This is a genomic window from Vibrio sp. 10N.286.48.F5, from assembly GCF_041469785.1.
In the GTDB taxonomy this organism is placed as follows: Bacteria; Pseudomonadota; Gammaproteobacteria; order Enterobacterales; family Vibrionaceae; genus Vibrio; species Vibrio crassostreae_C.
In genome coordinates, this window is sequence record NZ_JBFRLG010000022.1 from 96,991 (window position 1) to 154,661 (window position 57,671).

Sequence of the window (57,671 nt, forward strand, 5' to 3'; positions counted from 1 at the left end):
GTTACAGTGACTTCTGTAACGGCGCGTTTTTGTATCTTATAAGCTCATCATGGGTATGAACCCGATTAAGCTTTATGTTCCTGGTTACACTTCCATTCACATGGCACTTCATAAATCAGCTCTTCAATCGAGGTTGGATTTAGAGCCCACTCTTCATCAATATTGAACTTGCTGACCATCTGCGTGTTGAAAAGCTGCCAATGCTTAAGTAGGGCGTCTTCGGGTGAGGTGACCATATCACCTTCATTCCAAGTGCTTTCCATAAAGGGAGTGAGGCATACAGCGCCGTTTGCGTACATGATCATTTGCCATTTAACTTCGTAAATGTTGATCATTTTGTCTGGGTTAGCTGCATTGTACTCAGCGGCAAGCCCGTTAATCTCTTTTTCAACATCGCCGACATTGTCGATGAAGTAATCAACTAGGTTGTCTTCTTGGCGAACAGAGTCTGAAATAAGCTGCATTGGCCTACGTGAGTGAATCATGTTGGTGAACAGACGCATGCTAAACAGGTAGATAGCGATATTTGGCGCAACATCTTTTGGCAGCTCTTCCATAATCTTACTGATGTAAGACTGAAAATAATCGTGTAAACAATCACTTATTGCATGCCAAATCTTTTCTTTGCTACCAAAGTGGTGGCGGATAAGGCTATGCGAGACGCCTGCCTTTTCACTGATGTTTCGCAGTGATACACGATCGTAGCCAAAGTCACAGAACATGTCTGCGGCAACGCTCATGATCAAAAAACGCGTCTCTTCGGCGTCTTTTGCACTTCTTCTACCTTGCTTCTTTTCGGTCATCTTCATTTCACATAATTACCTGATTACAACATTCTACACTGTTTTTACTGAAATAAAAAATACTGCACAAGTGGAAAGTAAAGCTTGAGAATTATTTAATATTAAATATACTGCCCACCTGTGTAATAAATCATAATAATTAAACGGAGAGGCATCATGCAGTTCAATTTGTCTATCAATGCCATATCGAGCAAGCGCATGGGAGCTGTTATTGCAGCACTATTGCTCGCAGGCTCTCTAACTGGATGTGACAAAGTTCAGTCAGAGGAAAATGTGCAGGTAATCAAGCCAGTCAAGCTGTTCGAAATCCCACAACAGACTGATATTGATCTCGATAGCTTCATTGCAAAGGTTGATGCAACCGACCGTGCGGCACTTTCTTTCCAAGTGGGTGGAGATATAGAAACCTTCGATGTTCGTATGGGACAAGAAGTGAAGAAAGGTCAGGTGTTAGCCGTATTAGACGCGACGGATTACCGTATTGCCGTTGACGCAGCCCAAGCTAAATTTGATCTGGCGAACAGCCAATACAAACAAGCTTCTGAGTTGTATGCGAAAAAACTGGTCAGTACTGATTACTACGACCAAGCCGTAAACACCTTTACTGCCGCTGAAGTTGAGTTGGACCAAGCAAAAACAAACCTTGGCTACACTACCTTAGTTGCTCCATTCGATGGCGTGGTATCGATGGTGTTTGGAAAGCAATATCAATTGATCGCAGAAAAGCAGCCTGTACTGAATATTTTGAATCACAGTGAAATGGATGTGACGTTTTCAATTCCAGTATCAAAGCTTGAAGACCGTTCTATTCAAGACCTAACGAGCTCAAACATGTGGGTTGTGATGGACAGCCACCGCGGCATTCGTATCCCGACTCGCTTTAAAGAAATCTCAACGCAACCAGATGAAGATACCAACAGCTACCAAGCGGTTGTGTCTATCGAAAAGCCAGAAGGCATCAATCTACTTTCTGGTATGACAGCGCAAGTTGAAGTTCAGAAAAGTAAATCTGACTACGGCATTGGTATTGTGGATTCAGCTTGGTTAAACAAAGACGTAGGCCATGGTGAACTATGGCGCTATAACCCAGACTCTCAATTGATTTCTAAAATACAAGTCCTTCTTGATGAGCAAGGCAAGGTTATTGATGGATTGTCGTCTGGCGACCTTATCGTTGAAGCGGGTGTGGATGTGTTATCCGATGGACAGCAAGTTAAAGCTTGGTTACGTGAGGGTGGTATTTAATGAACCTTTCCAAATTATCAATTGTTGTCGCGTCGGCTATGTTGCTTCAAGCCTGTAACAGTGAAGCCGTACACCGTGAACAACCCCCTCTGCTAGTTTCTACCTTTGAAGTTGGCGCGCCGCTGACTGATCAATTCAGAAGTTTTAACGGTCAGGTAATGCCCGCTGAATTGACCCCATTGGCATTTAAGCTCGCAGGCGAAATCCAACAAGTCTTGGTAGAAGCCGGTGACAACGTCGAAAAAGGCCAGCTACTTGCAACCTTAGACAACGCGACGTATCTCCAAGATCTGACTGATGCTAACTCTCAATTCAAACTGGCGAGCAAGCAGTTAGCCCGTGGTACGGAGATGTTTGGTAGCAAGATGTTGTCGCAGTCAGAGCTAGACCAACTAACGGCTAACTGTAAGCTGGCATCGGCGAATTTGGCGGCTGCAGAGCGCAAGCTAAGTTACACAGAGCTTTTAGCGCCATTTTCCGGGACCGTTTCTACCGTGGACAAGCAACGTTTCGAAAATACGACACCGGGTGAAACACTATTAAGCGTGTACCAGAACGATAAGGTGTATGTACGAATTCAAGTATCAGATTCGATCTTGGCATCAATCAGTCCAGACATGCGTTCAAATAGCTATCGTCCTGAGGCGACCTTTGGCGGTCACACAGGCCAATATCCACTGACGTATTTGGAGCACACCAGTGAATTGCACCCACAATCGCGTACTTACGAATTTTGGATGCAGATGCAACAACCTAAAAACGAAATCCTGCCGGGCACCAGCGTTACGGTGAACGTGGATATGGCGAAAGCCGGCTTGAGCGATGTTCAAGGCTACCAATTACCAATGACAACTTTAGAAGCGGGTTCTGAAGCGAATCAGTTTTATGTGTGGAAAATGGAAGACGGACAAGCATTCAAAAGCGAAGTAGAAGTCGACAAGATCAGTGGCCAAGGCGCATTAATCGCTCATGGTGTTGAGCAAGGTGATCGACTCGTAAACTCGAATCTAAGAAAACTCCGTGACGGAATCAAATTGTCAGGAAAAGCAGAATGAACATCGCAGAATATTCAATAAAAAACAAAGTAATCAGCTGGCTGTTTCTCGTCATATTGGCCATTGGTGGTGTGACGTCTTTTGGTAATCTATCCCGTTTGGAAGACCCAGCTTTTACCATTAAAGATGCAATGATTATTTCAACTTACCCTGGCGCTACGTCAATGGAAGTTGAGGAAGAGCTGACTTACCCGCTTGAAAAAGAGATAAGACAGCTGCCTTATATCGACAAGATTACCTCAACGTCGTCGAATGGTATGTCTCAAATTATGGTGAGTATGAAGATGGACTACGGTCCAGACGAGCTACCACAAATCTGGGATGAAATGCGTCGTAAGATCAACGACCTACAGCCAACGCTACCTAGTGGTGTTAACTCAGTTCAGATCATTGATGACTTCGGTGATGTGTTTGGCGTGATGATCATGCTGACGGGTGATGGCTACGATTACGTTGAACTCAAACAATATGCTGATTATCTCACCCGTGAAATCGAATTGGTCGACGGTGTAGGCAAAGTAAGCATTGCAGGTGACCAACAAGAGCAATTGTTTGTTGAGATGTCACTTGAGCGTTTAGCCGCGCTGAATCTAGATATGTCGATGGTTACGTCACTGCTATCACAACAAAACAGTGTGGTGTCAGCCGGTGAGGTAATGCTCAATGGCCAAAACCTAACGATCAAACCGAATGGCACTTTAAGTACGGTTGAAGAACTAGAAAACTTAATCATTCATGGCCGCGATACGGGTAACCTAATTCGCTTAAAAGATGTCGCTGAGGTCACTCGCGGAATCCAAGAAAAACCAGGAAATGTATTAACTTATAACGGCAAACCAGCAATCAACCTAGGCATTGCGTTCTCTTCGGGCGTAAACGTGGTGGAAATCGGTAATGCGCTTGATGCGGAACTTGATCGTTTAGAAAGCATTAAGCCAGCCGGTGTTGAGTTGAATTACTTCTACAACCAAGCACAAGAAGTGGACAAGTCCGTTGCTGATTTCTTGATCAGCCTAGTGGAAGCGGTGGCGATTGTTATCATCGTACTTCTGTTCGCGATGGGCTTACGCAGTGGTTTGATCATCGGTGTAGTACTGTTACTGACGGTGTTCGGTACGTTCATCTTGATGGACTACAACGATGTTGAACTGCACCGTATCTCGCTGGGTGCTTTGATCATCGCACTGGGTATGCTGGTGGATAACGCGATTGTTGTCGTTGAAGGTATTTTGGTTGGCTTGAAGAAAGGCAAAACCAAGCTTCAAGCAGCGAAAGACATCGTGACACAAACACAATGGCCACTGTTAGGTGCAACCATTATTGCTATCACAGCGTTTGCACCGATTGGTTTGTCGAAAGATGCGACAGGCGAGTTCATGGGTTCGCTGTTCTGGGTACTGTGTTTCTCGTTATTCTTAAGTTGGGTAACGGCGCTAACACTAACGCCATTCCTTGCTGAGATGCTGCTTAAAGAAGAAGACAAGGTTGATGAAAACGTAGACCCTTACAAAGGTATCTTGTTCGTTGTATTTGGTGCGTGCCTGAAAGTAGCACTTCGATTTAGATGGCTTACTGTTGTCAGCATGGTTGCGCTATTAGCGGTTTCCGTTGTCGGCTTTGGTATGGTGAAACAGCAGTTTTTCCCGCCATCAAACACGCCAATGTTCTATGTAGACATGTGGATGCCGGAAGGCACTGATGTGCGCGAAACGATCAAGCAGACAGAAAAAGTCGAAAGCTACATTCGTCAACAAGATGACGTGGAGTTTGTGACAACAACGGTTGGGCAGGGTATGCAACGTTTTGCGCTGACATATCAACCAGAGAAAAGTTACGAAGCCTACAGTCAGCTACAAGTTAGAACAACTGACCGTGACACCATGTTCGAAGTCCTAGAAGAGTTAGACAAGGACTTAGCCAACAAATTTGAACAACCTACGTTCCAATTCAAATTGATTGAGTTTGGCCCGTCACCAGCTTCAAAAATCGAGGCTCGTATTAGTGGTGCCGACCCACAAATCTTGCGCAGTATTGCGGTTGAAGTGGAAGATATCTTGTTAGCGGACCCAGGCTCTCGAAATGTTCGTCACGACTGGCGTGAACGTACCAAAGAGCTAGTGCCACTGTTTAACGAATCAAAGGCTCGTCGTCTTGGTATTTCAAAGACGGATCTGTCCGAGACGTTACAAATGGCGTTTGGTGGCTACAACATCGGTTTACTGCGTGATGGTACTCATATGTTGCCTATTGTTGCGCGTTTACCTGAAGCAGAGCGTTTTGATTTTGAATCACTGAACAATGTGAAGATTTGGAGCCCATCGCTACAAACCTACATTCCAGTTGAACAAGTGATTGATGGTGTAGAGCTTCAATGGTCTGAACCACTGATTCAACGTCGTGATAGAAAACGTACGCTAACCGTACTGGCTGATCACGATGTGTTGGGTGATGAAACGCCGGCGAGCTTGTTTGCTCGTGTTAAACCAAAGGTAGAAGCATTAGAGCTACCAGCAGGTTACAACATTAGCTGGGGTGGCGAGTACGAAAGTTCGAAAGATGCACAAGAATCTCTATTTGGTTCACTGCCAATGGGTTACTTGTTGATGTTTATCATCACCATGCTTTTGTTTAACTCGCTTCGTAAGCCGCTTGTGATTTGGTTTACGGTTCCACTCTCTATCATTGGTGTTTCAATTGGTCTGTTAGGTACCAATATGCCATTCAGCTTCACAGCGTTCCTTGGCTTATTGAGTCTAAGCGGCATGATTTTGAAGAACGGCATTGTACTGCTTGACCAGATCAACAGTGAGCTATCAACAGGTAAAGACCCATATTTAGCGGTTGTCGACAGTGCGATTAGTCGTGTACGACCGGTATCTATGGCAGCACTGACGACTATCTTGGGGATGATTCCCTTGGTATTCGATGCATTTTTCGGCTCAATGGCGATTACCATCATGGCAGGCTTAGGCTTTGCTACCGTACTAACGCTAATAGTAGTACCAGTGATGTTCGCTATTCTATATAGAATCAAACCGTCCACTGCGGGTTATTAGGGATTGATATAAAACAGATTCTTTTAAGCCAGCCCAGTCAATTTTGACTGGGCTTTTTTATGCGTGTTGTCCCGTCCTGAAATGTGTTGACACGTGAGAGCGGTAAGAGGGTACGAATAGGCAAGCATTAAAAAATCCGCTACTCAATGGGCAAGCGGCTTTAAGAACAATAGGGCGATTCTAAATTGCTAGCCGTATGTCTAACTCAATCGGCTTTGGCATGGCTAAGTGATAACCTTGATACATATCGAAGCCTAAATTTTGCATCGCTGCGAGTTGTTGTTGGGTTTCAATACCTTCAATCACTGTCTTTGCGCCAATTTGGTTTGCAAGATCAAGTACTAACTCCATTTCTCGAGTGTCGCCTTGTTCAAAGTCCAACATAACCGAGCGGTCTATCTTGATGATATGAGGGTTAATGTGACGAACGCGTTGTTCGGTTGATGCTTGTGTTCCAAAATCATCGACCGCTATTTGAAAGCCATTATCCGCAAGAGAAAGAGCGGCATCTTTCAAACGCTCTTCACTTTCTGCGTTCAACTCTACCAACTCCATCACTATCTGTTCGCATGAAAGGTTAAGCTCGTGAAGGCGTTTAGCTAACAAGCTATCGCTGACCTTTTCTGCAGCAAACAACTCACCAACGTTTGGAAGAACGTTCAAAAATAGATGTAAATGACGGATTGTCGATTGTGCGAAGTTACGGATATGAATCGCTCGACTCAACCTCTCTACATTGATTTTGTCTGTGCTTGAGGTTTCGTCGGAATGGAAGAAGTGATCAGGACGAACAATATCACCTTTGTTATTTGAAATGCGCACCAAAGCCTCAACACCTATTTGAGTCATAGAAGAATCAAATATAGGTTGGTAGACACTTCTAAGTGTTAGGTCTTGATATTTCGCAATAAACTGCATATCAGCATCTACGGATATACAGCTAATAAATTCACTTCTGTCTGATAAAATCATAGTCGCTAATAAAGAGGGCTTATTCAATGGCGGACGTACATGTCGCGCCTGTCACAATATTGACAGGTGTAAGTAAATTGTCAATTAATAAAAACTCATTTGTAGAGTCAATATTTAAATTAATATAACTAACGAAAAATCAGCATGATAAATGACATTAACCATTAAATTTACTTATCATTGACTGTGTTTGATAGTTTAAGTGAATCTAATGGCTAAGTAACGTCTCACATATTAACCCCAACCAATATAAGGCTAGAACGCTGATACACCAGAGAAAAATAGGGTTAATGGCTTAAATTATGGGGGAGTGTCAAAGTTATAAAATAGATTGACTAAGCGAGTTACACAGAAATGATATCTATCTCTCAAAATCGAGACTGTGAGTCGATCGGCTATTAATAATTAAAACAGGAAGTTCGAATAATTAATGAACAGGGAATGAGTTATCTTTTATAAAATACTGGGATGAAGGTCTAACAATTTACTTTCAATATTGAATGAAAAAGTTGACCCGTATTCTTACTGCCATTGAAGTACTGCGTAAAGTTGCAGGTATTTACGAACCAGTTGTTGATTTCCTGACCGCTTTAAAGGGTGTCCAAATTTAATGAAGCAAGGGCTGATTTTAAAATTATTATTTAAGTCAGTAGCGAATTGAGAATCACTCTCTCTTAGCGTGATACCTTGTTGGCTATATTCCGTGATCTCGTCTGGGAGTTCACCCATCCACCAATGCAATAATTCACCACTGTTTTTACTTCGGCTAATCCAATGGTCGGAGACAATGATCAAAACGTCATTGGGTTGAATGGAAAATCCATACTCTTGTTGCCAATTATGGATGTCCAACATTAACTTTCTACGACAGGTTTTCCCGGCGCTCACCATATGATGACTGATCATCCAAACGGTACCAATTTCGGAAGATATTCGGAAGTGTCGAGGCGTTTCGCCAGAAGAAAGCATTTCAAGTGGGCTGATGTTGCTTGCATGATTAAAGCTAACGAAGGTGTGCTCCATTCGGCGAGCAAATGCCTTTCCTATATGGTGCTCACTGATCCCTTGATTGTGCACCGTAGGGTAGTGGCGTTCACAGAGCTTTAGGCAATCGTCTTGAAATTGATTAACGCTTTTAATCACTAGATCTAATAACAATGAAGTCCCTTATACACAGCTACTATCTTATTGATGGGCAATAGTACGGTAATTGCGGTTCCGTTACCTATCGTCAAAGTGCGAGTTCTTGATCTCTCTATCAAAATTAACCATTGCTGAGTGATTTTATGGATAGCACTGGCGCTCTACAGGTCTGTATTCTAAATTATGAGGAATTCTAGCTAGTTACCTCGACTATAGTCTAGTCAGCAAATCACAATTGATCTACTTACTCTTTATTTGGAAACATTCATGACCATTCAATTAGATTCGAAACAAAAGTCTGAGCTTACTAATACGCTCCAAAAGTACCTGCAAGATGAACTTGATGTGGAGCTTGGTCAGTTCGACACGGAATTCTTGGTCGATTTCATAAGTAAAAAGTTTGGGGCGGTTTACTACAACAAAGGGATAGAAGACGCTCAAAAAGTCATGGAACGTAAAATGTTAGATATCTCAGATGAGCTTTACGAGATCGAACAAATCGTTGAAATCTAACGTTTAGCCCAAACTTGTTCAAATAATTTGAATAACTCGTTTAATTTGAAATGATGTTACCAATGTAAAGCTTGGTAAATAATATGTTACACAAACTTGGTGTAGGGTACGCTTTTCGAAACTACACTACTCGTTAACATTCGGAAGAGATGCATGGACAACAACGTTAGAAATTACAACCCTTTAGCTAGAGCGATGCATTGGATTTCAGCTCTCGCGGTATTTGGCTTATTTGGTGTAGGCCTGTGGATGGTTGATCTTTCATATTACAGCGAGTGGTACAAAACAGCGCCAGACTATCACCGCTCGGTAGGCATTCTTTTGGCTACTGTTACTGTTATCCGCTTGGTTTGGAAACTAGTTACCGCGTCACCTAAAGTAGAAGGTAAAAGCTATGAAGTTGCAGCAGCGAAGATCGCTCACGGCTTTATGTACATTAACTTAGCGGTTTTATTTATTTCAGGTTATTTGATTTCAACATCAGATGGCCGCGGGATCGACGTATTCAATTGGTTCACTGTACCAAGTATGGGTGAACTGTTTGCAAACCAATCTGATCTCGCAGGAACGATTCACTACTATGCTGCATGGGTACTGATCATCATGGCATCAGTACACGCCTTAGCGGCGATAAAACACCACGTTATCGACAAAGACGATACGCTACGAAAAATGATAGGAGCTTCAAAATGAAAAAGTCAATTATCGCTACAGGATTAGCATTTGCAATGGCAATGCCTTTCGCTGCGAACGCCGCTGATTACGTGATTGATACAAAAGGTGCGCATGCTTCAGTTAACTTTAAAGTTAGCCACCTGGGTTACAGCTTTATCCAAGGTCGTTTTAACACATTCTCAGGTGACTTCTCATTTGATGAAAGCAACGTTGAAGCGTCTACAGTAAACGTAACGGTTGATACTACAAGCCTTGATTCAAACCACGCAGAACGTGATAAGCATATCCGTAGCGGCGATTTCATCGATGCTGGTAAGTTCTCTGATGCGACATTCAACAGCACGAAAGTTGTTGATAAAGGCGACGGCAAACTTGAAGTAATGGGTGACCTTAAACTTCACGGTGTAACTAAGCCTATCGTTATCGAAGCTGAATTCATCGGTGCTGGTCAAGACCCATGGGGCGGTGAGCGTGCAGGTTTCGTTGGTACAACTCGTCTAGAACTTGCTGACTTCAACATTCCAGTAATGGGCGCTTCAAGCTATGTAGATATGGATCTACACGTTGAAGGTGTAAAGAAGTAATCTAGCTATTGTTGATCACTAACTAGTATCAATCTCTTATGTAACACCAAAAGTTAAATAGATACTTAGAAAGCAACAGTTAGAAATAGAGAAAGGCGCAAAGTTTTCACTTTGCGCCTTTTTTATTGAGATAAATGGCAACGCGTTTAGGTCTGTTTTGTGTCAAACCGTTTAGTACGTTAAAAGCCACCGTTTACCTCTAGCCAGTCAACGTTGCCATGACTGAGTTATCTAATTGAACTACTAATCCCTAATAGTTCAACTTAAGATTAGTTAAGCCGTTTCTAGTTCAGCTTGAGGAACCACGTTTAGTCGGTCACCGTAGATTGGACGCAGTGCTTGCATCACTTCAATGCGAGTCAACACACCCACCATCACGCCATTTTCTAACACTGGAAGCATATGTGGTTGGCTTACTTTCATCGCTTTTGCACGCTCTTCTAGAGAAAGAGATGTCAAGCGAGTTGCGAAGCCCATGCTTGTCGTCGGGTACAGTTGCTCTTTGTCGATGCATAGGAACTCAGCAACGTCTACTAGCTTGTCGTTTGCATCGATTGCCACAACGTCACGGCTCATTAGGTCTACGACTTTTTGGCCTTTAGTTGGGATGTAATCTTGGCACCAAAGGTCAACCATTACGTCATGAACAGAGAAGATACCCACTAGACGGCCTTCAACATCACAAACAGGAGCGCTAACAAGTTGCGCGTCTAAAAGTGTATCAATCGCGACTGATGTTGGCATTTCAACGCTCAATGTAATTGGTTGAGTGTTCATGATTTGCTTGATAGTAGTTGCTGTGTTCATAGTAATTTCCTTAACTGACGTAATTTCTGTTGTTTGTGTAATAGCGGTAATTTTTGCTGCTTTAAGTTGTGGGCGACGGTAGATACTCCAGTTGGCTAAGCCGACCAATACTGAACCACCTACGATGTTGCCGATTGTCACTGGTATTAAGTTTGCTGTGACAAATTGCATGACGTTTAAGTCTGCGTACTGCGCCGGTGTTGCACCGATTTGCATCCAGAAGCTTTCCGGGGCGAATGTTTGAATCGTGATGCCTAGAGGAACCATGAACATATTCGCCACACAGTGTTCAAAGCCTGAGCTTACGAACATTGCAACGGGTAACACGGTCATCATTGCTTTGGTCATTGCGTTAGCAGAGCTGAACGTTAACCAAATCGCTAAACACACCAACAAGTTACAAAGCACACCCAAAGCAAAAGCTTGAACTGGGCTGTGGTGCAGCTTGTGTTGAGCAATGTTTAGAGCGTTTAAGCCCCATTGGCCGCCATCCAGTTGATATAAGCCTGCTGCGCTTACCAAAGCCAATAGGAACATGGCACCGATAAAGTTGCCGACATACACTTTGCCCCAGATAGACAGCATCTTAGTGAAGGTGATTTGCTTGTTAGCCCATGAGATGCTGGATAACACTGAGCTGGTAAATAACTCACCACCGCAAATCACAATCAAGATCAAACCCATACTGAATGCAAGACCGCCGGCTAAGCGACTCAATCCCCATCCAGCATCAGCGCTGCCCGTGGTTACCGTGATGTAGAACAAAAAAGCAAGCCCGATGAATGCGCCAGCCATGATTGCCAAACTCAATGTCATGCTGCTGGTTTTATTTGCTTTACTTAATGCAAACTTCTCTGCTTCCGCCATCATTTCTGTTGGTGAGAACAGTTGATGATTTTCAGAAGTGCTGGTTGCCATATCCCCCCCTTGAACAATCCGTCATGTGTAATTCCTAGTGTTAATGACTTGGTTAATCCGTAATGGTTAATCAGTAATGTTTTGCAGGGCTCGTTGTGTCCTGCCATTCCAGATTAGGGCGTTGATGGGTAGAGGTAAAATTGATAATTTTTAGAAACCACATCAAATTTATTGATATAGATTGGGTTACGCGTAGAATGAAATTGATTGCTCATTGGCTTTATAAAAAACGAGCATCAGGACACAAATAATTAAAAGCATTAAGGATGAATTTTGCGTTATTCATTAAAGCAACTCGCGGTATTTGATGCAGTAGCAGACTCCGGGAGTGTTAGTCAGGCAGCAGACAAATTGGCGTTGACTCAGTCAGCAACAAGTATGTCTCTTGCACAGTTGGAAAAAATGCTCGGCAGGCCTTTGTTTGAAAGGCAGGGCAAGCAAATGGCCCTGACTCATTGGGGCATGTGGTTAAGACCAAAAGCGAAGCGTTTACTGCAAGATGCGCAGCAAATTGAGATGGGTTTTTACGAGCAGCATTTGTTGAGTGGCGAACTCAAATTAGGTGCTAGCCAAACTCCAGCGGAACACCTCGTTCCGGATCTCATCAGTATTATTGATAACGACTTTCCTGAGATGCGAATCTCGCTTGGCGTGCAAAGTACCGACGCAGTCATTGATGGTGTATTAGATTATCAATATGACTTGGGTGTTATCGAAGGTCGTTGTGATGACAACCGAGTTCACCAAGAAGTGTGGTGTACCGACCATTTAACGGTGGTTGCATCGGCTCATCACCCGTTTGCGAAGCGTGAACGAGTCAGCTTGGCACAATTAGAACAAGCAAAGTGGGTATTACGCGAACATGGTTCGGGTACTCGCAAAGTTTTTGATAGCTCTATTCACCATTTAATTGGCGATCTCGATGTATGGCGAGAGTATGAACACGTTCCTGTTTTAAGAAGTTTGGTTGCAAACGGCCCATATTTAACGTGTTTACCTTATCTAGATGTCGAACAGTTTGTTGAGTCAGGTCAACTTGTGACGTTGAATGTTTCTGAGCTTGAAATGGAAAGAACCTTGTCCTTTATTTGGCGTGCTGACATGGCAGAGAACCCACTTGCTGAATGTATCAAGCGTGAAGGTAAGCGCATGATGAAAGGCAAACGGTCGGCTCTTTAGCCGCTATTCAACACCAATGCTAATAACTAAATGTGTTGAATAAGCGATTCCCGTCTCTATCTAGTGATAAATGAACAACTTCATACATTATTAATGTGATCGTGATCGGCTAAATAAGGGCTATCTTCCCATAGTATGCTTACTTGATTTTAAGTGAGGCTAAATCCGGTTGCGTTCAATTACGTAATTAGGCTTTAGAAATAGTATGAGTACATTAGTCGCGATTTCATTAACAACAGGTATTTTGTCAGGTCTATGGGGATGGATTGCTATCTCTTTCGGCTTATTGTCATGGGCAGGTTTCTTAGGTTGCACCAGTTACTTTGCTTCGCCAACAGGCGGCGTTAAAGGACTTGCAGGTAGCCTATTGACCAACATGACTGGCGTATTCTGGGCAATGGTGATTATCGAAAGCTCAACCTTCGCAGGGTTAGAGATTTTAGGCTACATGATTACTGCTATTGTGGCTTTCTTTATGTGTATTCAAGCGAAACAAGCGTGGCTAGGTTATATCCCAGGCACCTTCATTGGTTGCTGTGCGACGTTTGCTGCAGGTGGTGATTGGCAACTTGTAGTGCCATCTTTACTGCTTGGTGGTGTATTTGGATACTTGATGAAAGCAACGGGGCTATGGCTTCACGAGAAATCGACTCAATCTTCGGAAGTTGTTGAACAACACGCTAAACAGGCAAAGGCTTAATTCGTTAACCTAACCTTAGTTAGTCACTGTGAACTCTTGCAAGATAACCCCCAATTAATTTGTATATCGATTTATACAGGCACACCGTTTGGTGTGCCTTTTTTGGTTGAGGCGACTAGCTAAATATTTCATCAGTAGAGCAACTGATAGCATCTATAAAACAAATTATGTTTAGGTATTTCCATTCGCCATGGTGATCACGCGTTTTAATGTCCACCTTAATAAAAGCGGAATGCATTCTTGTCCTTGATTCTCGCAATGAGAAACAATGGCGAGTGCAAGGTCGGGTTTTGCATGTTTCTTCAATACCTTGGCAACCACTTTCTTTGGAGGGATAGGGTGATCGTATGGAATCTTAACCATGTCACGGAAAAAGCTCTCAAATCCATTCATATATAGGTAATGCTCGATATCTTTATCTGGCAGTTCCGTGAGTCGATGTCTTTCCTGATCATTACCAAGCTTCGATAGCACCGTTGCTGCGTATTTTTTACCCGCCGCATCGCCGTCAGTTACCACATGCCAATCGATGCCAAACTCTTGCGCGACCTTAATCAGTGCCTTAAGTCCTGATTGGGCGAACTCAATAATCTGCACACCTTCTGCTGCTAGGTTATAGCCACATTGGTTGGCAAGTTCATTGAACAACCAAACCTCGGTTTCACCTTCTACTAATAGCCAACAGCGAGCAAATAGTGCCCCAGAGCGGTGGAAGCGGATATGAAAACCAATTCGTCGAAGTTCATCCTTACTGAAATGGTTCATGTTGAGTTGATTGGCGATGGTTTTGTCTGACTGACGAACCAAGCGACGAATCGATTGAAGTGGGACCGCCGCAAGTAGGTCGCCACTGTTGGTGGTCAGGATTTTCTGCATGGGCAATTTCTGCATCAAGCTCCAAGCCCTTGCCAAGTGTGTTGGGTGCAATCGACCTTCTGGATCTTCAAGGATCAACAGAGGGCGCGCACATCGCCTTAAGTCGTTTGGCCCTTTAGCTTGTAGATAAGCGTTAAGTAACCCCATGAATAATAAGCGAGTTTGTTTGTTCTTGGTCTCTTCGACGAGTTGATGAATACTCTGATCATTGGTACCCGCAGAATAAAGCAATCCGTCTCGCTGTTTTCTAGGGTTACGACGAGAAGTACTTTTGAAAGAAAAATAGTGCTCAATCAAACTTTGCATCGACTCTAGGCTACTGCGCATTTCACCTTTATTAACATGTCCGGGTATCGCCATAAGACGGCGGCAGGTGTTGTCTATTCGTTTTTCTATTCTTGCTTGTCGACCATTACCGTTATTGGCGCCGTTTCCATTTGTTGTGCCATTGCTCGTGTGATGGTTCCCGTTCCCGTTTGAATTTGCATTAGTTGCGTGAACATTAGTCGGCAGGTGAGCATTGTGGTTAAGGGACTTGCCGTTGAAAGGACGATCAAAGTGCCTTGCATCACGCAAACGGATAACGGGATGTAAGGTCATTAATTCTTGAGCAAGCTTTTCTGAATGATGAAGCTTGAGCGGATTACCGTCCAAACCAAGAAATGCATAGTGTGTTGTTGTCTCATACTGTTCTAACGTCGCGCTGATGCGATAGTAGATGCGAAATACGCCAAATTCATCTTGAACCCAAATAGGTTTGAGTTTGCGATAACGACCTGCGTTAAGTTCGCTCTTATCGTTAGCTTTTAAAGCGAGAACAATTTGAAGATGTTGAGACTGCGGGTGTGAAACAGAGTAATCGACATGAAAATCGGTCATTTCAAAGTGATATGGCACACCGTCTGAGGGCAGAATGACGGAAAGGGCATCCAATAATGAAGACTTACCCCAAGTATTTTCACCAATAAGCGTGGTTAGCTCGTCAAACGCGAGTGACATGCGCTTGATACCTCGAAAGCCAGAAATCTCGATTCTTTCTAGTTGCATAGGCTTACTCCTAACGGAAGGCTCTGCTAATTATTTGAAAGCTAACAGATATCTTTAATCATAATCGAAAAATCCAAATCCGGTATGCTCACCTGTCACAAAACCCGTTGTTTATTAATACGGTGCAAAATGAGATTTTTGATCTATCTCGAGTATTTTTTTGCAGTGCAGTTTCATAAAATTCACGATTCTGTCATGATTCTCGACCTAGTATGAAGGGACAAAGAGAGAAGAAAATATGACTAAAAAGAATAAGCCGACAAAAATAGTGTTGGCACACATCAACGACACCCACTCATACTTTGAACCAACCTCGTTACAGCTATCAGTTAAAATGAACAACCACATCATTGAACCTTATGTCAGTGCTGGTGGCTTTGCTCGAATTTCAACACGCTTCAAACAAATAGAACAAGATGCCCAGCGTCAGAAGGTTGGAACCTTGTTCTTGCACGCTGGTGACTGCTTCCAAGGCACGTTGTACTTTTCCTTATTCAAGGGAAAAGCCAATGCCGATTTGTTGAATGCCCTTAATATAGATGCCATGACGCTCGGTAATCACGAGTTAGACATGGGTAATGAGCCCGTTGCGATTTTCGCGAAAAGAATCAAATTCCCGCTGTTGGCCGGTAACTGGAATCTATCGAATGAGGATATCAATAAAACTCATACGCTAGCGGACAACGACATTGTTAAGCCTTATCGGCCTGAAACACGAAGTGCTTCTTTTATAACGAAAGAGTTTGATGGCGAGAAGGTCGCAATATTCGGCTTAAGCATCGACAAGATGGCAGGCATCGCTAACCCAGATATCGATACACCGTTTGAAAATGCTTTGGAAACAGCAAAAGCGACCATTGAGCAAATCCATCAAGCAGGTATCAACAAGATTGTGTTACTTAGCCATCTTGGTTACGAAGCTGATTTAGAGTTAGCAGCCAACGTAACAGGTATTGGTGTCATCGTTGGTGGTCATAGTCATCGCTTACAAGGTGATTTCTCTGATATCGGCTTAGTTAAAGATGATGAATACGGTGTGAAAATTGGCGATACCTATGTTGTGCAAGCGGGTTTCCACGCCATGAGCTTAGGACACTGCGAAATCGAGTTCGATTCTCAAGGCAAAGTGACGCACTTCAATGGTAAAAACGAACTGTTATTAGGCCGTCGACTCTTTATAGACGCGAAACTGAGTGAGGTAGGGCAAGACGATGCCCACGATATGGCGTGTGAGTTTTTAAACAATCACCCTAATATTGCAGTGTGTAAGAAAGATCCTGAGCTGCAGAGCATTCTGACGGATAAATACCAGCCGCGAGTTCGAAAGCTTCAGCAACAAGTGATTGCTCATGCAGACACTAAACTTCGCCATGTACGTATTCCAGATGCTAAAGGCCCGAGTCAACTAGCCCCCTTGGTTGCTCAATCATTTCACCATCTAATGAACAAGAAAGGGCATCAGGTTGACTTTGCCATTCACAACGCCGGTGGTGTAAGAAATTCACTGAACAGCGGCGATGTCTCTGTTGCCGATATTGCCGGAAAACTACTACCGTTTGCCGTACCTATTGGTGTGTATGAAGTAAAAGGTGAAACGATCGCTGGCATGCTTGAAGGTGCAATCAATAACGCGATTGATAATGGTGTCGTGGGCACAGGTTCAGGTAGCTTTCCTTATACACATAATTTGAGGTTTTGTTACCACAAAGAAGCGCCTATAGGACACAGGATTCACCATCTAGAAATTCACTCTGATGATTCAGGTTGGCAAGCTGTTTCTCGCAACCGTATTTACCGGGGCGCGTCGTCAGCCTATACAATGAAAGGCAAAGAGGGCTATAACGCTGTGTTGGATATGATCGGTGATGGCACGGTCACCACTGACTCTATGGCAGACTGCTTCATCGAGTTTCTGCAAGACCACCCAGAGTCGCTTCAACTCAATGAACCGTTGAATTGCATGGAGTGTTTTAGATAACTAAAGCTGATACTGATATTTAACACTATTACTTTGGGTTATTTATAAAATTGGCATTGTTTATGCTTTATCTCTGCAGGTCGCCTTCTTGTGGAGATATGCATGGATAAGAAAGATTGGTTAGATGCGGTAGCGGTTGTCGGTTGGGTATCAGTTTGGTCAGCGTTAGTGTATTTAATACCTGCCGCAGGGCTGTAAATTGCTCTTTTTGCAACTTCATTACGCAGTGCAATAGTGTGTTTGACTTGCGAATTTATTCTTAGAATCAATTCGCGTGTCTATTTGACAAAGTGGCATCAATCAGAAAGGAGCGTTTGCTCCTTTTTTGCTTTTTCCGTGCAAATTTATATAGACGAAACACAACCAGAGGATTATTATCCACGCGTTTGGGGAGTAGTTAGCGCAAGTTTACATATCGTCATCTCGTTAGGCCAAGAGTCTATCCGGTATGTAAAAGTGAAATCCCATATTTCACTTCAACGAGACCAACGCAATCACAGTCAAGATCCGTAATGGAGCTTGATATGCTTTGTTTGCGGAAGGTCTTTGTACAGTTCTTCCGCCCGGAGGAATAATGAACTCAACTCAATCTCTATTATCTACAAATAGTGAATCCTTTTTTTCATCGCCAATCATGACGACTTATGCGGGCTTTTTCCTGCTAACGGTTATTCTCGTCTCTATTGATATCTATCAGACTCGTGGCGGTAACGTTACTATCAAGAAAGCGGCAATCTGGAGTGTTTTCTGGTTTGTACTTGCGTTTTTGTTTGCTGGCTCGATTTACCTATTTTGGGACATTTATGCGCCGAACAGTGACTACACAGCGCAAAAAGCAACCGTGTCATTCATTACGGGTTACTTGTTAGAAAAATCCCTTAGCGTAGACAACTTGTTTGTTTTTGCGATGATCTTTGCTCAATACCAAGTTCCTGAGCATCTAAGACCTCGTGCGCTTCTTTGGGGCGTAATTGGTGCATTGGTGCTTCGTGCAATTATGATCGCACTAGGCGCACAGCTATTGGCGGAATATCACTGGGTGCTTTACGTGTTCGCTGCGTTCTTGATTGGTACAGGTATTAAGCTGGCATTAGACAAGGGCGAAGAGGAGAGTGTGAATACTCTGCCTGAAAAGCTACTTCGTAAAGTGATGCCGGTAACAGAGGACTTCCATGGCCCTGCATTAATGGTTAAACAGGGGGCTAAATGGGCATTCACTCCAATGATGTTGGTCATCGGTGCGATCGCAGTCATGGACGTGATGTTTGCATTAGACTCTATCCCTGCGATCTTTGCGGTAACACAAGAACCGTTCTTGGTACTTGCGGCTAACGTGTTTGCGTTACTTGGTCTTCGCTCGTTGTATTTTGTACTGCAAGGTATGATGGACAAGTTCATCTATTTGAAACCCGCGCTTTCATTCATCATGGTGTTCATTGGTGTGAAAATGCTTCTGGTTGATAGCGAGTGGGCTATCCCAACTTACTGGTCATTGGCGGTATTGGTTTCTACGATGACGATTGCGGTTATAGCGTCGGTTTATGCGAAGAAGCCAGGCATTGAACAAGTAAATTAAAAACAAATATAACTTATCGAAAAGTCGATAATGAACACGTGGCTGATGAAGTGGAAAATTTATTTATGTAAATTTTCTGTGACATTGGCCACTGTTGTTTGCGGGGTATTTGTACTAAATGCATGATTTAAACACTATATTGAATTTGTACTCACATAATCTGCATATCTATTTTGTGGCATTGTTAATGTTTTGTTTTATTAGAAAAACTAATCCCAAAATCTAATTTTAGTCATTTTTTAACCTGCAAAAGATCACCTATTATTCTTGTCATCAGAACGAAACACATTAATAAATTTATAGAGAGGCAATCATGGCTCAAGCAGTACAAATGAATACTATCGCTGTTCCTAACTCTATGGATAAGAAAACCTACTCGGTTAACTTCAAAGGATTGATTGCACACATTTTCGATATTCTTTTCGTAGACAACTCTCCACGTAGTTACTACGCAAGCGACCTATCTGGTCACATGCAACGCGATATCGGTATTAACCGTTAATCTCAGCGTTAACATGTAAATATAGAATTTTAAGAAAACGCCAGCTTCTAAAGCTGGCGTTTTTGTATCTGAAATAAACTCAATCTCTTCGTAAACTAAGCACCTGAAAGAAAAACCTAGGCATAACGGTCTGTATTTGAGCGCCATTCAATTCGCTTTGTACAAGGATCTCGGTATGTCACACGCCAAACGCAATTCATCATTGATTAAACTTTGTTTATTTGCCTTACCGATCGGCTTCTATTCCTCAGTGTCGCTTGCACAAACCTGGAGTAATGAAGGCCAGCCCGCACAGGTTATCGAGCTCTTCACCTCTGAAGGTTGTTCAAGTTGTCCACCTGCTGATCAGTACCTCAGTACTTTTGAAGACCATCCAAAACTTTGGGCACAAGTTATTCCGCTTGCCTATCACGTCGATTATTGGGATTACTTAGGTTGGGGCGACAAGTTCGCGAGTAAGGCGTTCAGTCAGAAGCAACGACTGTATAAAGCTTACGGCTTAACAAGTGGGGTTTACACGCCGGGCTTTGTTGTCGATGGAAAAGAGTGGCGCGGTTACTTTAACTGGTTAGACAGAACGTTACCTTCTCTTAAACAACAAAATAACCCCAAGCTAACGGTCAACCATAAAGGCGATACGTTCAGCGTAAGTTACGAAGGCAAAGGTGATTATGTGGCACATATCGCTCTATTGGCGATGAACGAAGTCACAAGTGTAAAAGCTGGTGAAAACAGAGGTAAGAAGTTAGAGCATGATTTTGTCGTAGTGTACGATGGCTACCAACGTGGTGAATCTGAGTGGCAATTCAATGTGGACTTTGATCCGCTAGTCGCTACACCAGACGCAGTCGCTGTTTGGTTAACCGAGCCGAATTCGTATGCACCGGAACAAACGGTAGCAGGTTGGCTGAACTAACTGCAACCCACGACAATTGTGTAGCTGGAATACTCTTAGACGAAGTTGGTACGGCGAGTATCGAGGTTCTCACATCGATAACTTCGCGTCTGACGGATATTAATCAGTGAAATAGAAGCGAAAGGGCGATTTAGTTACGTAATACTGCTGAAATACGTTAATATAGCGCGCTATTATTTTAGCTTTGAGTTCCTGCAATTAATGACTAACACCACTACACCAACCAACTTCTCTGATCTTGGCTTAATCTCTCCTTTGATGGCTCGTTTATCTGAGCTTGAATACCAACAGCCAACGCCTATCCAAGCGCAAGTTATTCCAAGTGTGTTAGCAGGACGCGATTTAATTGCAGGCGCAAATACCGGTTCAGGTAAAACCGCAGCATTTGCACTTCCACTGTTACAAAAGATTCATGAAGATGCCCCTCTGGACCGTCGTTCAGGCAAAGGTAACTTTGTTTCTGGCCTTATCTTGGTTCCTACTCGTGAACTTGCTAAGCAAGTGGCTGACAGCGTTAAATCTTACGCTGTGCATTTCAATGGCGCGATTAAAACGGTTTGTGTGTTTGGTGGTGTATCGGTAAACACTCAAATGCAGGCGCTACGTGGCGGCACTGATATCTTGGTGGCAACACCGGGTCGTCTGCTTGACCTTATTTCAAGCAACGCTATCAAGTTAGACAAAGTGAAAACGTTAGTGCTTGATGAAGCTGACCGAATGCTAAGCCTAGGTTTTACCGAAGAACTTGATGCAATCTTGAAGCTCTTGCCGAGCAAAAAACAAACCTTGTTGTTCTCTGCAACTTTCCCAGAGCAAGTTAAAACGCTGACTCACGAACTTCTAAGCGATCCAATTGAAGTTCAACTTCAAAGTGCCAATGCGAGCACACTGGTTCAACGTGTATTCGAAGTAGAAAAAGGTCGCAAGACAGCGTTACTCGCACACCTAATTCAACAACATGAATGGCGCCAAGCTCTGATCTTCGTTAATGCGAAGAACAGCTGTGAGCACCTAGCAGACAAGCTTTACAAGCGCGGTATCATCGCAGAAGTATTCCACGGCGATAAAGGGCAAGGTTCACGTACTCGTATCCTAGAAGATTTCAAATCTGGCGAGATTGACGTTCTGATCGCGACAGACATCGCGGCACGTGGTCTGGATATTGAGAAGCTTCCAGTGGTAATCAACTTTGACTTACCGCGTAGCCCGTCAGACTACATGCACCGTATCGGCCGAAGTGGTCGTGCAGGTGAAGTTGGTCTTGCGTTATCTCTGATCGATCACGAAGATTACCACCACTTCAAAATCATCGAGAAGAAGAACAAGATTCGTCTTGAGCGTGAGCAAATTGAAGGCTTTGAAGTGGATGAAGAAGCGACAGCTGAACTGATCGCAGCACTAAAACCTGTTGCGCCACCGGCCGGTACTGGCAAGAAGAAAAAGAAGAAGAAAGCTCCAAAAAACCAAGATGTGTGGCTGAACAACAACTGATCTTGAGTCAGCAAGCCATATAAATCAATAAGTAATAGACATTCAAAAGGTGCTTAATTGCGCCTTTTTTGTGTCTGTAGGGCTGGGATTTGAGTCGTTAATAAACGACTGTTGCAGTGTTAAACAACCCGATAAGCCGTTCGAAGGATAGCGTCCTCCATAAGAGATTCGGCGATTTAACGCTTTGCTCATAACCTGTTCGGGTTTTGAGCAATTGGGTAACCGCGTGAAGACCTCGATTAAACAATTAGTGCTGGCCACTTCATTTTTCCTGTTTACCCAACACTCTTCTAGTGCTGCTGAATTTGAGGTTAAAGGGGTTAATAAAACTCTCACCGAAAATGTAGAATTATATTTAGAACCTTTAGCCGATGTTCCTGCATCACAGCTATCGAAAACGAAGCTATCTAAACGTATTCAAGATGCACTCAACCCTTATGGTTATTATCACCCACAGCTCGATATCGACCTCAATGATTCTGATAACGTGATCATTAACATCGATTCTGGTCCTGTCATGCGCATCGCAGAATCGATAGTAAAAATAACAGGTGAAGCTAGCCTAGATGCGGAGTTCATCAATATACTCAATCAAAGCAAGTTAGGCTCAGGTTTAACTTTGTCTCACCAAGAATATGACCAAACTAAGCGTGCGATTTTCTCTTTAGCAAAGCGGAAAGGTTATTTTGACGGCAGGTTTATCGAGTCAAAGATTGAAGTTATTCCTAGCGAGAACATCGCGAATATACACTTGTATTTTGCAAGTGGTCCACGCTACAAGTTCGGTTCTATAAGTATTCCTGATGATGGGGTTGACCCTACTCGTATCGAGAAAATACCCACCTTTAAAAAAGATGATGACTTTGACACCATCAAGTTAGGTGAACTGCAATCTGATTTGTCAGACACTCAATGGTTTCGAAGTGTCATCGTACATGGTGACTTTGACAAACTTGATGACAACCTAGAAGTTCCAATTGAAATCATTGCCGAGCCAAGTTCTCGAAATATCGTGCAGGTCGGTGGCGGCTATTCTACAGATCTCGGTTTACGCGCCTCTCTCAGTTGGTCAAAGCCTTGGTATAACCGGAGAGGCCACAGCTTTGAAACACAGACATATTTGTCTGAACAGGAGCAATCACTTCAGTTGGGGTACAAAATCCCCACAGAGAAAGTCACAACGGATTACTTTGGTATTCAGTTTGAATCGAAACGAATTGATCATCGAGACACCAATAGCTTTACAAACGATCTTAAGTTCGAACGTTACTGGCAATTAGACAGTGATTGGCAAAGCACCATTTATGTCAAATACTTGCACGAACAGTACCGTCAGGCGTCTGAGGAAGAGCAATCGCAATTGCTGTTACCTGGCATCAGTTTTTCTCAGGTTGATCGTAAAAATGATCAGTTGGAGCTCAATCATCGACACATCTATTCTGTCGAGTATTCTGACCCTAGTCTGTTCTCTGACTCAAGGCTGTTGCGGTTGGAAGGAAACAGTGTCCTTTCATGGGATATTAGTGACAGGCAGAAGCTCCATTTCCGCTCCAACGTAGGCATCAACATTGCCAAATCATTATCTGATGTGCCGTCGTCACTGCGGTATTTTGCTGGTGGCGATGGAAACCTGCGAGGTTATGGTTACGAATCTATCTCCCCTAGAGACGAGAATGGTGAACTAACGGGGGCACGTTATATGTTAACTGCTGGGCTCGAATATCAGCATCAAGTCTATCGTTCAATTTGGTTGGGCGCATTTCTTGATGTGGGTGATGCATTTGATCAACAAGCGGATTGGAAGCGTGGGACGGGCGTGAGTTTGATTTGGAACTCACAGTTAATGCCAGTTAAGCTCGATTTTGCTTACGGCTTAGATGCGCCTGAAGGCGACGAATTTCGTATTCATTTTTCCTTTGGTACTCAATTCTGATTTTTGTACGCTGTTTATGCACTCGCGAGGATGCGAACCATCTAATAGGATTCAAGTAAATCGAAAGAGCGTAATAACCTTTGTGCTTTAGCAAACACAAAGGTAAAAACAATGAAAAAGCTACGATTCGGTGTATTTGGTAATATGGGCCCTGAAGCAGATGCTCTGTTCCAAGATATCGTCGCCAAGAAAGAAATTGAACACGGCGCACTTAAAGACTAAGACCACATGGCCATGATAGTGGTGAAAAACTCAGATATCCCCGATCGATCTGAAGTGATTAACGAAGGCGGTACCGATCCTGTGCCTGAACTGATTGAGTCAGCGTGCATTTTAGAACATGCCAATGTTAAGTTTGGCGTAATGACCTGTAACACCGCTCATTACTTTAGACCTGAGGTTCAAAAGCACACCAACGTTTATATCGTCGACATGCTTCAAACCACCGTTGATCAAATCAAAGAGCAGAACTCTGAATCTGTTGTTGGTATTTTATGTACCAACGGCACATACAATTCGGGAATCTATGATCGTTACCTAACGGACGCGAATCTGGTGTTCGTTAAGCCAGATTCCTTTGAGCAAGAGCATAACGTGCATAGTGCTATCTATGGTGAAGTAACCGGTGAGATGACAGAGTGTGGACAAGCAATCCGAGAAACCAACGGGATCAAAGCGGGCGAGTTTGAGCGTAATGCCGCACTGCTTGCTGTAGCGATTCAATGCATCGTAGAGAAGGGCGTTGATACGGTTATTTTGGGATGTACTGAACTTCCTCTGGTTAGAAACCAACTTGAGACCGCATTTCCAACCATTACTTTTATTGATCCTATGGAAGCGGTAGCTGAACGTGTTGTCGATATCTATCGACTCGCAGAACAGTATGTGGAGCGTGGACATGTGGATTACGACATTAACAATGTTGATTCGATCTTCACGACGCTTGATATGGTGAACTATGTAGCGAACAGAGCGATGACTTGTCGCCCGTAAGCTAAGATACGCTTATGTGAAACACGAAAAAGCCGCGAACGTGACGCGGCTTTTTTGCATTTGGACTGGAGAAAATTAAAAATTAAGATTCGAAGCTGAACACTTAAAGCTCGAACTCGCCATTCATTTTTCGAAATAACCAATCAGGTACCTTGTTCCATGAACTGTAGTTCGGGTTCTTAGTATGGATTTGTTCCTCTGAAGCCCAGATGGTGTCACCTGATTGTTCTCGCGACACAGCCCAGAACAACTCCTCTTTCTGACGTGTTAAGTAGTGTGTCACTTGCTTCGCAAACTCTTCACTGTCAACCAACACCCCAAACTCAACGTTGAGAAAGTCTGATCTTGGATCGAAGTTAGAAGAGCCAATATAGGTGACACGCTCATCTAAAATTACTGTCTTGTTGTGGTAGTAGGTATCAACATGAAAGTAGTGATCATCATTGATCGCTTGGCTTTTGTACTCATAGATACTTACGCCCTTGTCGAGTAGAGTCTCACGGTGTTTTTCGTAATACGCAGGCACAAAGCCCGAATCATTAGAAGCCGATGAATTCGTCAGTAAGGTGACTTCGGCTTCGCTCTCTCTAAGTGCATCGACGAATACAAACTTGTTATCGCTTGGCACCATATAAGGCGTAGAAATAATAACCTTAGAAGGTGTCGGTACTTTTTGCTTCATCAAGTGTTCAATACGTTGGCGAAAGTAGGGCTTGTTGTCATTGAGTTTCTCCAGTGAGTCAAATACCGGCGTGACAGAGGCTGAAATGAACTTCGGTTGGTTTAAGCTCTTTATCTGCCTTTCGACTTCAGACGTGATCAATGCTTGATTCTTTTCACCTTTGTTCAACGCTTTGGTGAACGCTTGGTATTGCTCTTTCTCTTTGATTTTAATACGTTCTTGAATTGGCACTACATGCTCACTGTTCCACAACGCTTGGTAGTTTCGGTCGAAAGCAGCAATCACGTCGCCTTTAAACAGCACATCCATATCAAAGAAGTTGGCACTTTCGCTGTAGCCAAAGTAGTCATCACCGATGTTGCGCCCACCGAGGATCATCGATTGGTGATCAACGTTAAAGTATTTCTCATGCAGCCGATTATCTAACTGTTTTTGATGAGTAGAGAAGTTGAGCGCACGACCAATCCAGCCAGCTTTACGTGACTCAAAAGGGTTGAACAGTCGAATCTCAATATTGACGTGTGAGTCCAACTCCGCAAGCCATTTGTCATTGAATACCAACAAGTCATCCAGTGTGAGGCGCACGGCCACATCGCGGTCAGCGGCGTGTTTCAGCTCGTTTAACAGCATCAGACCCAGAGTGTCGTTTTCCCAAGAGAAGTAAGTCATATCAATCGAGTGTTTTGCTTGGCGAACCAGATCAATGCGGCGCGCAAAGGCTTCAGGCGCACTCGGGATCAAATAGACTTCGGCTTGATGTTCTGTGCTTTGCCAGTTAGCTTCGAAGTCAGGTTCAACATCGGGGTAAGGTTGGGCACATCCTGTGACCAAAGCAATCAACATTATTGTGCATGCTGTTTTTAGTTTGCTAAGTGTCATAACTAACCTGCGTTTAAACATAAAATTTGGATATAGAAACGGCCAGCGAGCTGGCCGTTAAAGTAGGAAGGGTGTTGAATATGTTTAGTTTAGGTACCAGTCCCAAGGCATAAGACCTTGCTCTGCTAGACCCGTTAAGCGACCTTCACGAAGCTTAGGATCAACACCTGGGTTTGTGACATAGTCCCAGTCGAAGGTAGTGCTGTTGTCGCTGAATCCTGCACCATCAATGACAAGCACATTGTCGGTAGCATCGCTGTACTGGTAGCTCTGGAACAATTCATCGCTAAACCAAAGACGCGACATTTCGTTCATAAGGGCTTTATCTTTGCTTGATGGATTTACTTCGCTTCCATCAAAACGTACAGCTTTGTTGAACATAAATGGCAGTTCTGAACCGTTACATGCACCGCTGATGCAACCAATCGTTTTGAATAGATCAATGATTGGCAGTTGGTCGTATTCGCCCGTTTCTTCATTTAGACCTGTTTTATAGTTCCACATGTTAAAGCTTGGTTTGTGCTCAAAGTGGTATAGCGTTGCTTCTACTCCGCTGTTTACTGCCATGTGACGAGCTGGACCATTGAACAAGGTGTCATTTAGCAAGGTTGTAAATTGCTTCATGTTGTCAAGAGCGCCACCAAAGCTAGATTCTGAGTTAGGGTAGAAATCAGTTAGAGCCAGAATATCTTGGGTTTGCTGGTGGCTAGTGATCTCAACAATGTCGACCAAGCAACCTACGGTACCCGCAATATCGTTGGTATCAATGCATCCAGTCATTTCAAGTAGATCACCTTCTAGCTTGGCACCATAAAATAAGCCCGTTACTGCGCTGTACGCACTGCTTGGCAATACAAGATCTGCTGAAACTTCATCACTTGCTTGCTCAGATAGTTTTTGTTGCAGAAGAACGATGTTGTTTTCATCTTCTAACCAGTTAACCATAGCTAGAGCTAGCTTTGTTGGATCTTCGTTAGTAAGCAGTTCAGGTTCATCATTTGTTAATAACTCGATGACCGTCGGGATTAAGAACGTAGCGCTAAATAGCATGCCAAAGCTGTTCGCTTCATGTGCATTTTCACCTAGGACAGTTGGTACTGATAAGCCTGCTTGCGTTGGTGATTTTGCTGATTCTCTACAGCTACCAAGGAAAGTTTCTTCACACAATATGTAAGGAGCATAAGGCATCAGGTTTGACATTGGCGTCTCATCTGCGGCTGGGCTCAGAATTGGGATTTGCAAAGAACCTAACAACCAATTTTTTAGCTGTTCAATACCATCCAAAGCTGTTTCTTGCGACGCCATGATCTCGTCGACCGAAGTGTCTGCATCAAAGTTATTGTTGCGGCTCTTAGCAACGTCATAACTTGGATACTCGAACCCATAAGGGTTGCTTTGCATGATGGCACGTTGGAAATATTGACCTGCGATATCGTCATCTTGCTGCAAGAAACCGATAGACATAGCACCTGAGCCTTGACCCATAACGGTTACGTTTTGAGCGTTACCACCGAAGTCAGCGATATTGTTATGTACCCACTCTAAGGCGCGCTTCTGGTCACCTAGACCATAATTGCCATCTTTGTTCGCGCCTTTAATCCATTGAGTACCTAACTGACCAAGACGGTAGTTCAAGTTTACATAGATGAAAGGCTTACCATCGTCGCTTCCTTGAGCAACCACCGTATCACCTTGGATGAGCGGCTCTGCACCAGAACCGTATTCGAAATCACCACCGTGAATGAATACATAAACCGGTAGTTCTGCGTCAGCATCTACGCCTACTGGACGCCAAATGTTCAGATTCAAACAGTCTTCAGATGTGTTCTGTGAAACGGTCTTCAATTGAGGACAAGCATCACCAAACGACGTTGCTTCAACAATGCCTTCTGAATTGATCAGTTCAGTTAAATCGACAGGATTGCTGTGTTCAAAACGCTCTGCATCGGCAAACTTAATGCCTTTAAAAGACTCAACAGAAGCCAGTTTATCGTCTTCGGTATTAGATGTAACAACCAGCTCTTCTTTGGTCGCAGTAATCATCACATCGCCGATTTGAGTGGTAAAGGTTTCTGAAGGTGCTGGAATTAAAGGTTCAGGTTTATCAGGGAAAGGAACCGTTGGTTGGCTATCGTCGCCACAGCCTATAAGGGCAGTAGCAATAGACAATGCGATAAGTGAGCGGTATGCAATATTCATATTTAATTTTCCACAATAATATTCGGTATAGTTACGATCAAACGCACTTGTATCGACAATCCTGCAGTTCCATTGGGTATTGCGCTCCATCTATGGAGCATCGACATGGCATATATTTGAGTTGTCATCTTGCTGGACGACTGAGCTTCAGAGGCTCGTATGAAAATATCGCTCTAACGAATCTATATTCACAATAGAGCGATGGTTTGACCGTTAGAATCGGTAGCCAAGGTTCAATGTCACAGCCGAACGAGTTTCGCCTTTGTTGTACAACATGGTCATGTTGTAGTTTTTGCCGATCTGCTTGTTAACACCTGTTAGGAATGCCCACTGGTCGATATCGACGCCAACGTCATAATCAAATTCGATGTCGTCGGTTTTTACGGTGCCTTGCATACGTGAATTTAAACCTTGGTATTCAGCACCCACGAAAAACTGAGCTCGATAATCGACTAATTGGTAACCCAGCATGGGTTGAACCGTCACAATGCCATCACCCCAATCATCCAACCCTTTCAGGCGTGTTTGTGAATAGGTACCTGTGACTGAGGCAAAGAACTCTTTGTAACCAACAGATAATGTGGTGCCCGCGCCGCGTAAGTCATATTCAAGATGAAGTGGTACATTCAAACGACCACTGTTACATAAGGCAGAGACACCTTCGCAAAGTGCGTTACCTAGCCCTGGCAATTTGTTATTGAGCTTGTCTTTTAAGTATTCACCTGCGGCGCCGGTATAAGAGGCGTCAATATTCGCATCAACGTTTACCTTTCCTACGTACCCGAATACATTCCAGAATGGCAAGATATTTACGTCGCCGCGTATCGAAACACTTTCCGCTTTGACCGTCGCAACACTGTCTTCCGGGTCAAATAAATCATTCAAGCGCACTCCACCAATCACGTAATCTGTCATGGGTATATCCATATCTTGATTGCGATAAGCCACTGATACGCCGAATGGAAGGGGTAAATCGATACCTTGACGACGCACCATGTCACCCATTAAAGGGAATACTCGATCTAACTTAACACTCGCTTCTTGCATACGAGGATCTGAAACTTCTTTTAGACGCTCTTCATGCAGGACATTAACGCCGTTGTCGTCTTCATAAATTGCGACGGGTTCAGTTACAGCGCTCATGGTCATCGGTTTCGTTTTAGACGTACCCTCGATGTTAGTTGTCTTACGTTCAATAACGACTTTACCAGAGTCTAACGTTTGGAAATCAATCACTTGGTAATAGGTATCGACTTTTGACTTACCAAGATTAAATGGCTTGTCGTTGGTGATTACCATGCGTTTTGGTGTGCCGCCTACAAGTTCAATATCAACATTCAAGAAACGGAAATAGGCGATGTCTTGTGGTAAGCCGTATTTCGAATAGTTGAAGCTAATGGTCACGTCGCCGTTGTCTTTTTCATTGACTTTCACTGACGATGGATCGAAGCTTTCTGCATAATTTCTTAGTCGATACTCAGTGCGCGTAAACTCTTCAATTTCATCGATCAGTTTTTCGTTTTCATCCAGCTCTTGCGGGTTGTATTTGATGCGCAGGTCGATGTTGCCTTTGCTGTCTGTGTTTTTTATCAGATAGACGCTTGAGTCACGAACCTCATCGCCAATTTGTATGGTTCGATGTGCGTGTTCAACTAGGTGTTCGCCCTGTACGAGCGAACTGATTGCTAGCTTTGGTAAATCATGACTGATGCCATATTTGTCAAATAGTGCTCGACCTTTTTCCATAACTTCGCTGTAAGTCTTGGTTTCTGCCGCAGACGCAAAATTGGGGGTGGTAAGTAATAGGGCGCTCGCTAACACAGAAAGAGTATGGGTCTTACAGGCGCTGGTGCGTATTTCAAAAAAACTCATGACGGTTTCCACGCTGAGTGGCCTCAAACCTTCGAGACTCAAACAGTCGATGTAATACTGAACGTCGTGTTCAGTTGTTATGTATTTATCCGTTAGGATTGCTAGTGTGAATGTCGCGACTAAAAATGCATTGCGTCAATCAATGAGAGGATTTTAAGAGGAGGTGGCAGATCGCGTTAATCGCTTTTGATGGACGCTATCCTCACTTAGTAATAATTAGCGTTAATCAATTGATTTATAATGATTTTCAATAGATAAAAAAACGGCCTGTGAAGTAAAAATACTTGGCAGACCGTTTTGTTGTGAGTTGTTAAGCGCATTTAGTTCTAAGCAGTTACCCTCACTCTAAATAGATCAGTAAACAACTTCGCTATCATCAGAATAATCAAAATGTTTACGAGCATCAAAAGTGGCGTTTCAATTCCATAAACAGGTGTGAGGTTGAGCGCACCAGATGTGAGAACAACTAATAAGTTAATACCCAATATTCGGTGTACCATGAGCTTAGGTGTCGCGAACACTTTCCATATCACCATAATGTTAAGGAAGTAGAATAGTCCCAGCTCCCATAGTTCTGTCATTAATGGCATCACAAAGATGTATTGCAACAGAACCACCGACCCTGTACCCAACACACCATAAAAAGCGTCCTTAATAACGCTTGGTGGCATGGTCGGCACCATAGAAGAGAATACACCGGCTAACATAGGAAATATGAAACCACCTGGAACTGGAAGATAAATCCAAATCAACAGCGATGTGATAAACATCGACACGCCTTGCAGCACTTTGCGCCCATCTTCATTCAAATGTTCAACAAACGTGCGATGTGCATGATGCCAAGACACGTCTTTATGATCACCTATGACATTGAGTTCACCCTCAACAAGAGATTGTTCTGGTGTTAATACATCGAACGTCTTCAAGTTGTGAGTAAGAACTGCCCATTGGATATCTAAGTCTGATTCGCTGTTACTTTGTTTGAGTAATGTATCTTGGATATGTGCCATTTCATCGATACGCAAGCGCCATGTTTGGATGTTCTCTTTAAGGTGGTAGCTTCCGGTCAGTGGCAGATCTAAAAGTTGATACAGCTTATCAATATTCGCGGTGTTGCTTTCAAGTGCGGCAATGTCGATGTTGTCTGTTTTTTCCATCGCATCTAACAACGCTTGTTTACTGGTTTCGAAACGTTGTACAAAGTTGAGTTCAGTATTCACAGGCCACACGATGCGATACACAATAGAGAACACAACAACACCTAATAGTGTTTCTTGAAGTCTAAGTACAGCAAAGTGAAAGGTGGTTTGGTTATCAAACCCGCCCATACAAGCAACAATCGAACACACGGTAAATCCTATTGAAAAGATGTAGCCGTATTTCTCGTCACTAGACATGAAAATACAAGTGCCTAAGAACACGGTAAGAAATGTTAGAAACAAAAATCGATCTTGTGAAAACATCGCAATGAGGAAAAAGGCATAACCGGTCCCTAACAAGGTTCCCATTAACCGGTTATGGCCTTTGTTTATTGAATGGGCGAAGCTCTCGTTCAATGCCATCACTGCGACGGCTATCGCAGCCCAATACGGTTTTTCCCAACCAAACCACAACGCTAGGCAGATTGCGATAACGATAGAGAGTGCGACTTTAATCGCGTCTTTAGTCGATGCAGTGAACATAAGAATCACCTAGCTATTTTTGATTATTTTGATCGAGGCAGTCATACCAACACGCAGTTGTACGTCTTCTGGTATTTTGTCTAACTTCACTTTGATAGGGATGCGTTGAGCTAGGCGTATCCATTGGAAGTTTGGATTCACGTTTGGCAATAAATCATTACCTGTGCTGCCGTCTTGCTTCGCGATACCAAAACCAATACTTTTGATATGTCCTTCTAGCTGAACATTGTTGTGCATCATTAAGGTCACATAAGCAGTGTCCTGAGCATCGACACCGACTAAATCAGTCTCTTTGAAATAACCTTCAATCCAGAAGCTATCTTCATCAATTAGCGCAACCACAGGTGAATTCGCGACAACTTGAGAGCCAACACGTAGGTTCAGATTGGTGATATAGCCGTTAGTAGGCGCATATACCTTGGTGTACTCAAGGTTGAGATGTGCTTCTTCTACGTTCGCTTTTGCCAGTTCGACATTTGCGGCGCTGGTTTCTACCGCGTTGTTCAAGTTGTTTAGTGTCAGCACGGGCACGGCACCGGGCGTTCTTTTCTCTAAATTCAACGCGCGTTGCTCTTCGTTTTTGGCTTTGGCGAGTAGGGCAAATGCTTGTTTTTGAGTCGCAAGTGCTTTTCTGTAGGTCGCCTTGTAAATACTCGGATCGATCTCAAAAAGAAGATCGCCTTTTTTTACCTTCGAGTTGTCTTCGACATGCACTTCAATGACTTGACCCGTGACTCGAGGTGTAATCGAGACGATATAAGCGCTGACTTGTCCGTCTCTGGTCCATGGGTTACTTGAGTACGACTGGTAATAGCTATAAACCACAGTTCCCGCAGCAGCCAATAATAAAAGTGTGATGAGATAACGTTTGATCACAGTAAGTGCCTCAAAAAATGGTAATAAAATGGCCGATAGCGCCAGTAAAAATCACGATCAAGCTCAGTTCTGCTATTGCAGGAAAGGCGACGTACTTATGAAGGCCAAACCGTGTCGCGATTGACCCTGTTAGCATTGTCAGTATGTAAGCCAGTGCGATAACCAATAACAGCGGTGGGAAGTAGACTTCATCCCACACAAGCTCATGCGGCATGGTATTCATGGTTCTGTTCTCTATTTGTTTGATGAATGCAACGATAACGGAGTTCGATTTATTGTGATAATCGCTTATAGAGGATCGTACCCATCAAAATCCAACTTTATTCGGTGATTATGCCAACTGCCTCTTTGTTGAGAGCCGTAAGCCAGTAAAACAACGGTAGGTAGGTTGTCGTTCTTGAAGTGGAAACACTTAATTGAAATTGATTTCGAAAATCATCTACTTTTGCCGATTTAATATAAATCTATTTAAACCAATCACTTAAGGTGTAAATTGCACTTCAAAAACTATGCGAACAGTTAAAGTGATGATTTGATCCATCAAATGGGATTACATAATAAAACCTTTTGTTCTTAATATTCGGTTCGAAGCAACGAGATGCTTTATTTATTTTGAATAATCCAACAAATATCATTATTAAGTTATTAGTTAGATTATTTACTCCTTATATTTAGTAACAAGAGTAAATTTGTCATGGACATTATTTCTAATCTGTTTGACATGGCACCATTTGTCGCACTATTTATTACACTCTCATTGGGTTATATGGTTGGTAAAATTACTATCGGCCGATTTGTTTTAGGCGGTGTGGCCGGAACATTATTAATGGGCGTAATTATTGGGCAATTTGGTGTTCAGATTGATCCCGGCGTAAAAAGTATTTTCTTTGCGCTCTTTATTTATGCTGTGGGTTATCAAGGCGGCGCACAATTCTTTAAAGCGCTTAACTTTAGAACCATCAACATTCTGTTGTCTGCGGTTGTTATGACGGTTTCAGGCTTATTGTGTGTACTTGCCGCTGCGTGGTTGTTTGACTTAGATAGAGGTACTGCTGCGGGCCTAGCTGCCGGTGGTTTAACTCAGTCTGCGATCATTGGTACTGCAGGCGATGCGATCGCCCGTTTGGGTGGTGTGCCTGAAGAAGCCAAACATCTGATGCAAACTAACGTTGCTGTAGGTTACGCTGTAACATACATCTTTGGTTCATTAGGTCCAATCTTGATGGTGACTTGGGTATTCCCTACGTTGATGAAGTGGGACATTCGCTCTGAAGCAATTGCGTTAGAGGAGAAAAATTCTAACGGTAAACGTGATTTGGCAGATGGCGAATTTAACGCAGTCACAGCTCTAGTGACACGTGCTTTTAAAGTCACTCACGACGATAAACTGGTTGGAAAAACACTCGCGCAATTGAATCAATCATCACTTGCTGCGTGTATCGAACTTATTGAACGCGACGGAAAAGAGCTGAGTGCAGACAAGTTCACAGCACTTAAAGCGGGCGACCTTGTTGTGGTTACCGGCCGTAGAAATGCGGTTCATGAGCTACAGAGCAAGGCGCAAAGTAATGAAGTCGCATTACCGGAAAGCTATGAAGTTATTGAAGAAAATCGTCAACTTATCGCTGACAATCGCAAACTGATTGGTCGTTCGCTAAGAGAGATCAAAGATAGCTCAAATCAACGTTCGTTCCGTGGTGTGTATGTTACAGACTACATGCGTGCTGGTGCTTCAGTCGCCATTACTGATGATCTGATTGTTCAGAAAAACGACGTTATTCAATTAACAGGCACCGCACAAGACATCAACCGAGTTGAAAAACACATCGGTAAGCGTATGGGCTCAGCAACCATGACTGATTTCATCGTACTGGGTTTTGGTATGGTGTTGGGCCTTCTTATCGGCTTAATCAGTTTCAAGATTGCAGGTATTCCAGTAACGATTGGATCTGGTGCAGGTTGTTTGATCTCTGGTTTGCTTGTTGGTTGGTTACGTAGCCGAAACCCACATGTGGCTCAGTTCCCTGCGGGTGCAGCAAACTTTATTCGTGACTTTGGTTTAGCAGCATTTGTTGGCATCGTTGGCCTCCAAGCGGGCCCTCAAGCAGTTGATACCATAAAAGAACATGGTATGTCGCTTCTGTTCTTGGGTATGGCGGTCACCATCATTCCACAGATTATTTCATTCTTTTTCTCGTACTTTGTATTGAAGATAAAGAACCCAGTAGAAGCGTTAGGTTGTGTGACTGGTGGTCGAAGTGCAAACCCAGCGTTCGCTGCATTGATGGAAAAAACAGGCAACGCAACGCCAGTATTCTCTTTCACTGTGACTTACGCCGTAGCCAACGTGTTACTGACTCTATGGGGACCAATTATCGTCGGCATTATTACCGTTAATGCGGGTATGTAATTAAAACCTACAACTCATTATAGATTTAAAAAATCATCAACTTATTAACAGACCTACCCAATCAAAAATAGGGTAGGCCTGAATAATCACGCTTAAGTAAAACACTTTATTTAATTACAAGTGTTTAATATTAAATTATTAGGTAAATATTATGACTACACAAAATACAACTATCGACTTTTCAAAATTCGCTGATTTAAGCCCATTTGAATTAAAAGACAAATTAATTGAAGTTGCTCAAGCAGTGCCAGATCGTGCTTTACTAGACGCAGGTCGTGGTAATCCAAACTTCCTAGCAACATTGCCACGTAAAGCATTTATTCGCTTGGGTGAATTTGCAGTAATGGAAGCGGAACGTAACTACGCTTACCTCGGTGGTGATTTCGGTGGTATCCCTGATGGCGTGGGTATCGTTGAGCGTTTCGATACGTTTACTAAAGAATACTCAAACGACAAAGGTGTTCAGTTCATCGAGCGCGCACTAAGCTACGCAAAAGATCGTCTAGGCATCCAAAAACAAGCGTTCCTAAACGAACTCGTTCTTGCTTACCTAGCGTGTAACTACCCAGTACCACCACGTATGTTGACTAACATTGAGAAAGTGGTGAAGCAGTACATTGCAGAAGAGATGTATGGCCCAGTTCCAATGACCACGGACTTTGACTTGTTCGCAACGGAAGGTGGTACGGCATCAATGACCTACACATTCCAAACGATGTTCAACAATGGTCTATTGAAAAAAGGCGATAAAGTGGCGCTAATTACGCCAATCTTTACCCCTTACCTAGAAATCCCAGAGCTTTCTGAGTACGAACTAGAGATCGTTGAACTGCGTCTTGATGAGACCACTTGGCAGCTACCAATGTCTGAAATCGAGAAACTGGCAGATACAGACATCAAACTACTTTGCGTCGTTAACCCTGCTAATCCAGCATCAGTGAAATTCTCTGACGAGACTCTAGAGAACCTAACAAACTTTGTGAATGAGCAACGCAGTGACCTATTCATCATCACTGATGACGTATACGGTACATTTGCCGATGACTTCGTTTCTCTATTTGCAAAACTACCATACAACACACTTTGTGTTTACTCGTTCTCTAAGTACTTTGGCGCAACAGGCTGGCGTTTAGGTACCATTGGTATCCAACACAAAAACGTATTTGATGACGCACTAAGTTCTTTCAGCGAAGAAAAACAGTGTCAACTTGATGACCGTTACAAAACACTGACTCCAGAGCCACGTGACATTAAGTTCATCGACCGCATCGTTGCGGATAGCCGTAGCGTAGCCTTGAATCACACTGCCGGTCTATCTCTACCGCAACAAGTGCAAATGGCGATGTTTGCTCTAACTTGCCTAATGGACTCAGAAGGTCGCTACAAAGCCGCTTGTAAACGCATCATCCGTGAGCGCTACACAACGCTTTACAAAAACATGGGTGTAGCAATCGAAGAGAACAAAGACCGTGTGGATTACTACACACTACTAGAGCTAGACACGCTAGGTGGCAAACTTTACGGTCAAGAGTTCGTTGAATGGTTCAAAGCAAGCGGTAAAGGTAAAGATTTCTTATTCCGTCTAGCTCACGAAACTGGTGTTATTTTACTACCAGGAAATGGCTTCGATACTGTACATGCGTCGGTTCGCGTATCTTTGGCTAACCTGACTCACCATGAGTACGAACTGATTGGCCGCGCAACTCGCAAGGTATTGGACGAGCACTTCGCTGAGTTTCAAGACGCATAAGTTCGAGTCTGGCTTAGAATCAAATACATGATTTAAAGCCGATGACGTCCAACTCATTAAGAATAAGCCTCGGCGATGTCGAGGCTATTCCGACCAAATAAGCACAGTGGTTAGATCGATAAAACTTCCTATCTTGATGTTCCGTTGTGTTTATTTAGTCGTCTTATCCAAGTATTCAAATCCATTTCAAACTGAAAGAGCGACGCATGAAAAGCATTATTTCTATTCAATCTCACGTGGTTTACGGGCATGCAGGAAACAGTTCTGCGGTTTTTCCAATCCAAAGAATGGGACTCGATGTGTGGCCAATCCACACTGTTCAGTTCTCTAATCACACTCAATATCAACAAGGTTGGACCGGGCAAACATTCGGCACAGATGATATTCGAAACTTGATTCGAGGCTTAGACAACATCAACGTACTGAAAGACTGTGGTGCGATCCTATCGGGTTATCAGGGAAGCGCAGACCAATGTAAAGCGGTTGCCGAGTCGGTTAATTTAGTTAAAGAAAAGAACCACAGTGCACTCTATGTTTGTGACCCTGTAATGGGTGACCCAGATAAAGGTTGTATCGTTGAGGATGGCGTTAGAACCGCCATTACTAAACACTTGCTTCCTATTGCCGATGTTATAGTGCCAAACCAATTTGAACTAAGTGAATTGACCGGCATTAAAATCCTCTCCCTTTATGACGCGGTTACAGCATGTAAGAAAGCATTGGAGCTTGGTCCAAAGATGGTGCTCGTAAAGCATCTTCACTCATTACCCGATGACGCGTTCAGTATGATTTTAGCAACGAAAAAGGCATGTTATTTAGCCCAACGACCGAACATTGAATTTGCTCAACAACCGGTTGGTGTCGGTGACCTTATCTCTGGCCTGTTTACCGCAGGGTTAATAAAGAGAATGTCTCCCGTAGCTGCATTCCGACATGCAAATAACGCGGTCTATGGTGTGTTGGAGCTAACTAAAAGCTATGGCACTTGGGAGCTACAAACAATCAATGCACAATATGAATTTGTAGAGCCTACCCACGATTTCAACGTGGTCAAAATCGGGTAGAGCGTTTAACTCCGATAGTGGTGGAGGGTGTACCTATTCGATGGGTCGCATCCTACAAACGAGATTACGAGCTAAGACTAAACCTAGCTATATTACTCCCAGAAAGAGACGGACTTCACTTTATCCCTATTTATTAACTTCTCTGTTTATAGCTGTTCTTTTGATTAAACAGAGTTTCTGAATCATTTTAGAGAACATTAAATGAGCCTAATTATGAACCGTCTAATTTCCTCGGGTTTTACCGTTGCTTTGTCATTACTTGTAGTAGCATGTAGCTCACCCCACACGTTGGATGTACGCGTACACAAAGACAATTACAAAGAAGTGGTTGTAGAAGAAGCGATATCAGTAAAAGAGCCATTGCGTATGTGGGCGAGTGAGAACCCAGACTTCTTATACTCTCCAATCGATCAAACAACGCCAATTAAAGTGTCAGGTGAGCAACTAAATATCTTAGCTTTGTCAGGAGGCGGCGCGAACGGAGCCTTTGGAGCCGGTATTTTGATAGGGCTGGAAGAATCTGGCCAATTGAAAGACTACTCAATAGTTACTGGCATCAGTGCAGGAGCGCTAATGGCACCATTTGTATTCATCGGCGGAGATGCATTTCCGAAGATGAAGGAGGTGATGTTAAACATCAATGACAAATCAGTGCTCGGCAAAAAGAACTTTTTAAACACCGTGTTTAAAGATGCTTTTACTGACGGTAAAAACTTGAATCAATTTATCGCTCAGGCGTTCCCTGAACCGATGATCGAGCAAATTGCTGCGCGACACCGCAACGGTAAGCGTTTGTTTATTGGTAGCACACACTTTGATTCTGGAGAGCTTGTCATTTGGAATGTGGGCGCAATTGCAAATAGTGACATGCCAGATAAGTCTGAACTTATATATAAGGTTTTAGCAGCAAGTGCTTCTATTCCTGGAGTCTTCCCACCGCAGTTTATCAATGTGAAGTACGAAGGTAAAAGTTATGAAGAACTTCACGTCGATGGTGGTTTAGCCGCTCAAGTATTTTTCAATCCATCTAACTTCGACTATCAGCAGATCTCAGATGCTCTTGGGTTAGAAAAACCACCACAGCTCGATGTTATTCGAAATGGAGCACTGAAAGCGCCGTACCACTCGCTGAGAGATAAGGGTCTAGATTTAGTAGCAAAGAGCGTATCAAGCCTGACTCTTGCTCAAACACGTGGTGATTTATATCGAATGAAATACATCTGTGAAATCAACAACATTGATATGCAATTTACTTACATCGAGCACGACTTTGGTTACGCCAAACGAACCAAAGACATGTTTGATGAACACTATTTATTAACCATATACGAATATGGTTATCACAAAGCAACTCAGGGCAAACCTTGGGTAACAGAATTACCTTAATTTAGGGATATCGTAAAATGAATAAAACAGCTTTAGCGCTACTTATCATGGCAACGTCTAGCGCTGCCATGGCACAAAATGTGACCTCAATGGAACAGCAAAAAGTCGATAACGACATGCTACAACTGGCCGACGTTCAACAAGAAGCGGCGTTGTTCATGGTTGAAGAAAATTCAGACTACGTGGAGATTGACTACATTGGTCAGTGGGTTGACGTGAACAATTACGTCACACACAAAGAAGCTAAAGAACGCCAGCTTCAAAAGACCACCAAGAAATACATTTACTCGCAAACAGGTGAAACTCTAGAATCCATCGAGCAGCGAATTGCTGAGCATATTCAAGTGGACCAACCTAGATATTTCAGTGTCGATGTTTACCGTAATTACCACGGTGATTCTGGGGACTTTAACTATCTAGCTCGAGTTATCGAATACATTTAAGTTATTCGTTTGACATCAACGATAAAACCTACTAGCTTAAGTAGGTTTTTTTGTTTCAAATTGACGAATTATTTTCACTAATACTATTCTGACAAAGTAGATATTTCGCCAACCTGTGATAATTTAAATACATAACGATTAAAAGTAAGCACAACAAAATGAATTTCAGCATTGAACAACTTCTCGCGTTCGTTACCGTTTATGACCAACTCTCTTTCAGCAAAGCCGCCGTTAAACTCAATAAACACAGAACGACAATCGGGCAGGTTATTACTAACCTTGAAGACCAACTCGCGGTAAGCCTATTTGAAAGGGTTGGGCGCTCTGTAAAGCCGACAGAAGACGGGCATCTTCTTTACCATTACGCTAAACAAACCATTGAACAAGCTCGTACCTTCGATAAGGTAGCATTGAGCCTCTCTTATGGCGGGTTGGAAAACATCACCTTTGCTTATTCTGGTGTGATACCTCATCAAATGCTTTTGGATATTCGAAAGAAACTGCGTCGTGATTTCCCGATGATGCGAGTGAGCTTTTTAATCCGAAACAAAAAGGATATTAAGAAGGGCCTTCAAAGTGGCGAGTACCACTTTGGGTTAGTCAATGTGCATGACAGCCGGGGTATACACAGCTTTGATGCGACTTTTCTAGGTCACATTGAGTTTTCCCCATTCGTTCAAAAAAATGGTGAGTTCTCATCTTTGACGCAAGAGGATGTACTTTTAGCGTTAAGAAATTCAACGCAGTTTATCTTGAGATCGTTTATTGAAGAGGGAATGTCAGAAAAAGTAACCATCAGCTCCGATAACGAAGAAGTCGATCAATTGGCGTTAGTTATTAAAATGGTTGAAGCCGGTTTAGGGTGGGCACTGTTACCAAAAACGTTTGCTCATTCTGAATTTTCCCATTACGACATTGAACCTATACAGTCGTCTGAAATGCACCAAGGATTCAAATTCGGTTTTGCGCTTTGGTGCAATCATTCTAAGCAAGTGAAGGATGTAAAATTATCGGTTTTATCTGTTATACAAGAACATGTTGATCGAGTATTGAGTCAATATTAGCAAAGGAAGAATGTAGGTAACTTATTAATAGAGGCTCATTTATATGAGCCTTTTGCGTTTCTGTCATCTCGAAAGCTCTTTAATTTTGTAGGGCGACATCCTCTATATAGGAGTAGGGCAACACCATTATTTGGCCTATTCTATGCCCGTCGATTAAGGACCCCCTTTATTGGCAATAAGTGTTTAATTTCTATGTTTATTGCAAGGAAGCAAACTTTCGGCCGGGTTTCGTCACCCGGTCTTTTTTATTGAGGCCAATCTTATGAATCGCTGCGGCGGCATTGTTCTTCTTTCCTGCTTTTTATTTACAACATCTTCTTTCGCATCGTTTTATGATCCTGTTGATGGTCAATTTGATATGGGGCATCACCTTGCGGAAAACGCATATGGCTTTTTGCCTATCCCAATTTTGATTACCGAGCCTGCGGTGGGGTACGGCGGCGGTGTGGCTGGTTTGTTTTTACATGAGACGGATGAGGAAAAGCGACAAAGAAAGCAAGCTGCTCTTTCTGCCATAGATGGTGGTGCGCAGTTAGTACCCTCAGCAATGTCAGTAGTGGGCGCAGTAGGGACAGAGAACGAAACTTGGTTTGTATTTGGTGGCCATAGACGATCTTGGATGAATGATTCCATTCGTTACACAGGAGGCGGCGGCTTTGGTGTTGCGAATTTGGATTTGTACACATCAATCAACTGGGGCCCCATAGATCATGACCTTAGAATAGGCACGTCAACTTCGGTAGCCGTACTTTCACAAAAGGTGCAGTTCCGGATTGGGCATACGCCTTGGATGTTGGGAATAAAGCAGTTATTAGCTAAGTCTGAGATTGAATTTGATAACATGGTTTTAGACCGAATTTTGGGTAACGAATCGGTTACTTCTGGTTTAGGGTTGGAGGCTGAATATGACACAAGAGATAATTTATTTTATCCAACCAAAGGTTACAAATTGTCTGCAGATTACATGGTGTACGACGATGCGATTGGCAGTGATTACAATTACCGAAATTTGAACATAGATGGCGAAGCCTATATCCCAATTACCAATAAATGGACGTTAGGCTTGGCTGCAAATTATCAAAGCTTCGAACAGCAAGACCTGTTTGTATCACCCACAGCGAAACCGTACGTGTCGTTACGCGGGGTGTCATCTTATCGGTACCAAGGAGATGAGATTGAAACAATTCAAGGCCAATTGACGTATAGCATCACTCATCGTTGGAAGGTGTCTGGGTTTTACGGTTCAGGGGTTGCAAAGCAAGATAACGGCATAAGCCACGACAGTACCGTCAATGCCGGAGGTGTCGGCTTTCGATACCAAATCGCGAGACGTTACGGTTTGCACCTTGGGATGGATTATGCGCAAAGCCATGAAGAACGCGCTATCTACTTTAACGTAGGCAGTGGTTTCTAGAACAACGGAATAGGTTGAATTTTTCCAAGAAAAAAGGCGCTAATTAGCGCCTTTTCGTTTTCTATCACTTTCTTACAGTAAGATTACTTCTTACGGCAGAACTCAGCGATTACGTACATTGATTGACCGCCGTTTGTTTTACCAGAAACAAGCTTAGGATCGTCACCAACGCTGATACCACGAATAACAGTACCTTGCTTAATCACTTGGTTAGTACCTTTGATTGGCAGGTCTTTGATTACTGTTACGTCGTCACCTTTCTTAAGTTCAACGCCATTCACATCAAGAGGCTTGTCATCAGCAGACATGCCGATTTGTGCCCAAACTGATGTTTCTTCTTCAAGGTACATCATGTCTAGCGCGTCCTGAGCCCAGCTTTCTGTGTTCAGACGAGTAAGTTGACGCCATGCCGTTACTTGAACTGGCGCTTCCTGGCTCCACATGCTGTCAGTCAGACAACGCCAGTGGTTGATATCTTTAGGATCGTCAATCTCACCAAGACATTTGTCACATACCATGATGCCGTGATCCACTGTTACGTGGCTGTGTGGCGGCACTGCGTATGCAGTAAGAGAAGAATCAGAACCACATAGTTCACATTTAGATTGGCAGCGTTCTACCATAGTAGCTTCAGAAGACATAATGGACTCACATTTATTAGGTATTAAATTACGGGGCTATTATCCACTTTATTTACAATAAAGAAAGAGGTCGTACGGTATTCTGTCTTGATTAATTTTAGCTGAGATCAACCATTTGTGTTTTAAAGTTTTATGCAAACGGTTAACTAGGGGAACTGTTCGAACGGCAGATACAAAAATGCCAGCGGTTAGGCTGGCATGAATAAGTTATAACTTGGCTTAATGATCTGGGCTATTTACCTTTTAATCATTAGTTACTTGTTGCTAATCAATCGTTGCATCAAGCAGTGCAGGGTTAACGACCAAGCTACCCGTCGCATTACCTTGTGTGAGATTGAATTGCACAATTTGTGATACCATTTCTTCATGCGCGGCACTGTCGTCTTCTGCAGGTAGGTGAGATTTTTGTGGTGCAATCACAGTACTATGCTCAGCAAATGAAGTGCGAGCAAAATAAGATGCCAATAATTGGCCTGTAGAATGATTAACACTGTTCTTTAACTCAAGTTTGCTAAACAGAGCTTGCGTGCCAGCTGTAGGCAGTCGAGTCGTATTAGGTATTGTTTCATCACCTTCTGCTTGTATGCCAAGTACAGGGCCAGACATAAATGTCGCTATGTTAATCGGGTCAACATTGTCTAACACGGTTTGCGCCGCATAAGTGAATGACGTGAGCGTTGCATCAATCACGGCTTTTGTTTGCTTTTGTTCATTACTTGCGTTCGAGTCACTGAGCGTTTCATAGAAATCATCAAAGCAATCACCACCGTCAACTGCCGGCGTTTTGTTATAACAATTGACCGCATAATAGTCTTGATAGGCGGTGACTTGAGTACCTATTACCGTATGCTTTATTGTGCCGGAAAATGAGCCAGATTCAAGTAAGAATTGACCGATACCACCGCCTGGATTCGCTAGCGTTGTCGCTTTATAAGCAAGTTCGTCATCAACCGTGATGCCGAATTTCGCATCAATTTTGGTGTTGGCTACCGCTGAAGAGCTAATGCCAGTAATGCCACCAATAGAATGCCCCATCAAAGAGACGTTGCTCGTATCTAAAGAGCTAAATGGTGCACCAGTACCGTTATTGAGCGCAAGTCTCAAACCAATGCCATCAATCGCACTTTGTCTAATATTGTCACGGGCAACCGGTAAGTACTCAAGGTTCATGTACACAGTCGGTGTGTTTGGCGTAGTCACGACTTCTCCATTTTGTCCAAGACCTCGCTGACCATGTAGCGGTTGATCAATCGCAACAATGGCATAAGGTTGCTGGCCGGTTTGGATTGCGCCCGCAATATGCTGCAACGCGAAAGCGTAACTGGTCTCTTTTAAACTGGTAATACCGTGCTGGTATTGAAGTACTGGCAGGCTGTTACCGACAAGGACACCAGAAGGAATAAACATAATAACATCAACGCTTTCAACAGAGCGAATCTGTGGTACTGGGCTGTATTTGGTTAAAATTCGTTCCTGGTCTAACTGTGAGCCATTCGCTAAGGTGAGTTCGGCACCAATTAGGTTTTTTTGGTAGTTTGGGTCCAATAATTGATTAGCTGGATCTGAGATACCTAACTCAAATAGTTGTCGTGCAATCTCACCTTTATCCGCATCTGAACCCGATGATAGAACCTTTAGTATCTTGAGTACACTTGGCATGCTACTGCGCCAAGGCTGAGTTTTCCAACCACTATTCGCCGTATCATTTGATAGAAAATAAGGCAATTTCACCTTGGCACGATATACCGTGATCTCGCTTCCTGTTGCTAACTTGAAACCTGCGTAGTTGGTTGTGAGCGCATCAATACCTGCCGTCCCCAGAGCAGCCATTGCATACGGGTCAACGCTTAACGCGGTATCAAATGGCATAGTGTTTGGGATCGGGCTTGCACTGTCTATTTCTATCTCATAAAGGCTATTGAGCATATCTGCATCAATATTGTTCGGGTTGGCGCTGCCTTGCCAAATCTGAGATTGGGTTGATTCATACCCTAGTGCTAACGCGTTTTTAGTATTTTGCATAACGTTACCTGCCGAGGCGGTGGTAAACCAAGATGAGTAGATGATTTCATCTGAGCTTGATACAGACCCATAGCCAGCGAATAATGCTTCAACCTGGTGGATGATTTTTTGTGGTAAATCGAGTGAGCCAGCTTGGTCTATATCTGTCGTTTTTAGAGACGCGTAAGAGCTTGATGTTCCGAGTGGTTCATCTGCACTATCAACAATTGAGTCAGTTAATGCGTAGATATAGTCAGAGCTAGGATCTAACCCCTTAAGAGGCACAATATTTATGGTTTTGAAGTCGCTGGATACCACTAAGTAGTCAACACCAGCTGTTAGTGCAGTAAAGTTAGACATAACCCCTGTGCTAAGATCAACATCCACTTTAGCGACTTTTACGCCAGCATTTAGGTGCGCGCTAAATGGTGTCGTCCCGTTCATCACGACATCATTCTTCAACGTTCTGTCACTTGGAAGATTCACATTAATAGTGAATGGCATGATAGTACTCCAACCATCAGCTTCTCCCATCGCTACTTTTGGATCATTCAGTAACCCCGTTGACTTTGCATCTAGAGGAATGTTCAATGTGTGATCATTGGTATCGAATAGAAAGAAAGACGGCAGAGGAATATCTGCTTCTGGGCCTAAGAGCGTAAAGCTGACTTTTGAGCTTCGTTCCAAGGATTGTTCGATAGCATCAGAATAGATAGATCCTGAGCTTTCACTATTATCACCACATCCAGCAATTAGTAATGCCGAGCATACGAGAGAAAAAGAAAATTTATTGTTCATGTAATTATTCCCGTACGGTTAGTTGAAGGTATAGTTTAGTTGGATCGCAGAAAGGTAAGCAGCGCCTTCAGCATCAAATGTTAACTTGTCATCGGCAGCATCAGTTTCTGTGAATGAACCACTTTTACTTTGCACGAGAGCAAATGCAGCATCGACAGTCATGTTTTCAGAAACTGCGTAAGTTAAACCCGCTGAATACCACATCCGATCGCTGTCTGGGATACTTAAGGTTGCTTCACCTGCTTGTTCGTCATATGCCAAACCTGCACGTAAAGTCCAGTTTTGGTTAACCGTGTAAGTAGCACCTACAGACCATCTTTGGTTGTCTTCGTAATGTTCTGTCTTTAAGAAACATTCATTATTTTTACAATCAGGACTCGTCGCTTTTAACTCTTTGAACTTACTCCACTTAGTTAACTGCCAACCGTAGTGTACGGCCCAAGCATCATTTAGTTGGTGGAAAGCAGATAGTTCGAAGATGTCTGGTAGCTCAATTTCTAGCCGCCCTGTTGTTTTTCCTGGCTGGTCATTAGCCATTTTTAAACCTACATAGTCAGTGAACTCACCGTCATCAAAATCGAGTTCAACAGACGATCGGTAACCAAAGCCAAAACGGTTGTACTCGTTTAGTTCATATAACGCACCCACGTTCCAACCAAAAGCAAATGTCTCACCAGTCATCGATATCAATTTGTCGCTTGATGAACCACCAACAGGAAGGCTGCCTTTATGTCTGTTGAGTTCAGCTTCTGCATAAACAAAATTAACGCCAGCTCCAACACTAAAGCTATCGTTAACTCTGTACGCAATGTTTGGATTTAGGTTTACGGACACCAAAGATGTGTCACCGGCTAAATCACCTGCATAAATATCATCGGGATAATCAGTAGCAACGCCATATGTAGTGAACATGCCAATCCCCCAAGCCCATTTATCGTTGATAGGGCTAATGTAGTAAGCGGCAGGGACTATTTGTAAAGGGGCTACGTCAGAAGACTTCTGATTGAAATCGCTATCATTAATTTTGGTTTGAGTGACGTTAACCTCTGGATCAACGATAGAAACCGCGCCTGAAAACTGTGCTGTATCAAATAGGGTCATTGCGGCGGGGTTTCTCGCTAGTACACTCGCGTTATCAGCTACTGCACCTTCACCTGAAAAGGCACGACCAAGACCTGAGGCAGAATGCTCAGCAACTTGGAAACCAGCCGCAAGTGAGTTACATGCAAATAGTACTGAAAGTGAAACGAGAGAGCGTTGTATTGTTTTCATCCTTGACCCTCCTAGGGCATCGAATTTCGTTATTATGGTTTGAAAACACACTGAGCATTTTTGGTGTTGAAGCTCTAATGTAAATGGCATGTTAAATTCATGTTTTATATAAAGTCAAAGAAAGAGTTGTTATTTTGTGAGGTTATGTTTTAAAGGGGCGGCACTTTAACATCGATAATATAAGTATAATCAATAATTTATTCGTGGTTGGAGGTGTGACCAGAGTGTTTATGCATCGTTGCGGTATAAATAGTGTTCAATAGCTCAATATGTAACAACTTTGTTTCTGTTTACCACCATTCGCTAAATCGGCATAATATCGACACTCGTTAGAAGTCATTAAATTGGAATTTTAAGTTTGGAATTACTCGCGATAGAGTTTCTTGGTAAACCGCTTCGTTTAGAAGGATCAATGGCAGGGTGGCAACAGTTGTATTGGGACAACACTCTGGTATCTCAATTAGATGCGACCACAGACCAAGAAGACGCACGAAAACACGAATTTACACTACGCGCTGGCGAAGAAACGTTGCAGTGTCACGTTGAGTCGACCGTTCAGTGGCAACCGTTTGAGATGACGTATAAAGCATTGGTCAATGGCCAAACCATTTCCGAAGGCAATCGAAACACCAAAGATATCGAACAACAAACTCCTGTTGTCGCTCCTAAACCAGAGAAGCGTTTTAGCTTAATTGGGTTGGTGTCGCTCGGTATGAAAGCGCTAAAAAGCGCCAAGCTAATCAAGGTCGTACTTGCTTCTGCGAGTTTAGCGGCCTATTCATGGTTGTTTTCAATTCAGTTCGCTTTGGCCTTAATCGCCTGTTTAATGTTCCATGAGTACGGTCATATTAGAGCGATGAAATACTTCGGCATGAAAACCAAAGGGATCTATTTGATACCATTTCTTGGTGGCTTGGCGTTATCCGATGAAAAGATTAATACGCGTTGGCAAGATGTGGTTATATCAATCATGGGGCCATTGTTCGGCCTGATATTGTCGTTAGTATTTATGGTGCTGTACTGGGCGACTGGCGAAATGTTCTTTGCCGGCCTTGCAGTATTTAATGCTCTATTAAACCTGTTCAATCTATTGCCGATTTTGCCTCTCGATGGCGGACATGTTCTTAAAAGTATCAGTTTCTCGATGAACAGCGTACTTGGCATTGTACTTTGTGTCGCGGCTGCCGTTGCTGGTGTGGTATTGAGTTATCAGTTGAATTTAACCCTGTTTGGTTTCTTATTGATCATGGGCAGTGTTGAAATACTGTTCGAATGGAAAGGACGTCATCACAGTCACTTGTTACCGTTAGACAAATACGGGCAAGTCGTGTCGTTCGTTTGGTATGTGGGTTTAGTGAGCAGTTTGATTGGTGTCATCTGGTATTTTGCATCTACTGGTGATCAGCTATTAAGCCTACCATTACAAATTCTTGGTACTTAACCTGTGAATTTCTGTTGTTGGAATTATCCAGCTACTTAGTGCACTTGAACTGTTAGCAAGCAAGAAACTAAAAATGCCCTAACCAATATGGATAGGGCATTTTTGTATTTACACCAGCTAGGCGATTCTTACTTAGATTACGCTTTGCAATTTGGTCTTGGTGAACCTGATTGAGGAAGCGTTTTTATCGTTGCTTGTAGATCTTTAATACGCGTACTGTGGGAAGGGTGCGTAGAAAGCAACTCTGGCGGTTGATTACCCCCTGATGCTTTCGCCATGTTTTGCCACAAGTTGACACTTTGGTTTGGATCGAAACCTGCTTGAGCCATATACTCTAAACCAACAACATCGGCTTCAGACTCTTGAGTTCGCCCATACGGTAGAATAACGCCATATTGAACGCCTAACCCTAACGCGGCCATCGTCATACCTTGATACTGTTTGTATTCTGATGCACCTAACGCAACGTTAGTAATAGATAAGCCAGTATTAGCGATTTGAGACTGAGAAAGGCGCTCATTACTGTGGTCCGCTAAAACGTGTGCCACTTCGTGACCGATAACCGTCGCGAGTTGGTCTTGATTGACTGCAACCTTGAGTAACCCTGTGTATACACCGATTTTTCCGCCAGGTAGGGCGAATGCGTTCACTTGATCACTATCAAACACAACAACTTCCCATTCACTAAAACCTTGTTTAGGAATATATTGAGTGATGCTGTTCGCTACGCACTGTACATAAGCGTTAGTTTTGGCATCTTTGCTGATGGGTTGTTCTTTTTTCATTTGTTCAAAAGACTGTGCTCCAAGCTGAGACATGTCTTTATCTGAAAAAAGCAGCAATTGGTTTCTGCCTGTCGGAGAAGCGCTACACGCGGTTAGGCCTGCAAGTGTGAGAAGCGAGGCAAACTTCATCCATGACGTCATACAATATCCTCTGTGTATTCGGTTTTTATGCATGTTAACATCAACTTGCGTAATAGCTAAGGGCTGTAAGATAACTAACAGCGGTAATATAGAAAAAAGCTATGCACGCGATAACAAGATCAATAATTAAGGAACCTATATGAGTATTTGGAAAAAGCCCGTTGACCTAGATACCTTCAACGCGACCTCAAAAAATACCTTAATTGAACACCTCAACATTGTTTACACCGAAGTAAATGACAATTCTTTGGTAGCAACCATGCCGGTTTGTCACTTTACGCACCAACCACTGGGTATGCTTCATGGCGGCGCATCGGTTGTGCTAGCAGAAACGCTTGGCTCATTGGCTGCAAACTTCTGCGTACCAGAAGGCTATTATTGCGTTGGGCTCGATATCAATGCGAACCACGTAAGGTCAATGCGTGAAGGGCATGTCATTGGTACTGCTGAGCCTATTCACTTGGGCGTCTCTACTCAAGTATGGCAGATCAATATCACTGATGATCGTCAACGCTTAGTTTGTACCAGCCGTTTAACCATTGCCGTTAAGAAACATAAGCGATAACAGACTAGGCAGTCGTACGCTGGTTTTGTCTTTAGAAGAAGTAATCAGTACTTAGAACAAGCAATCAGTATTTAAAGAAGTAACCCGAGAAGCCCATGGTCATAACGTTTAAAAGTGGAAAAGTCATCGCAACCGCACATGAATTGGTTGTTCGTTTAGATGGGGAGCATAGAGTCACGCTGCAAGCCCAAGTTGATGCAATTCAATTGATCGGAAAAGGGGCAAATGTTATTTCAGCTAACGGTTCTGAGTGTAAATGGTCGATAAAATTAGACGATGAACAGCAGCTCCGTGAAATCGCTAATGAAATTGGCTGCGATGTAATGTAATCCTTTACGGTAAAGGCACTTAACCCTTAAGATTGAATAACATCTTAGGATGTCGTACTCATAATTCACAATAAAATTGTGTCAGTAATATTGATTTTACGCCATAAAATAGGGAAACTGAATTCAATGTCCTTTGAATAAGTTTTCCTCTTTATGAGCAGCCCAAGACTTCGCGTTCAATTTGAAACCCTGTTTGAATACTTCGATGGTAAAGATTCTGATGTTCAACTCGACGACATCACGGATGTGCTTTGTTGTACCCGTCGTAATGCCCGAATGGTACTCAACAAGCTTGAAGAAGAAGGGTGGGTAGAATGGTTACCTGCAGCAGGTCGAGGAAAGTTATCTCAACTTATCTTTAAACAGAATCGTTGTGATGTCAGCGAGAACTTAGCAAGACGCTACTTGCAGGAAGGAAAAATTGGACAGGCGCTGTCAGTGCTTGATCACAATGCTGCCAAACTCACGCAAGTTATTCAAAACTACTTGGGCGTACAGTATCAAGAAGGCGAACAAGTTATTCGTTTGCCTTATTACCGGCCGCTTTCAATGCTTAACCCAACCAAATCGATGCGTCGTTCAGAGCAACATATCGCTTGTCAGGTATTCAGTGGGTTGACTCGTCTAGATGAGAATGACCAACTTCAACCCGATCTTGCTCATTCATGGCAAAAAATCAGCGATTACCAATGGCGATTCTTCTTGAGACCCGGTGTTCGTTTCCATAACGGGGAACCTCTGTTAACCAATCATGTTGTGGATACACTGCTTGCACTCGAACCTCTCAACATGTTTTCGCATATCAAAGATGTCTCTTCACCTGCAAATTGTGTAGTAGATGTTTTTCTCACACGTCCAGACAAGTATTTTCCCCTCGCACTAACGGAATCGGTCGCTAAAGTCACATTACCGATCACTTTACGTGGTGAAGACTACGATATTCGACCGATTGGAACGGGACCTTATCGCATTGAAAAGAACGACGAGAAACAACTCGTGTTAACCGCTTTCAATGGGTACTTTGGTTTCAGACCGTTAATTGATCGCGTTGAAGTTTGGGTGGTGGATGAGGCTTATTCTTCAATGGTTTACCCAAGCCTATCTAAGCCTGTTATGGCCGACCGTGGCGATAGCGATGAAGTAGAACTCGATCCTGGTTGCACGTATTTACTGCTCAATAGAAAGAAGGGTATTGCACAAGATCCCGCATGGGCACAGTTTTTATCTAACGCGTTGAATGCGGCGGATCTGTTTGTTCATATTCCAAAAGAGACTGTTATCGATTTGGGCGTGTTACACGCTTATGGGATAAAACCCGGTTGGTATGACATAAAGTTAAAAGTGCCCGTTTGTCCACCAGCAGATTCGAAGCCTACCATAAGATTAGCGTATCAATGCCAACACCCAATGTTCCCAACGCTTGCAAAGGCGATTGTCACGGTGCTGAAGCAATACAACGTCGATGTTGATCTTTACGGTTACGAAACCGATCCTCCGCACGCCGATGATGTTGATGTTTGGATTAACCCTATGGGCATCGCCAATAACAGAGACGACGCCTTGGCTGGCTGGTTAATGGACTACAGTTTTCTTGATGAATCTAGCCCGGCAGAGGACTTCGACCAATGGTGTCACATGATTGACCGTTGGCGTTCTGGTGAATTCGAGCAATTCCCAGCACGACAGTTAGGTAAACAACTGGTCCAAAGCAATCAATTGATCCCGATGTTCCATTGCTGGTTAGGCGTTAATAAAGATCAATGTGGTACGTTGCAAAACGCGAAATGTAATGCATTAGGTTGGTTCGACTTTAGCCAAGTTTGGGTGAAGCCTGACGTTGATTGAAATCCAAGAAAACTCAGTTAGGACCAAATAACTCATTTAGGAAAAAACGATGCAAACTCTGATGGTTACATTTATTACGCTGGTGGCATTTGCTGCGAATTCAGTTTTGTGTCGCTGGGCCTTAATGGATCAAACGATCGATCCTTTGAGCTTTTCGATCGTTCGCATCTTATCTGGTGCGCTTACGCTTCTGATTTTATTAACGTTATCTTCCCAATCTAAGTCTAAACGTGAGTTAACAAACAACACATCGGCATATGCAAAACTCAAATCACAGTTTCAATTAACATCAATACTGTCACTGCTCGTGTATATGTTTGGTTTCTCGTTTGCTTACTTAGAGCTTGGCGCAGGTCTTGGTGCGCTGGTGTTGTTTGTCGCAGTGCAATTTACGATGATTGCCGCGCACTTGCTTTCTGGCAACAGAATGTCACTTATTGAGTGGTGCGGGTGTTTGTTGTCTGTGGCAGGGCTTGTTTACTTGTTAATGCCAACGGAATCGGCACAGGCACCCGACTTAGTTTCTATCATCTTGATGTCTCTGGCCGGAGTTGGTTGGGGTATTTACACATTGGCAGGAAAGACATCGTCAAACGCACTGCAATCGACGACCGCTAACTTTGGATTCAGTTCGCTAGTTATCCTTGTGGCATTAAGCTTGTTAGTTTTGATTCCTAATGCGTTAACGCAACTGTCTATCACTGAACCAGGTTTGATTTACGCGGTTATATCGGGCTCGGTGGCTTCCGGTGTGGGTTATAGTTTGTGGTATTACGTAGTGAAAAAACTGAATACCGTGGTTGCGTCTATTGCACAGCTTTCTGTTCCAGTTATCGCAACACTTGGTGGTGTATTACTGTTATCTGAACCTGTCACTATGCAATTTATAGTCTCATCAACCGTTATACTTCTAGGGATAAGCTTGGTTCTTGTCGCCCCTAAACTTAAGAAATAAAGAGTTCAATCATTAACTTCTATGGCTAAACCAAACAAGAAACAACCGACCAAGACGGTTCAGATTTTCTGTGCCAAATGTAAAACGCAGCTTTTTAAGTATCGGAAAGGTGGTAAAGGTGCACTCGTGAAATGTTTTAAGGAGCGTATCGTTGAAGATTTCACGAAAAAACCATGTGTTTGCCCTGAATGCGGGATTGAATTTGCGCGAGACACTTTGGTTCGAGGTACGCCAGCCTACAAGTTTGTTGGTGGCAAGGTAACGATGAAATAACCTGTCACATTAAAACGAGCAAACAATGCTGAAACTAAAAATGCCACAGCGCAGTTTGTGTGTGGCATTTCAACATTGCTTTTGATACTCAGAGTAAAGAATTGAGCTCAGTAAGCTCTGACACGCCATTGAAGCTTAAGAAGTAATAGCGAGACAATTGCGCCCGTGGTGTCACACAGCATATCTTTCTGTGCATCCCAAATATCGCCTTGTGAACCAAGGAATGCGATACCTTCATCACCACCTGCGATCTCCGCGTACCACCACTCGATAATTTCATAACCTGCAGCAACACTCATAATCGCAAATAGCGCAAAGAAACATGCCAGCACCGGTTGAGCCAGTTTTTTACGAATCAAGTACTCAGCGAGTGGGTAAGCATAAAGGCCAATAGAGAAATGCGCGACACGGTCAAAGTTATTCCGTTCTGAACCTATCATGTTATTGAACCAATCAAACGGCACTTCCGCAAAGGTATATTTCGCGCCTATCGTATGCAAAATCAGCCAGATAAACATCAAAACGTAAGCTGTCTTAGTGAAGGTTAGCTTGGTTGATAACCACCAGATACCGACCAATATCGCAAGCGCTGGGACAATTTCGGCAATCCATACCGCTCTTGAAGAAGGAGCAAACGCTGAAAATAGAAACACAATCAGATACAGCGTCGTCAATGACAGTAATGGTCGATTTTGAGCAAGTGGCGTGATTGTCATATCAAGATCTCTCGTCGAAGTTTTTATTAGTGTTACACAATAATGAACAGTGTTCAATTGGGCTTTAATCACCAGATTTGTTGAAAAGTAGCGTTATCGCCCAGTATCTAGACAAACGGTTGCTAGAGTTTCACAAAAGTTTGATTTACAACAAAGCGATCCTTAAAATCGCTCTATTACTACATAACAAGAAAGAAAGTCATGAAACTGGAAACTGTCGATTACCTTGCTGACGACGCAGCAGAACAATTTGTTCGCTCTCTACGTGAAACTGGTTTTGGTGTTCTTAAGAACCACCCAATCCCGAAAGAGCTTGTTGAGTCAATTTACGAAAACTGGTACCAATTCTTCATCTCTGAAGAAAAAGAGAACTTCCACTTTAATGTTGAAACACAAGATGGATATTTTCCACCTTCAGTGTCTGAAGTTGCTAAGGGCCACACTGTAAAAGACATCAAAGAGTACTTTCACGTATACCCATGGGGTCAAATCCCTGAGCAGCTGAAAGAACAGATTCTAGATTACTACCAACGTGCGAATGCTTTTGCTCAAGAGCTGCTAGGTTGGGTTGAAGCTCATGCTCCTAAAGAAGTACAAGAGAAATTCTCTATTGCGTTATCAGAAATGATCAACGGCAGTGAACAGACTCTGCTTCGTGTTCTTCACTACCCACCAATGCAAGGTGATGAAGAGCCAGGTGCAATCCGCGCTGCGGCACACGAAGACATCAACTTACTGACGGTTCTTCCTGCTGCAAGCGAGCCGGGCCTTCAAGTTAAAGCTCAAAATGACGAGTGGCTAGATGTTCCATGTGACTTCGGTAACATGATCATCAACATCGGTGACATGCTTCAAGAAGCATCTGGTGGTTACTTCCCATCGACAACTCACCGTGTAATCAACCCATCAGGTGAACGCCAAGAGAAGTCTCGTATCTCTTTGCCTCTATTCCTTCACCCGAAACCAGAAGTAGTGCTATCTGAAAAGTACACAGCAAACGAATACCTAATGGAACGTCTAAGAGAGCTTGGCGTTATCTAGTCAGTTCAATGCTTCGTCCCTAAAATTGGGATAGATGTGAAAGGTCAGCTAAGTCGCTGACCTTTTTTGTATCCGTACCAAAGAATTGCGGCTTTATTACTAACGGTTGTATTCAACGAAATGGTACTCAGTTTTGACGATAAAAGGTGCCTTTAAGCCAAACGTTAGAAAGTTGTTTGTCCTTAAGCTCGACAAATCTTAGAAAATCGCTTTCAATTAAAGAAGATACGCAACGGATGCGAAACAGGTTACTTATAGTATCCACAGTTCTAGAAATCCATTAATTCAGAGAAGCTAACTGAGTCAACTATGTCGAATTATCAAGATGTGAGAGCAAACTTTCATTGCCATATGGAAAACCCATTGCTTTGGCCGATAATGGAAGTGCTTAAGCAAAAGCCAAGCGGATGGAAAGTACACACATTGGCAGCTCATCTGAACGATCTTGGGTTTGTGCCAGTGTTGGATGCTGTGCCTGAGAAAGAGTTGTTTAAAAAGAACTTCCTTATCATGAATGCGCTTTATCAGCTTCAAGAAACCTTACACCCAGATGGTTGGCTCCAAGTCCAAGCGATGGACATCGAATTGATGAATGGTCGTTATCACGGAAGCAGTCACAGCATCGATCATCAAGACCCACTTCGAGAATACTACATTAATTGGGTTAACTATGAAGCGGATGAAGGTGAAGTCAAAAGGCTGTTGAACGAATTTTGGACTCGGTATAGAAAGTATGTGGGTGGTGATGAACTCGATATGGATCGAAGTCGAGCATTGAGCCTGTTTGAGTTACCTTTAGACGCGACACACCATGAAATTAGAAAACGTTGGCGACAACTGGCATTGAGATGGCATCCGGACAGAGACGAAGGCAACACCGCAAAATTTCAGACGCTCTGTGAAGCATGGCATGTATTAAGAAGCTCATAATCGACAGGCATTTTTAGCTGTCTAATTGCTTAGAACCCTAAAACAGAAAGCCCCACATTGTGAGTGACACAAGTGGGGCTTTGTCGTTATTACGTTATGTTTTGGGTAACTACGTTATGTGCTGTAGCGACTTAAGTTATTGGTGTTAGGAGTGATCTTTGCTCTCACCACTTTTATGTTCAAAGGCATAGTCGAGTACTTTACGGATATAAGGCGCACCAACTTTTGAGCCACCGTTACCGTGTTCAATAACCACAGTTGCGACATATTCAGGGTGTTCATACGGTGCGAAAGCCGTGTAAAGCGCATGGTCAAGCAAGTGTCTAGCGAGTTTCTTCGAGTTGTAGACCTGGTCTTTCGCAAGATCAAAGACTTGTGCAGTTCCTGATTTACCGCCGCTCGTGTATTCAGTTCCCTTAAATGCACGTCTGCCGCTGCCTCGATTACCGTGGTTTACGAGTCGCATCGCATTGATTGGCACATCCCAAATTCTATCCGGTACTTCGGTGATTGAGGGCATTGGCTCCGGTTCGACAAGTTGTTGTGTACTGAAATCTTCACCATGATCTAAGGTGGCTCTTAAGATATGAGGTGGCATCACCTTACCATGATTAACCAATACTGACGTTGCTTTAGCAAGTTGCATAGGTGTCGATGTCCAATAACCTTGGCCAATACCAATCGGAACTGTGTCACCCTGATACCAAGGGGTGCGATAACGCATCATCTTCCATTCTCGAGTCGGCATGTTGGCGGTACTTTCTTCATAGATATCAATGCCTGTCGGTTCACCAAATCCAAATCGGTTCATCCAACTTGAAATTCGGTCAATACCCAAATCGAAAGCGGTTTGATAGAAGAATGAATCTACCGACTCTTCAATGGCTTGAGTGACATCGACAGGTCCGTGACCCCAACGTTTCCAGTCACGCCACGATTTAGAGTTTCGTTTAGAGCCAGGAATTCTCCAAACGCCATGGTCGTTACGGATGGTATCTTCAGAGATGACATGTTCTTGCAGTCCTGCCACAGCCATAAATGGTTTAACGGTTGAGGCAGGAGGATAAACGCCTAGAGTGGTGCGGTTAACCAACGGGTGAGCCGGATCATTCAATAAACGTTGGTAGTTCTTACTCGAAATGCCGTCGACAAATAGGTTAGGGTCGTAACTCGGGCTTGATGCCATCGCCAACACGCTGTTGTCTTTCGGATCGAGAATAACCGCGCTTCCAGTTCGGTGATCAAGTTGCTCAAA

The 57,671-nt window shown here is 43.2% G+C and carries 47 protein-coding genes (1 of these 47 running past the window's edge); 30 read left to right on the top strand and 17 right to left on the bottom strand.

The genetic code is table 11. The features are described from left to right. Positions 1-65: 65 nt before the first annotated feature. Positions 66-809: a TetR/AcrR family transcriptional regulator gene (locus tag AB4185_RS13730; protein WP_017064637.1), complete on the bottom strand. Its 744-nt coding sequence runs from the start codon at positions 807-809 to the stop codon at positions 66-68. A 150-nt stretch (positions 810-959) separates the two neighbouring features. On the opposite strand from AB4185_RS13730, the gene AB4185_RS13735 reads away from it, so the two are divergent. The 3 genes from AB4185_RS13735 to AB4185_RS13745 are packed head-to-tail and all read left to right on the top strand — an operon-like array spanning position 960 to position 6,159. Then, positions 960-2,048 carry an efflux RND transporter periplasmic adaptor subunit gene (locus AB4185_RS13735; protein WP_372135553.1) on the top strand — a complete coding sequence of 363 codons (1,089 nt, stop codon included), beginning with the start codon at positions 960-962 and terminating at the stop codon, positions 2,046-2,048. Then, positions 2,048-3,103, top strand: coding sequence for an efflux RND transporter periplasmic adaptor subunit (locus tag AB4185_RS13740; protein WP_372135554.1), 1,056 nt, complete (start codon positions 2,048-2,050; stop codon positions 3,101-3,103). Before AB4185_RS13735 ends, AB4185_RS13740 begins: the two co-directional genes overlap by 1 nt. Beyond that, a complete protein-coding gene (locus tag AB4185_RS13745; RefSeq protein ID WP_372135555.1) occupies positions 3,100-6,159 on the top strand; it encodes an efflux RND transporter permease subunit in 3,060 nt (1,019 codons plus the stop codon). Before AB4185_RS13740 ends, AB4185_RS13745 begins: the two co-directional genes overlap by 4 nt. Positions 6,160-6,339: 180 nt before the next feature. Here the strand turns inward: AB4185_RS13745 and AB4185_RS13750 are convergent, their stop codons facing one another. Then, positions 6,340-7,077: an EAL domain-containing protein gene (locus AB4185_RS13750; RefSeq protein ID WP_372102610.1), complete on the bottom strand. Its 738-nt coding sequence runs from the start codon at positions 7,075-7,077 to the stop codon at positions 6,340-6,342. A 576-nt stretch (positions 7,078-7,653) separates the two neighbouring features. Further along, positions 7,654-8,289 carry a hypothetical protein gene (locus AB4185_RS13755; RefSeq protein ID WP_017069925.1) on the bottom strand — a complete coding sequence of 212 codons (636 nt, stop codon included), beginning with the start codon at positions 8,287-8,289 and terminating at the stop codon, positions 7,654-7,656. Positions 8,290-8,541: 252 nt separating this feature from the next. On the opposite strand from AB4185_RS13755, the gene AB4185_RS13760 reads away from it, so the two are divergent. The 3 genes from AB4185_RS13760 (at position 8,542) to AB4185_RS13770 (ending at position 10,046) form a co-directional block, all read left to right on the top strand. Next, positions 8,542-8,787, top strand: a complete 246-nt coding sequence (locus AB4185_RS13760) for a DUF2164 domain-containing protein (RefSeq protein WP_229647529.1) — start codon at positions 8,542-8,544, stop codon at positions 8,785-8,787. A 153-nt stretch (positions 8,788-8,940) separates the two neighbouring features. Further along, positions 8,941-9,480, top strand: coding sequence for a cytochrome b (locus tag AB4185_RS13765; RefSeq protein WP_017059820.1), 540 nt, complete (start codon positions 8,941-8,943; stop codon positions 9,478-9,480). Next, a complete protein-coding gene (locus AB4185_RS13770) occupies positions 9,477-10,046 on the top strand; it encodes a YceI family protein (protein WP_017059819.1) in 570 nt (189 codons plus the stop codon). Before AB4185_RS13765 ends, AB4185_RS13770 begins: the two co-directional genes overlap by 4 nt. 273 nt (positions 10,047-10,319) lie before the next feature. Here the strand turns inward: AB4185_RS13770 and focA are convergent, their stop codons facing one another. Further along, a complete protein-coding gene (gene focA / locus AB4185_RS13775) occupies positions 10,320-11,771 on the bottom strand; it encodes a formate transporter FocA (protein ID WP_017064629.1) in 1,452 nt (483 codons plus the stop codon). Between the two features lie 273 nt (positions 11,772-12,044). Here focA and AB4185_RS13780 point away from each other — a divergent pair, with 273 nt between their 5' ends. Together AB4185_RS13780 and AB4185_RS13785 are read left to right on the top strand one after the other, a co-directional pair. After that, the gene (locus AB4185_RS13780) at positions 12,045-12,950 is read left to right on the top strand and encodes a LysR substrate-binding domain-containing protein (protein WP_372102608.1); all 906 of its coding nucleotides are present in this window, start codon (positions 12,045-12,047) and stop codon (positions 12,948-12,950) included. A 205-nt stretch (positions 12,951-13,155) separates the two neighbouring features. Further along, positions 13,156-13,650 (top strand): DUF1097 domain-containing protein, encoded by a 495-nt coding sequence (locus AB4185_RS13785; protein WP_017059817.1) that lies wholly within the window; start codon positions 13,156-13,158, stop codon positions 13,648-13,650. A gap of 171 nt (positions 13,651-13,821) precedes the next feature. On the opposite strand, the gene AB4185_RS13790 is transcribed toward AB4185_RS13785, so the two are convergent. Beyond that, positions 13,822-15,573 (bottom strand): ATP-dependent endonuclease, encoded by a 1,752-nt coding sequence (locus AB4185_RS13790; protein ID WP_017059816.1) that lies wholly within the window; start codon positions 15,571-15,573, stop codon positions 13,822-13,824. Between the two features lie 238 nt (positions 15,574-15,811). On the opposite strand from AB4185_RS13790, the gene AB4185_RS13795 reads away from it, so the two are divergent. From AB4185_RS13795 to AB4185_RS13825, 7 genes are all read left to right on the top strand, one after another. After that, the gene (locus AB4185_RS13795; protein WP_372135556.1) at positions 15,812-17,551 is read left to right on the top strand and encodes a bifunctional UDP-sugar hydrolase/5'-nucleotidase; all 1,740 of its coding nucleotides are present in this window, start codon (positions 15,812-15,814) and stop codon (positions 17,549-17,551) included. Between the two features lie 574 nt (positions 17,552-18,125). After that, positions 18,126-19,127: a TerC/Alx family metal homeostasis membrane protein gene (locus AB4185_RS13800; protein WP_017059813.1), complete on the top strand. Its 1,002-nt coding sequence runs from the start codon at positions 18,126-18,128 to the stop codon at positions 19,125-19,127. A 313-nt stretch (positions 19,128-19,440) separates the two neighbouring features. After that, positions 19,441-19,629, top strand: a complete 189-nt coding sequence (locus tag AB4185_RS13805) for a hypothetical protein (RefSeq protein ID WP_017059812.1) — start codon at positions 19,441-19,443, stop codon at positions 19,627-19,629. A 175-nt stretch (positions 19,630-19,804) separates the two neighbouring features. After that, positions 19,805-20,545 (top strand): DUF1223 domain-containing protein, encoded by a 741-nt coding sequence (locus AB4185_RS13810; RefSeq protein WP_372135557.1) that lies wholly within the window; start codon positions 19,805-19,807, stop codon positions 20,543-20,545. 201 nt (positions 20,546-20,746) lie between these two features. Continuing rightward, entirely contained in the window at positions 20,747-22,036 is a 1,290-nt protein-coding gene (locus AB4185_RS13815; protein WP_017059810.1) for a DEAD/DEAH box helicase, read from the top strand. A gap of 214 nt (positions 22,037-22,250) precedes the next feature. Then, on the top strand, positions 22,251-23,969 hold the full coding sequence (locus tag AB4185_RS13820) for an autotransporter assembly complex family protein (protein ID WP_372135558.1): 1,719 nt from the start codon (positions 22,251-22,253) through the stop codon (positions 23,967-23,969). A 228-nt stretch (positions 23,970-24,197) separates the two neighbouring features. Further along, a complete protein-coding gene (locus AB4185_RS13825; protein WP_372135559.1) occupies positions 24,198-24,962 on the top strand; it encodes an aspartate/glutamate racemase family protein in 765 nt (254 codons plus the stop codon). 103 nt (positions 24,963-25,065) lie between these two features. On the opposite strand, the gene AB4185_RS13830 is transcribed toward AB4185_RS13825, so the two are convergent. From AB4185_RS13830 to AB4185_RS13855, 6 genes are all read right to left on the bottom strand, one after another. Then, on the bottom strand, positions 25,066-26,523 hold the full coding sequence (locus AB4185_RS13830) for a phospholipase D family protein (protein WP_372135560.1): 1,458 nt from the start codon (positions 26,521-26,523) through the stop codon (positions 25,066-25,068). 84 nt (positions 26,524-26,607) lie between these two features. Next, positions 26,608-28,722, bottom strand: a complete 2,115-nt coding sequence (locus tag AB4185_RS13835; protein WP_372135561.1) for a carboxylesterase family protein — start codon at positions 28,720-28,722, stop codon at positions 26,608-26,610. 213 nt (positions 28,723-28,935) lie between these two features. Continuing rightward, positions 28,936-30,594, bottom strand: coding sequence for a hypothetical protein (locus tag AB4185_RS13840; RefSeq protein ID WP_372106882.1), 1,659 nt, complete (start codon positions 30,592-30,594; stop codon positions 28,936-28,938). A 326-nt stretch (positions 30,595-30,920) separates the two neighbouring features. Next, positions 30,921-32,276 (bottom strand): FUSC family protein, encoded by a 1,356-nt coding sequence (locus tag AB4185_RS13845; protein ID WP_102427946.1) that lies wholly within the window; start codon positions 32,274-32,276, stop codon positions 30,921-30,923. Positions 32,277-32,285: 9 nt separating this feature from the next. After that, entirely contained in the window at positions 32,286-33,152 is an 867-nt protein-coding gene (locus tag AB4185_RS13850) for an HlyD family secretion protein (RefSeq protein ID WP_017059803.1), read from the bottom strand. A 10-nt stretch (positions 33,153-33,162) separates the two neighbouring features. Further along, positions 33,163-33,375, bottom strand: a complete 213-nt coding sequence (locus AB4185_RS13855; RefSeq protein ID WP_017059802.1) for a DUF1656 domain-containing protein — start codon at positions 33,373-33,375, stop codon at positions 33,163-33,165. Positions 33,376-33,846: 471 nt separating this feature from the next. Between AB4185_RS13855 and aspT the strand changes: the two genes are divergently transcribed. The 7 genes from aspT (at position 33,847) to AB4185_RS13890 (ending at position 42,683) form a co-directional block, all read left to right on the top strand. Then, positions 33,847-35,562, top strand: coding sequence for an aspartate-alanine antiporter (gene aspT, locus AB4185_RS13860; RefSeq protein ID WP_372102593.1), 1,716 nt, complete (start codon positions 33,847-33,849; stop codon positions 35,560-35,562). Between the two features lie 151 nt (positions 35,563-35,713). Next, positions 35,714-37,312: a bifunctional aspartate transaminase/aspartate 4-decarboxylase gene (locus tag AB4185_RS13865; RefSeq protein WP_372135562.1), complete on the top strand. Its 1,599-nt coding sequence runs from the start codon at positions 35,714-35,716 to the stop codon at positions 37,310-37,312. Between the two features lie 206 nt (positions 37,313-37,518). Then, positions 37,519-38,376, top strand: coding sequence for a pyridoxal kinase PdxY (gene pdxY / locus AB4185_RS13870; RefSeq protein ID WP_372135563.1), 858 nt, complete (start codon positions 37,519-37,521; stop codon positions 38,374-38,376). Between the two features lie 213 nt (positions 38,377-38,589). Continuing rightward, a complete protein-coding gene (locus AB4185_RS13875; protein WP_017060058.1) occupies positions 38,590-39,762 on the top strand; it encodes a patatin-like phospholipase family protein in 1,173 nt (390 codons plus the stop codon). Between the two features lie 17 nt (positions 39,763-39,779). Further along, positions 39,780-40,205, top strand: a complete 426-nt coding sequence (locus AB4185_RS13880; protein ID WP_017060059.1) for a hypothetical protein — start codon at positions 39,780-39,782, stop codon at positions 40,203-40,205. 158 nt (positions 40,206-40,363) lie between these two features. Next, entirely contained in the window at positions 40,364-41,269 is a 906-nt protein-coding gene (locus tag AB4185_RS13885; protein WP_372135564.1) for a LysR family transcriptional regulator, read from the top strand. 262 nt (positions 41,270-41,531) lie between these two features. Then, positions 41,532-42,683 carry a BamA/TamA family outer membrane protein gene (locus tag AB4185_RS13890; RefSeq protein ID WP_372135565.1) on the top strand — a complete coding sequence of 384 codons (1,152 nt, stop codon included), beginning with the start codon at positions 41,532-41,534 and terminating at the stop codon, positions 42,681-42,683. A gap of 83 nt (positions 42,684-42,766) precedes the next feature. On the opposite strand, the gene AB4185_RS13895 is transcribed toward AB4185_RS13890, so the two are convergent. From AB4185_RS13895 to AB4185_RS13905, 3 genes are all read right to left on the bottom strand, one after another. Beyond that, positions 42,767-43,324: a PhnA domain-containing protein gene (locus AB4185_RS13895; RefSeq protein WP_102333633.1), complete on the bottom strand. Its 558-nt coding sequence runs from the start codon at positions 43,322-43,324 to the stop codon at positions 42,767-42,769. Positions 43,325-43,588: 264 nt separating this feature from the next. Continuing rightward, on the bottom strand, positions 43,589-46,123 hold the full coding sequence (locus tag AB4185_RS13900; RefSeq protein ID WP_372135566.1) for a VolA/Pla-1 family phospholipase: 2,535 nt from the start codon (positions 46,121-46,123) through the stop codon (positions 43,589-43,591). Positions 46,124-46,141: 18 nt separating this feature from the next. Continuing rightward, positions 46,142-47,395 (bottom strand): outer membrane protein transport protein, encoded by a 1,254-nt coding sequence (locus AB4185_RS13905; RefSeq protein ID WP_229647517.1) that lies wholly within the window; start codon positions 47,393-47,395, stop codon positions 46,142-46,144. A 358-nt stretch (positions 47,396-47,753) separates the two neighbouring features. Here AB4185_RS13905 and AB4185_RS13910 point away from each other — a divergent pair, with 358 nt between their 5' ends. Continuing rightward, on the top strand, positions 47,754-48,836 hold the full coding sequence (locus tag AB4185_RS13910; RefSeq protein WP_086968002.1) for a site-2 protease family protein: 1,083 nt from the start codon (positions 47,754-47,756) through the stop codon (positions 48,834-48,836). A 137-nt stretch (positions 48,837-48,973) separates the two neighbouring features. Here AB4185_RS13910 and AB4185_RS13915 read toward each other — a convergent pair whose 3' ends face one another. Then, positions 48,974-49,762, bottom strand: a complete 789-nt coding sequence (locus AB4185_RS13915) for a M48 family metallopeptidase (protein ID WP_017060066.1) — start codon at positions 49,760-49,762, stop codon at positions 48,974-48,976. A gap of 139 nt (positions 49,763-49,901) precedes the next feature. Here AB4185_RS13915 and AB4185_RS13920 point away from each other — a divergent pair, with 139 nt between their 5' ends. From AB4185_RS13920 to AB4185_RS13940, 5 genes are all read left to right on the top strand, one after another. Then, positions 49,902-50,327 (top strand): hotdog fold thioesterase, encoded by a 426-nt coding sequence (locus tag AB4185_RS13920; RefSeq protein ID WP_017060067.1) that lies wholly within the window; start codon positions 49,902-49,904, stop codon positions 50,325-50,327. A 95-nt stretch (positions 50,328-50,422) separates the two neighbouring features. Then, positions 50,423-50,656, top strand: a complete 234-nt coding sequence (locus AB4185_RS13925) for a DUF3389 domain-containing protein (protein ID WP_017064605.1) — start codon at positions 50,423-50,425, stop codon at positions 50,654-50,656. 153 nt (positions 50,657-50,809) lie between these two features. Continuing rightward, positions 50,810-52,501, top strand: a complete 1,692-nt coding sequence (locus AB4185_RS13930; RefSeq protein ID WP_017069657.1) for an SgrR family transcriptional regulator — start codon at positions 50,810-50,812, stop codon at positions 52,499-52,501. A 49-nt stretch (positions 52,502-52,550) separates the two neighbouring features. Continuing rightward, positions 52,551-53,456, top strand: a complete 906-nt coding sequence (locus AB4185_RS13935) for a DMT family transporter (protein WP_372135567.1) — start codon at positions 52,551-52,553, stop codon at positions 53,454-53,456. A gap of 21 nt (positions 53,457-53,477) precedes the next feature. After that, on the top strand, positions 53,478-53,729 hold the full coding sequence (locus AB4185_RS13940) for a hypothetical protein (RefSeq protein WP_065584968.1): 252 nt from the start codon (positions 53,478-53,480) through the stop codon (positions 53,727-53,729). A 107-nt stretch (positions 53,730-53,836) separates the two neighbouring features. Here AB4185_RS13940 and AB4185_RS13945 read toward each other — a convergent pair whose 3' ends face one another. Beyond that, positions 53,837-54,445 (bottom strand): DUF2238 domain-containing protein, encoded by a 609-nt coding sequence (locus AB4185_RS13945; protein ID WP_372123414.1) that lies wholly within the window; start codon positions 54,443-54,445, stop codon positions 53,837-53,839. A gap of 201 nt (positions 54,446-54,646) precedes the next feature. Between AB4185_RS13945 and AB4185_RS13950 the strand changes: the two genes are divergently transcribed. Next, positions 54,647-55,486 (top strand): isopenicillin N synthase family oxygenase, encoded by an 840-nt coding sequence (locus AB4185_RS13950; protein WP_017060073.1) that lies wholly within the window; start codon positions 54,647-54,649, stop codon positions 55,484-55,486. A 309-nt stretch (positions 55,487-55,795) separates the two neighbouring features. Then, positions 55,796-56,416: a DNA-J related domain-containing protein gene (locus AB4185_RS13955; RefSeq protein WP_372135568.1), complete on the top strand. Its 621-nt coding sequence runs from the start codon at positions 55,796-55,798 to the stop codon at positions 56,414-56,416. A 145-nt stretch (positions 56,417-56,561) separates the two neighbouring features. Here AB4185_RS13955 and mrdA read toward each other — a convergent pair whose 3' ends face one another. Continuing rightward, positions 56,562-57,671, bottom strand: partial view of a penicillin-binding protein 2 gene (mrdA, locus tag AB4185_RS13960; protein ID WP_017060075.1) — the 3' portion only. 789 nt of this gene lie beyond the right edge of the window; 1,110 of the gene's 1,899 nt are visible here — the last part of the coding sequence; its start codon lies off the right edge, out of view; the stop codon is at positions 56,562-56,564.

Bases quoted from the DNA above. Each gene is read 5' to 3' on its own strand.
- AB4185_RS13730 (WP_017064637.1), bottom strand. From the start codon at position 809: ATGAAGATGACCGAAAAGAAGCAAGGTAGAAGAAGTGCAAAAGACGCC.
- AB4185_RS13735 (WP_372135553.1), top strand. From the start codon at position 960: ATGCAGTTCAATTTGTCTATCAATGCCATATCGAGCAAGCGCATGGGA.
- AB4185_RS13740 (WP_372135554.1), top strand. From the start codon at position 2,048: ATGAACCTTTCCAAATTATCAATTGTTGTCGCGTCGGCTATGTTGCTT.
- AB4185_RS13745 (WP_372135555.1), top strand. From the start codon at position 3,100: ATGAACATCGCAGAATATTCAATAAAAAACAAAGTAATCAGCTGGCTG.
- AB4185_RS13750 (WP_372102610.1), bottom strand. From the start codon at position 7,077: ATGCAGTTTATTGCGAAATATCAAGACCTAACACTTAGAAGTGTCTAC.
- AB4185_RS13760 (WP_229647529.1), top strand. From the start codon at position 8,542: ATGACCATTCAATTAGATTCGAAACAAAAGTCTGAGCTTACTAATACG.
- AB4185_RS13765 (WP_017059820.1), top strand. From the start codon at position 8,941: ATGGACAACAACGTTAGAAATTACAACCCTTTAGCTAGAGCGATGCAT.
- AB4185_RS13770 (WP_017059819.1), top strand. From the start codon at position 9,477: ATGAAAAAGTCAATTATCGCTACAGGATTAGCATTTGCAATGGCAATG.
- focA (WP_017064629.1), bottom strand. From the start codon at position 11,771: ATGGCAACCAGCACTTCTGAAAATCATCAACTGTTCTCACCAACAGAA.
- AB4185_RS13785 (WP_017059817.1), top strand. From the start codon at position 13,156: ATGAGTACATTAGTCGCGATTTCATTAACAACAGGTATTTTGTCAGGT.
- AB4185_RS13790 (WP_017059816.1), bottom strand. From the start codon at position 15,573: ATGCAACTAGAAAGAATCGAGATTTCTGGCTTTCGAGGTATCAAGCGC.
- AB4185_RS13795 (WP_372135556.1), top strand. From the start codon at position 15,812: ATGACTAAAAAGAATAAGCCGACAAAAATAGTGTTGGCACACATCAAC.
- AB4185_RS13800 (WP_017059813.1), top strand. From the start codon at position 18,126: ATGAACTCAACTCAATCTCTATTATCTACAAATAGTGAATCCTTTTTT.
- AB4185_RS13805 (WP_017059812.1), top strand. From the start codon at position 19,441: ATGGCTCAAGCAGTACAAATGAATACTATCGCTGTTCCTAACTCTATG.
- AB4185_RS13810 (WP_372135557.1), top strand. From the start codon at position 19,805: ATGTCACACGCCAAACGCAATTCATCATTGATTAAACTTTGTTTATTT.
- AB4185_RS13815 (WP_017059810.1), top strand. From the start codon at position 20,747: ATGACTAACACCACTACACCAACCAACTTCTCTGATCTTGGCTTAATC.
- AB4185_RS13825 (WP_372135559.1), top strand. From the start codon at position 24,198: ATGGCCATGATAGTGGTGAAAAACTCAGATATCCCCGATCGATCTGAA.
- AB4185_RS13830 (WP_372135560.1), bottom strand. From the start codon at position 26,523: ATGACACTTAGCAAACTAAAAACAGCATGCACAATAATGTTGATTGCT.
- AB4185_RS13835 (WP_372135561.1), bottom strand. From the start codon at position 28,722: ATGAATATTGCATACCGCTCACTTATCGCATTGTCTATTGCTACTGCC.
- AB4185_RS13840 (WP_372106882.1), bottom strand. From the start codon at position 30,594: ATGAGTTTTTTTGAAATACGCACCAGCGCCTGTAAGACCCATACTCTT.
- AB4185_RS13845 (WP_102427946.1), bottom strand. From the start codon at position 32,276: ATGTTCACTGCATCGACTAAAGACGCGATTAAAGTCGCACTCTCTATC.
- AB4185_RS13855 (WP_017059802.1), bottom strand. From the start codon at position 33,375: ATGAATACCATGCCGCATGAGCTTGTGTGGGATGAAGTCTACTTCCCA.
- aspT (WP_372102593.1), top strand. From the start codon at position 33,847: ATGGACATTATTTCTAATCTGTTTGACATGGCACCATTTGTCGCACTA.
- AB4185_RS13865 (WP_372135562.1), top strand. From the start codon at position 35,714: ATGACTACACAAAATACAACTATCGACTTTTCAAAATTCGCTGATTTA.
- pdxY (WP_372135563.1), top strand. From the start codon at position 37,519: ATGAAAAGCATTATTTCTATTCAATCTCACGTGGTTTACGGGCATGCA.
- AB4185_RS13875 (WP_017060058.1), top strand. From the start codon at position 38,590: ATGAACCGTCTAATTTCCTCGGGTTTTACCGTTGCTTTGTCATTACTT.
- AB4185_RS13880 (WP_017060059.1), top strand. From the start codon at position 39,780: ATGAATAAAACAGCTTTAGCGCTACTTATCATGGCAACGTCTAGCGCT.
- AB4185_RS13885 (WP_372135564.1), top strand. From the start codon at position 40,364: ATGAATTTCAGCATTGAACAACTTCTCGCGTTCGTTACCGTTTATGAC.
- AB4185_RS13890 (WP_372135565.1), top strand. From the start codon at position 41,532: ATGAATCGCTGCGGCGGCATTGTTCTTCTTTCCTGCTTTTTATTTACA.
- AB4185_RS13895 (WP_102333633.1), bottom strand. From the start codon at position 43,324: ATGTCTTCTGAAGCTACTATGGTAGAACGCTGCCAATCTAAATGTGAA.
- AB4185_RS13900 (WP_372135566.1), bottom strand. From the start codon at position 46,123: ATGAACAATAAATTTTCTTTTTCTCTCGTATGCTCGGCATTACTAATT.
- AB4185_RS13905 (WP_229647517.1), bottom strand. From the start codon at position 47,395: ATGAAAACAATACAACGCTCTCTCGTTTCACTTTCAGTACTATTTGCA.
- AB4185_RS13915 (WP_017060066.1), bottom strand. From the start codon at position 49,762: ATGACGTCATGGATGAAGTTTGCCTCGCTTCTCACACTTGCAGGCCTA.
- AB4185_RS13920 (WP_017060067.1), top strand. From the start codon at position 49,902: ATGAGTATTTGGAAAAAGCCCGTTGACCTAGATACCTTCAACGCGACC.
- AB4185_RS13925 (WP_017064605.1), top strand. From the start codon at position 50,423: ATGGTCATAACGTTTAAAAGTGGAAAAGTCATCGCAACCGCACATGAA.
- AB4185_RS13930 (WP_017069657.1), top strand. From the start codon at position 50,810: ATGAGCAGCCCAAGACTTCGCGTTCAATTTGAAACCCTGTTTGAATAC.
- AB4185_RS13935 (WP_372135567.1), top strand. From the start codon at position 52,551: ATGCAAACTCTGATGGTTACATTTATTACGCTGGTGGCATTTGCTGCG.
- AB4185_RS13940 (WP_065584968.1), top strand. From the start codon at position 53,478: ATGGCTAAACCAAACAAGAAACAACCGACCAAGACGGTTCAGATTTTC.
- AB4185_RS13945 (WP_372123414.1), bottom strand. From the start codon at position 54,445: ATGACAATCACGCCACTTGCTCAAAATCGACCATTACTGTCATTGACG.
- AB4185_RS13950 (WP_017060073.1), top strand. From the start codon at position 54,647: ATGAAACTGGAAACTGTCGATTACCTTGCTGACGACGCAGCAGAACAA.
- AB4185_RS13955 (WP_372135568.1), top strand. From the start codon at position 55,796: ATGTCGAATTATCAAGATGTGAGAGCAAACTTTCATTGCCATATGGAA.